This window comes from Mycobacteroides franklinii, from assembly GCF_001853795.1.
GTDB classification, from domain to species: domain Bacteria; phylum Actinomycetota; class Actinomycetes; order Mycobacteriales; family Mycobacteriaceae; genus Mycobacterium; species Mycobacterium franklinii.
In genome coordinates this window covers 1,830,639-1,888,309 of record NZ_MLIK01000019.1, presented here as the reverse complement: position 1 = coordinate 1,888,309, position 57,671 = coordinate 1,830,639, and the positions used below count along the sequence as shown (strand labels likewise).

The following is a 57,671-nucleotide window of genomic DNA, read 5'->3' as shown; positions in this document are numbered from 1 at the left end:
CGGACCACTGGTCGGCCGGCACGTCATCATCACCGGCGCATCCAGTGGCATCGGACGTGCCGCGGCCATCGCGGTCGCCAAGCGTGGCGGCACGGTCTTCGTGGTGGCGCGCGACGGGGAGGCACTCGATCAACTGGTCACGGAGATTCGCGAGGACGGCGGCAAGGCCCACGCGTTCCCCTGCGACCTCACCGATTACGCCGCCGTCGACGACACCGTCAAGAGCATCCTCGGCCAGTTCGGTCATGTGGACTATCTGGTCAACAATGCCGGCCGCTCGATTCGCCGCTCGGTGGTGAACACCGTCGACCGATTCCATGACTACGAACGGGTCATGGCGATCAATTATTTCGGCGCCGTCCGGCTGGTGTTGGCCCTTCTCCCCCATTGGCGGGAAAGGAAATTCGGCCATGTCGTCAATGTGTCGACGGCCGGTGTCCAGACCCGGAACCCCAAGTACGCGTCCTACATTCCGACCAAGGCGGCGCTGGACGCGTTCGCCGATGTGGTGGCGACCGAGACGGTATCCGATCACATCACCTTCACCAATATCCATATGCCACTGGTGAAAACACCGATGATCGCGCCCTCGAACAAGCTCAATGTGGTGCGCGGGCTCACCCCCGAACACGCGGCCGCCATGGTGGTACGCGGTCTTATCGAGAAGCCGACACGCATCGACCACCCGATGGGCACCTTCGCCGATATCGGGCAGTACCTCACGCCGAAGCTGAGCCGGCGGGTTCTGCATCAGATGTACCTGGCATACCCGGATTCCAAGGCGGCCCGTGGGCTCGAACCCGTCGATGACCGTCAGGACCTGTCGACCTCACGACGCCGCCCCAGGGCAGCCAAACGCGTTGCGGCCGTGTCGCGGTTACGCGTTCCAGGTCCGGTGATGAAGGTGGTACGCCTCATCCCCGGAGTGCATTGGTGACCTCCCGGGCCATCCGGGGACCCGCCTCGATGGCTCCGTCAAGATAACCCGGGTGACCGCTCGCCGTTTCGGTACCTGCCCAATGGATGTCACCAACCGGCGCCGAAGGCATCGGCATGACCACCTCGGCGATACCGATATCCAGCAGCGCCATATACCCACCGCCGGCGTCTTCGAATCCGTACTAGCCACCATTCAGTCAGTCGTATGACTTTTACTATGCGTGGCGCTCCACCGCTTGTCGAATCCGTGTACAGAGCTAACTGGCGGTAGGTTGACGTCCATGGTTCCTGTTTTTGCCGACGTCGATACCGGAGTGGACGACGCACTGGGATTGCTCTATCTCCTTGCTAGCGAGAATGTGGAGATCGTCGGTATCGCTTCTACTGCGGGCAATGTCTCGGTGGACCATGTTTGCGCGAACAATCTGGGTCTGCTGGAGCTGTGCAAGGCGCCGCAGATCCCAGTATCCAAGGGTGTCGCCGAACCGTTGAGCGCGGCGCTACGTACCGCCGAAGACACACACGGTCCCACCGGAATCGGGTATGCCGCACTGCCGGACTCCACCCGCACGCTCACCGATCATGATTCGGCCGAGGCCTGGGTAAAAGCCGCGCGTGCCCACCCTGGCGAGCTGGTGGGCTTGGCGACCGGCCCGCTCACCAATCTGGCACTGGCCCTGCGCACCGAACCCGAACTGCCCAAACTTCTCAAACGGCTCGTGATCATGGGCGGCTCCTTCGACTACCCCGGCAACACCACGCCGGTGGCGGAATGGAATGTCGTCGTGGACCCGGGCGCCACGGCAGAGGTGTACGCCGCCTGGGGAGCCGCTGGCGTACAAGAACTCCCGATCGTGTGCGGCCTGAATCTCACCGAGACGATCGCCATGACACCGGAGCATCTGGTCAGGCTGGCCGATGCCGCGGGCGCTACCACCACCCCGCTGTCGGTGCTCGACTCTCCATCGAGCCGATCCTCGGCGAGCAACTCGGTGCTGCGGTTCATCGAAGATGCGGCGCGGTTCTACTTCGAATTTCACATGAAGCAGGACGAAGGCTTTCTGGCGCATATGCACGATCCCTTCGCCGCCGCGGTGGCACTGGATCCATCACTCGTCCAAACCCGTTCCGCAACCGTCGATGTCGAGCTGACGGGCGATCTGACGCGCGCGATGACCATCGCGGACTGGAAGGGCCAGTGGGGCCAGAAACCCAACGCGCAGATCGCGGTGGAGACCGATCCCGAAGTGTTCTTCCAGCGGTTCATCGAGCGAGTGAGCGCGTTCGCACGGAAAGTCGACGAAACCAGCTGACCTTCGCCCGTCATTCATATACGCCCTCCACATACCAACGCTGCCTGCGGAAATGCAGGAGCAGCGCCTGTCCACCGCCCTTGTCTTCGAGTAGCACCTGAGCCCTGGCCGCCACACCCGCGGCCTTACGCCCCAGAGGTTCATCACCCGAAACGAAGAGCGGTTCCTGCTCCTCCCACCATCTCTCGTCGATCGGCCACGGCCCCGCCCACCAACTCAACTCCCAGCCCCCATTGCCCCGCCGGACCCTGGCCGGTTCTCCTGAGAACATTCCCCGTCCGGTCACCATCACCGGCGCTCCGTCGACATCCAACAATTCCACCGGTTCATCGGATAACACCACCGGAGCCGGATCGGGCAGCTTCCCGGGCCATGGGGCGCCGGGGTCGGCGCGCGGCCTCAGCTCATCCCCTAAGGGCACCAAGGTAATTCGTTCGGCCGGACCGCGCCCGCCGCTGACCACTCCCACCTGTACCGACTCCTCTCCCAACAGATCCTGAACCCTCGTCAACGCGCGTCGCGCCCGCTGCCGCTCCTCAGCGCCCACCGCCCCCCACAACGTCAGCTGCAACGCCTCGGCCGTCACCACCTCGACCGGCTCCAGCCGCAACATCGCCACCGGCCCATCCAGAGAACGTCGCCGGGCAAGCCAACCGTCGAGCTGCCAGCGCACACGGTCGGCGGTCGCCTCCTCGGTGAGCGGTTCGGCACACCGCCACACCCGAGACAGCTCCTGGCCGTCCACTGTGACGGCGTGAATAGCCAACCGGGAGCAGGCCACTCCGGCCGCGGACAGCGTCTCGTGCAGGCTCACCGCCAACGTCCGCCCCGCGAAGGCCGCGGCATCGACTCGATCGATCGGCGGATCGCAGGACAACTCGACTCCCAGCTCGGCTGGAACCACATGCCCCGAGGGCGGGCGCTGTGGTTCGGCTCGCGCATGTCGATGTGCCAGCACCGCGTCATCGTCGAACCTCGAGGCGACATCCGACCGCGCCAGTTCCGCAAAAGCACCGATGGTACGAATACCCATGCGCCACAACAGGTCAACCAAGTCTTCACGTTGCGGGCAGCACAGACTGGGCTCGGCGGACATCTCCTTGATCGACAACGCAGCCAGGAATCGCGCATCCCCACCGGGCGCCACCAGTGCCGCATGCCGCGCGGCGTACACCGCCGTGGACATCTGATCGGCGATTCCCACCTGGCATTCGGCTCCGGCCACCGACACCGCATCGGCCAGCCGTTCTGCCGCGGTCTGCTCACTGCCGAAGTACCGGGCGGCTCCGGTCACCGGCAGTGCCAGCAGCCCGGGACGCAGAATCTCGGCCCCCGGCACCAGATCATCCACTGCCGCGATCATCGGTTCGAAGAATCGCGCATCACGATCGGCGTCGGCCACCGCGATATGCAGCTGCGGACACCGAGCCTGGGCTTCGCGTCGCCGCATACCCCGGCGTACTCCCAGCGCCCGCGCGGCCGCAGTGCATGCCGTCACCCTGTTGGCCAGGGTCACCGCCACGGGCCGGGTAGCAGGAAGATCCGCCATCGCCGCGGCGGCCACCGCAGGCCAGTCCGGGCACCAAATCGCCAGCACCCGTGGCGCTTTGCGCCGTCCTTTCCCTGGTCTTTCAGGCAGATCTGATCGCGCCACGGCCGCCACACACCTCCCGACCACCACGCCCACGCGTCCGTACCGCTGTTCGCACCCCACGGATCCGCCCCAGACCGCGGGCCGACACCCCGTCATAGCCGATCACCTGCGCCCGCAATCGCAGCGAGGCGCCTTCCCAGTCCCCATCGACGGCCAGCAGCGTGCATCCGTTGCTGTGTGCCCGGGCCACTATCGCGCGCGCCGACGTCGAGGTCACCCGTCGGCCGCCCAGACCCAGCACCACCAGATCCATCCCGTCCATGAGCACCGAGGCCACCTCCACCGCACTCAGACCCGGGTGGGGAATCAACGCCAGACGGCTTAGGTCCGCGCCCCGCTCCACCGCCGCCAACACGCTCACATCGGGCATGCCCACAATCGCGGCATATCCGCCCGCGGCGGTCACCGAAGCCACCACCTCCAGGGGCAGTGACCGGGCCCCGCTGGCCACCGCGACCGTGCCGCGCCGCAACACGTGACCTATCGATCTGGCCAGCGCATCGGACCCCGGCAGCAAAGACTGAGCGTCCGGCAGTGCCTCCTGAAACCGGCCAGCCGAAGACCGATCCCCACCGACCTTCCCCGATATCGTCGCCATCTGCTGCCGGAGCTTTTGCAGCTGGTCAGCACGGTTAACCAGCGCTTCATCGGCGGCCGCCACAGCCGTCACAACCGCACCTCCAGACACACCTGACTAGAACGTATGTTCGATGCCTGGAGTAAACACCTCGCCACCGACAACCGTCAAGGCGGGCAGAGGCTATCTGGCGACACGCCGCGTTGCGGTGGATTCGTGTCGCACATGTCCGCCACGAGGCGGCGGTCGACGGGCCTGGTTTCAGTCGAGCTGGCGGGTGTGCGCCCAGCGCGTCAACGCGTTGCGATTGGACTGCTGAGTCTTGCGCAGCACATTGGAGGCGTGCGTTTCCACCGTCTTGACCGAGATCACCAAATCCTCGGCAATCTCCCGGTAGGTGTATCCCCGGGCCAGGAGCCGCAGCACCTCGAGCTCACGCGGAGTCAACGAATCCAGCTCGGGATCCAATACCGGCTCGGGGCTATTCGAGCGCCCGGTGAAGGAATCGAGCACAAATCCGGCCAGCCGCGGGCTGAACACCGCATCCCCACCGGCCACCCGGCGCACCGCGTCGGCGAGCTCGCTCCCCGAAATCGTCTTGGTGACATAGCCTCTGGCGCCCGACCTGATCACCGCGATGACATCCTCGGCGGCATCGGACACGCTGAGCGCAAGAAACACCGGGCCGGAGCCGCCGACTCCGTTGATGACGGCGACCCCACCGCCAGAAGGCATGTGCACATCGAGTAACACCACATCCGGTGCGCTGGCACGAATCCCGGCGACTGCCTCAACAACCGACCCGGCCTCGCCCACGATCTCGATATCCGATTCACCGGCCAGCTCGGCCCGCACCCCGGACCGAAACACCCCATGATCGTCGACCAGGAATACCCGCAGCATCACTCTTCCCTCTCGTCGACGTCGTTGGTCTTGTACGGCATGATAATTCGCACCTCGGTGCCCTTACCGATCTCCGACTTGATCTGCACCTGCCCACCTCGGCGCATCACCCTGGCCTTGATGGAACGCGCGATGCCCTGCCGATCCTGCGGCACCTCGTCGGGATCAAACCCCTTACCCCGATCCCTGACGAAGACGCTGATCTGGCCGGGTTCCACCTCGGCGTACAGGTTGATATCCGATTGCCCGGAATGCTTGGCAGCGTTGACCAACGCCTCACGGGTGGCCCCGACCAACGCACGCCCGGTCTCGGGCTCACGTGCCAGATCGGCATCGCCGACGATCACCGAATTGACCACCACGGTGTGCGTGTCCTCGACCTCCCCGGCCACGGTGCGCAACTCCTGCCCCAGCGACGAGTCCGACGACGCCCCCGAGGAGAACAGCCAGCTGCGCAGCTCCCGTTCCTGGCTGCGGGCCAGGCGCAACACCTCGTTGGGATTGTCGGTGCGTTTCTGGATCAGTGCCAGCGTCTGGAGCACCGAATCATGCAGATGCGAGGCGATCTCGTCGCGTTCCTCGGTACGGATACGTGCGGCGCGCTCGATGCCGAGCGCACGCCACAACCGCAACCACAGCGGCACCGTCAACAACACCGCGCCCACCAAAGTGGCCGCAATGGCCACCAGCGAGTCGCGCAAAGAGGACAGGTCCACATTGCGCAGAACCACCACTGCGATCCCGCCGAAAACCAGCGCCGCACCGGCGATCACCCGAACCAACGTCAGTATCGACGGCCTGCCGGGCGCTCCCAGTACCGCCAAACTTGGCCCCTGCGCATCGAATTCGCGCCACACCACTGCAAGACCGGTCAGCGCCAACACCGTCGGGAAGACCAATGACGCCGCCGAACCGCTGACCGTCGACATCAAAATGATCAGCGCGGCAAGGCTTAACAGCAACAGCCCGGTGGCCCGCCTGCGGTCGGTAGCGCTGACGGCCGCGACATCGTCGCCCGGCGGCATCAGCATCCACAGCAGTCCATAGGCCACGATGCCCATCCCGCTGGCGGCTCCGAGCACCGCGAAGGCCAACCGCACCCGGAACACCGGGACATCGAGATGATCGGCGAGCCCACCGGCGACACCGGCCACCACTCGCCCACCGGTACGCCGGCGCAGCGGCGGGGCGGCGGTCAGCCGATTTCCGCCGGCGAAGGCATTCCGGAACCTGGGACTCACCTCTGCGATACTGCCATGGCAAAGCTCCGCATGGCATCGGGCTTATCCCTGAAGCCGTATTGCAAAGATCAGGGTGAATCCTGATGGCGGACATGCCCGCGGCTGGGCACCATAGCTGTCATGGACACGGATACCACCACCAAACGGACGCCGTCCTCCACGCTGGGAGACATGTGGCGGACTCGTCCGTTGCGGCTGCCCGGACACGGCAAGCTCGCCGGTATCGCCGCGGGAATCGGCTACCGCTACAACGTGGATCCGCTACTGGTTCGCGTAATTTTCGTGGTCACAACGATTTTCGGTGGCGCAGGCGCCATCATGTACGTGGCGTGCTGGCTGCTCATGCCCACCGCCCGCTACACCACCCCATATCACGAGTCCAAGGTGAAGATGGTCTTCTGGATCATCGTCCTGCTGCTCCTCGGCGGACCGTTCATCGACCCCGATCGCGACCCATGGGGATTCGTCAGCGCCGCGGTCCTGCTCGGTGGCTGGTATCTGCTCTATCAGCGCCAGACCGAACCCCCCTCGGCTCCGGCGGCTTCTGCCGATCAGCCTCCCGTCACCACGGATGACCAATCGGACACCGTGACGGCCCCGGTCGACGTGACCACAACAGAAGCCGGGCCACTGTCGGTACCACTGCCGCCGCCCCCGCCCACATGGAACCCACCCGGAATGTCGCCCTTCGCCTGGGATCTGCCCGATCCGACTCCGCTGCCCGCACCACCGGCCAAACCCAAGTCCCGCGTGGCCCCGGTGACCATCGGCGCGATGCTCATCGTCAGCGCAGTACTCGTGGCCATCGGACTGCTCGGCGGCAGCTGGGTGACGCCGGTGGAGGTCACCGCGGCGGCGCTGGTCATCGTGGGTGTGGGCATGCTGGTGGGTGCCTGGCTCCGCAGCGGCTACGCCCTGCTCTTTCTGGCAGTCCCGCTGGCCGGATTCGTCATCGTGGCATCCTCGATAGGCCCGCTGGAGGTGTCTCTCAACATCGGCGACCAAAGCTACCGCGTCACAGAGGCTTCCGAGATCGACGACTACTACGAGGTCGGCATCGGCACCATCACCCTTGACCTGACGGAGGTCACACTCACCGGCGACAAGACGGTGAACCTCGACGTCGGGATGGGCGATATCCACGTGCTGGTTCCGTCCTCCATGAACGTGCGAAGCAGATGTGAGGTGAGCGTCGGCAGTTTCGACTGCCTGCCCTCACCAGCCGGCGCCGGCCCGGTACTGACCATCAACGCCACGGCCAACGTAGGAAGTATTGAGGTGCAACGTGTCTGAGAACACCGACGAACCAGTGACCAACGCCGATAGTGCCGACTCCGAGGTGCAGAATCAGGCGGAATCCGCACCTGAGGCCGTCGACAGCGAGAAGACCAGGCCCTCCATCACCCTTGCCCTGTCCGGACTGATCGCCGTGCTCGTCGGCGGGTGGGCCCTCACCGGCGAGGACTTCGTCGCGCTGATTCACAGCGATCTGCTCGGCTGGGTCGCCATCGCCATAGCGATAGCCATCGGCGTTGCGCTGGTGGCAGTTCCGACCCGGCATAACCGCAGTTAGAGGATCACTCCCATTCGATGGTGCCGGGCGGCTTGCTGGTGATGTCCAGTACCACCCGGTTCACCTCGGGAACCTCGTTGGTGATTCGCGTCGAGATCCGCTCCAGCACCTCGTAGGGCAGCCGCGTCCAGTCCGCGGTCATCGCGTCCTCACTGGAGACCGGTCGCAACACGATGGGATGCCCGTACGTGCGTCCATCGCCCTGTACCCCGACCGAGCGCACATCGGCCAACAGCACCACCGGGCACTGCCAGATATTGCGATCTTGGCCTGCCGCGGTAAGTTCCTCGCGCGCAATGGCATCAGCACGGCGCAGGGTATCCAGCCGATCAGCAGTGACCTCGCCGACGATCCTGATGGCCAGACCCGGCCCCGGGAAGGGCTGGCGGCCAACGATCTCCTCAGGTAGGCCCAGTTCGCGGCCGACAGCACGCACCTCGTCCTTGAACAGCAGCCGTAGCGGCTCCACCAAGGTAAAGGTCAGGTCCTCGGGCAACCCGCCCACATTGTGGTGGCTCTTGATGTTGGCCGTACCGCTGCCACCCCCGGACTCGACAACATCCGGGTACAGCGTGCCCTGCACCAAAAACTCGATTCCGTCCTCGGAATTGCCGATCGCATCGGAGACAGCGCCCTCGAACGCCCGGATGAACTCACGGCCAATGATCTTGCGTTTGGTTTCCGGGTCACTGACACCGGCGAGCTCACCGAGGAACTTCTCCGCTACATCAACAGTCACCAGCTTGGCGCCGGTGGCTGCCACGAAATCGTGCTCCACCTGCGCACGCTCTCCGCTGCGCAGCAGACCGTGGTCAACGAACACACAGGTCAGCCTGTCTCCGATGGCGCGCTGCACCAGGGCTGCCGCCACCGCCGAATCCACCCCACCAGAGAGCCCGCACAATGCGCGGCCGTCACCGATCTGCGCGCGCACCTGCTCGACCAGGGTCTCGGCGATATTGGCTGCCGTCCACGCCGACTCAATGCCCGCGAACTCGTGCAGAAAGCGGCTGAGCACCTGTTGCCCGTGCGGCGAATGCAGCACCTCGGGGTGATACTGCACCCCGGCCAGGCGCCGCGCCCGGTTCTCGAACGCCGCCACGGGAGCGCCCTCGCTGCTGGCGACCACGGTAAAGCCTTGAGGCGCTTCGGTTACCGCATCGCCGTGGCTCATCCACACGGGCTGGACGTCGGGCAAACCGTCGTGCAGGTCTCCGCCCACCACGTTCAGCTCGGTGCGGCCGTACTCGCTGGTGCCGGTGTGCGCGACGGTTCCGCCGAGCACCTGCGCCATGGCCTGAAAGCCGTAACAGATGCCGAAAACCGGAATGTCCAAATCGAATACGCCGGGGTCGAGCTGGGGTGCACCCTCTTCATAGACGCTCGACGGGCCACCGGACAGCACGATCGCCCGGGGATTACGTTCCTTGATCTCCTCGATACTCGCCGAGTGAGGGATCACCTCAGAGAACACCCGCGCCTCACGCACGCGACGTGCGATCAGCTGTGCGTACTGTGCCCCGAAGTCGATGACCAGAACCGGTCGGTCGCCATGCTGCTCCGTTTGCGCCACCGGCTTAGCTTAGTGGTGCAGCTATCCCGGATCTAACTGACCGAGCTCACCGGTTCGATCGGCAGACGCCGCAGCGCGCCGGGAGCACCGGCCGGGACCACAGGGTGCGCCGGGGGCACCGGCGCCATCCGCTGATAGGGCAGACCCTGCTCCGGGCGCAGATCTATCTCGCCCTTGTTGGGCCACAACGACGCCGCCCGTTCGGCCTGCGCGGTGATGCTCAGCGACGGGTTGACGCCCAGGTTCGCCGAGATCGCCGCGCCGTCCACCACGTACATGGTCGGGTAGCCATACACCCGGTGGTAGGGGTCGATGACGCCATCTTCGGGGCTCGTCCCGATGACGGCCCCGCCCAGGAAGTGCGCGGTGAGCGGGATGTTGAACAGCTCGCCCCAGGTGCCGCCCGCGACGCCGTCGATCTTGGCGGCGAGGCGCCGAGTCGCTTCGTTGCCCGCGGGAATCCAGGTGGGGTTGGGCTCACCATGGCCCTGCTTGCTGTCCAGGCGCCGCCAGAACAACGTCTTCTTGGTGAACGTGGTGATCGAGTTGTCCAGGTGCTGCATGACCAGCGCGATGACGGTGCGCTCACTCCACTGCGTCACGTTGAGCATGCGCATGGTGCCCCGCGGATCCGCACGCGCGGCCTCGATGAGCTGGCGCCACCGCGACTTCTCGCCATCGCCATCGGTCATCAGGGTCTGCAGCAGGCCCATCGCGTTGGAGCCCTTGCCGTACCGCACCGGCTCGATGTGCGTGTCGCTGGTCGGGTGGAACGAGGACGTGATGGCCACACCGTGGGTGAGGTCCAGATCGTCCTTGTACTCCAATCGTCCTGCACCGACGATGGATTCGGAGTTCGTGCGGGTCAGCACACCCAGACGCTGGGAGAGCTTGGGCAGCAGGCCCTTGTCCTTCATCTTGAACAAGAGGTTCTGCGTGCCCCAGGTGCCGGCGGCCAGCACCACGTGCTTGGCCGTGTAGGTCTTGCGCTGTTTACGCAGCCAGCGGCCGGTGGACTTGGTGGACACCCGCCAAACCCCGTCGGCACCCTGCTGCACCGCGGTGACCGTGGTAAGCGGAATGACCTGGGCGCCAGATGATTCGGCCAGTCCGAGGTAGTTCTTGACGAGGGTGTTCTTGGCGCCGACCCGGCATCCGGTCATGCAGGAACCACATTCGGTGCAGCCCACCCGGTCGGGGCCGGCACCACCGAAGTAGGGATCGGGCACCTTGACGCCGGGTGTCTTGGCGCCATCGGGGCCGAAGTACACGCCCACGGGGGTCGCGACAAAGGTGTCGCCGGCTCCCATGTCGTCGGCGACCTCCTTGATGAGCCGGTCGGCGTCGGTGAAGGTGGGGTTCTTGACCACGCCGAGCATCCGCTGGGCCTGCTCGTAGTGCGGTGACAGCTCGGCCCGCCAGTCGGTGATGCCCTTCCACTGCGGGTCCTTGAAGAACGGCTCCGGCGGCACGTACAGGGTGTTGGCGTAATTCAGCGAGCCACCGCCGACCCCGGCACCCGCCAGGATCATGCAGTTGCTCAGCAGGTGGATCCGTTGAATCCCGAAGCACTTGAACATGGGCGCCCACAGAAACTTGCGCAGATTCCAGGACGTCTCGGCGAATTCCTCGTCGGAGAACCGGCGACCGGCTTCCAGGACACCTACGCGATAACCCTTTTCGGTCAACCGCATGGCGGTGACGCTTCCGCCGAATCCGGATCCGACGATGAGCACGTCGAAGTCGGTGTCTGCTTCAGGTTTTACAGGGACTGCTACCGGTGATGACATCGTTGGCCTACCTCCGCATGGTCACGTTACCGACCAGTATGGAATACAACGAGGGGGGTATTGTAAATTAGGTCACCCTAAGTAGACACATGTCTAAGAGTTGACGGTCAGCCCGACCTTCTGAAATTCCTTGAGATCGCAGTATCCGGACTTGGCCATCGAACGGCGGAGCCCACCAACAAGATTCAAGGTGCCAAACGGATCATCGGACGGGCCGCCGAGCACCTCGCTCAACGGCGGCCGCTCCCCCACCGCCACCTGCAGCAGCGCGCCACGAGGCAACGAGGGATGCGCGGCGGCGTTCGGCCAGAACCATCCGTCACCGGCGGCCTCCTGCGCCGCGGCCAGGGGGGTCCCCAGCACCACGGCGTCGGCACCACAGGCGATGGACTTCGCAAGATCCCCCGAGGTGTGGATGTCGCCGTCGGCCAAGACATGTACGTACCGGCCGCCGGTCTCGTCCAGATATTCGCGGCGGGCGGCCGCGGCATCGGCGATGGCGGTCGCCATCGCGACACTGATGCCCAGCACCTCTCCGCTGGTCGTCGCGCCCGCGGTCTGCCCGTACCCGACGATGACGCCCGCGGCTCCGGTCCGCATCAGGTGCAGGGCCGTGCGGTGATCGATCACGCCACCGGCGACAACGGGGATATCCAGCTCGGAGATAAAGGTTTTCAGGTTCAGCGGCTCGCCGTCGCGGGCCACCCGTTCGGCCGACACGATGGTGCCGTGGATGACCAGCAGATCGATACCCGCGGCGATCAGATGCGGGGTGAGCAGCTGCGCGTTCTGCGGGCTCACCCGCACCGCCGTGGTCACGCCGGCCCCACGCACCTCGGTGATCGCCGCCGCCAATAGCTCCGGATCGATTGGCGCCGAATGCAATTGCTGCAACAGACGGATCGCGGCGGAGGGCTCAGGCTCCTTCTGCGCAACCTCGACCACCTCGGCGATGCGGGCCTCGACATCAGCGTGCCGGCCCCACAGCCCCTCACCGTTGATGACGCCGAGCCCACCGGCCTTACCGAGTTCAATGGCGAAACGCGGCGAAACCAGCGCATCGGTCGGATGCGCCACCACCGGAATCTCGAATCGGTAGGCATCGAGCTGCCACGACGTCGACACGTCCTGCGATGAACGCGTGCGGCGTGCCGGGACAATGTTCACGTCATCGAGTTCGTATGTGCGGCGGGCGGTTCTGCCCATGCCGATTTCGACGAGGTCACGCATGTTGGCTTCCTTTACCGTGCCGAGGTGTTAACGCACGTAGTAGTTCGGCGCTTCGGCCGTCATGGTGATGTCATGCGGATGGCTCTCCTTGAGCCCCGCCGCGGTGATCTGTACGAACTGAGCGCGCTGAAGCTCCTCGATGCTCGACGCCCCGGTGTACCCCATGGCAGCCCGCAGGCCACCCGTCAGCTGATGCATGACCGTCGACAACGGGCCACGGAACGGAACCCGGCCCTCGATGCCCTCGGGCACCAGCTTGTCCTCGGACAACACGTCGTCCTGGAAGTAGCGGTCCTTCGAGTAGCTCCGTCCGGTGTTCCCGGCCGCGCCGCGTCCCTGCATGGCACCCATGGAACCCATGCCGCGGTAGCTCTTGAACTGCTTGCCGTTGACGAAGATCAGTTCACCGGGCGACTCCGCCGTACCCGCCAGCAGCGACCCGAGCATCGTCGTGGATGCACCGGCGGCCAACGCCTTGGCGATATCGCCCGAATACTGCATGCCGCCGTCGGCGATCACCGGAACACCGGCCAGGTGGCAGACCGCGGAGGCCTCCAGAATCGCGGTGATCTGCGGTGCGCCGACACCGGCCACCACGCGGGTGGTGCAGATAGAGCCTGGGCCCACACCGACCTTCACCGCGTCGGCGCCCGCCTCGATGAGCGCCGCGGCACCCGAGCGGGTGGCGACGTTCCCGCCGACCACGTCGACGCGCTCGCCCACCTCGGCCTTGAGCTTGCCGACCATGTCCAGCACCTTGCGGTTGTGTGCGTGCGCGGTGTCCACGATCAGTACATCGACACCCGCGTCCACGAGCGCCATGGCCCGCGTCCACGCGTCATCGCCCACACCGACAGCCGCGCCGACCAGAAGCCGTCCGTCGCTGTCCTTGGTTGCATTGGGGTGCTGCTCGGTCTTCGCGAAATCCTTGACGGTGATGAGGCCGGTCAGGCGACCGTCGCCGTCGACGATGGGCAGCTTCTCGATCTTGTTGCGCCGCAACAGCCCTAGCGCAGCGTCGGCAGTCACTCCCTGGCGCGCGGTGATCAGCGGCGGCTTGGTCATCACCTCGGCGACCGGCTTCGACAGGTCGGCCTCGAACCGCATATCCCGGTTGGTGATGATCCCCACGAGTGCGCCCTGCGGGTTCACCACCGGCAGACCGGAGATCCGGAACCGTGCACACAGCGCGTCGACCTCGGCAAGGGTGTTCTCGGGCGAGCAGGTCACCGGGTTGGTGACCATGCCGGCCTCGGACCGCTTGACGGTCTCGACCTGCCCGGCCTGATCCTCCAGCGACAGATTGCGGTGCAGCACACCCATGCCGCCGGCACGTGCCATCGCGATGGCCATCCTGGCCTCGGTCACGGTGTCCATCGCCGAGCTGACCAGCGGGACGTTGAGTCTGATCCGTTTGGTCAGCTGCGAGGAGGTGTCGGCGCCGTTCGGCAACACATCCGATGCCGCCGGCAGCAACAGCACATCGTCGAACGTCAACCCGAGCATGGCGACCTTGTGCGGGTCGTCGCCGCCGGTGTGGACGGACCCTGCCGCAATGGTCATTCGAGCCTCCATGCCAGATAGCCGTCGTATACATCCCAGGGGTGATATGGGAAGGAGTGCATCCATCCTATCGGCTCGCTCCGGCTCCGATATCCAAGGATATGTGCTCGGACATACCCCACGTGAGCTGGCGCACGAACCGGCGAACTGCGTACTCTAAGAGTGTGCGCGACCACTTTCCGCCGGGATTGCCACCGGACCCGTTCGCCGACGACCCCCACGATCCGTCGGCCGCGCTCGACGCGATCGAGCCTGGTCAGCCGCTCGACCCGCAGGAGCGGATCGCGGTCGAAGAGGATCTTGCGGACCTCGCGGTCTACGAGGCATTGCTGGCCCATAAGGGAATCCGCGGCCTGGTGGTTTGCTGTGACGAATGCCAGCAGGATCACTATCACGACTGGGACATGCTCCGCGCGAATCTGCTGCAGCTGCTGGTCGACGGTACCGTCCGCCCGCACGAACCGGCTTTCGATCCCGAGCCGGAAGCATATGTGACCTGGGATTATTGCCGCGGATACGCCGATGCCTCACTCAACGAGGCCGCCACGGACCGCGACGGATTCCGCTGATCTTTCGCTTTTCGGCCTACCCGCCGACGTGCGAGCCCGATCCACTTCCCTGATTCGCCGACCCGCCTCCCGGATTGGCCGGAGCCACCGGAGCTGACGTCATCACCGGCATGTGCCGTGACGGGCCGTCGGCGCCCGAACCCGCGTTCCCGCCGCTGCCCGGATACCCGTGGATGTTCCCCGAACCCGGGGTGTTGACGGGTGCCTGATAGTTCGGCACCGGGTTGTCGGGAGTACGGGTAATCGGCGTCGGAGCTTCGATCGTCGTCGGCGCGGTGATCACTGGAGTGTCAACAACTCCGGGCCGAGTGGTGACGATGGTCACCCCTTCCGGAGTCGTCGGGACGGTCACGATGGACGCAGTCGACGGCGCCGTAGTGCTCGCGATCACTCCGGGGGCAGAGACGGTCGTGGTGGGCACGGAGGGTGCCGTCGTCGTGAGCGTCACGCTGGACGACGTCGAGGTGGACGGGGTCGACGTGATCGCCGACGTGGAGCTCGGCGGCGTCGTGGTGGCCGACACGGTGGTCGACGTGGACGTCGGGACGGATGTGGACGTGGAACTCGTCGACGTAGAGCTGGAGGCGCTCGTCGATGTCGAACCGCTTGTCTCCGTCGTCGACGTGGACGTGGACGATGTCTCCGACGTCGTGGTCGATGACGTTGTCTCGGACGTGGTGGTTACCGGCGTCGTCGAGGTCGTGGAACTGGTCGTGCTCGTGATGGGTGCGATCGCCGGCGGCGACAACATGATGCGCGGCGTCTCGGTCACCATCTCCGGCGGCACGGTCGCCTGCGGGTTCTTGGCGTCGATCCTGACTTCGGCCTGCTGCACCCGGCTGGCCAGCTCGGCTTTCTGCTGGGCGTCGCCCACCTCGTTGACGCGCGCGGCGGCAACCCCGAGCTGCTGCTGCGCCCCTTCCCAATCTCCTTGGGAGATAAGCTTTTCCACCTGCGCGAGTTCGGTTTGCGCCGAGAGCACCACCGGGTCCGTGCGCACCGTCGGGCCCGTGCCGAACAACGAGGTGCGCAGCCCATACAAGGCGTCACCGGGATGCGACTGGTACACGGCCGCACCGAATCCGCCGAACAGCAGTGTCACAGCCGCGGCCGACCCCACCGTCGTGGCCAGCAGCCGTGAACGGCCACCACGGTCGCGCAGTGCGTTACGCGCCTGCCCGAGTGTAGGTTTCGCCGGCATCGGATCGCGCCCGACATCCTCGCGCCAGGCCGCCAACATCATCGCCACGGCGTACTCGTCGGAATCGGACGTGGCCACCGGCAGATCCGCCGCGATGGCGTCGATCATCCGGTTGGTGCGCCGCAGCGCCGCCAGGTCTTCAGGCCCCTCGTTCTCTTGCCAGCCTTGCGGGCCGGGGAACCATCCGCGTCCATCAGCCACGGTGATCACCCGCCCGAGTCATCTCTGCCTTGAGTTTCTGCAGTGCCCGATGCTGCGCCACCCGGACCGCACCCGCACTGCTGCCGACCGCGTCGGCGGTCTCCTCCGCCGACAGGCCGACAACCACACGCAAGATGAGGATTTCGCGTTGCTTCTCGGGCAGCACCTCCAGCAGCGCTTGCATGCGCCGCGAGGATTCGGAGTTCAGCGCCTCCTGCTCGGGGCCCGCATGGCGGTCGAACTGCTCCGGCAGGGTCTCGGCGGGGTCGGACTTGTCGCGGGCCATCGCGCGGTGCGCATCGGCTACCTTGTGTGCAGCGATGCCGTACACGAAGGCCAGGAACGGGCGTCCCTGATCTTGGTAGCGAGGCAGCGCTGCGATCACCGCGAGACACACCTCCTGCGCTACGTCGTCTGCGGAGAGACCACTTCTTTCCGCCGTTCCAACTCGAGCGCGGCAATATCGCACCACGACGGGCCGGATGGCACTAAGTACCTCAGAGAGCGCGTCGCGATCGCCTTTGACGGCAGCAGCAACGACGTCGTCGAGCCCGCTCTCCGTACTTGTCATCGACTGCGCATTCCCCAGCGTTACGTGTGGTGCACCGTGGTGGTGCTGTCACCTAGGACAATAGCGTTGGACATCAGGGGGCAGCGCATTTAGTCCACCACCTCGAGGCGCCAACGCCCACCCGCGCGGGCTATCCACGCGGCACATTCGCGGCGAACAGCAACGAGGTCTTCACGAGGTTGTCCCGCCCCGTCGGACGACGGCAGACCGGACAACATGGCAGCCAGCGCCCAACGCAGCGGCACCAGCTCATTCAGTGTCGCGGCCTGCAGCCCGCGCGCGGCGACAACCGCCGATTCATTCATATCGCCGACGCTGCTGAGCGCCGCGGCCAGCACCATCGCCGTCTTGACCTGGTGTCTTACCGAAGGCACGTCACGCGCGAGCTGCTCGGCCGTGCGGGCGTACCGCAGCGATCGCTCCCCGTCGCCGGACACCATTGCCAGCTCGGCGTGCACCCAGGCCAACCGCAGGGGTAGGCGCCATGGCCACCGAACGTCACCGCGCGCGGATAGCGGCTCGGCCCGTTCCAGTAACGCGTGAGCAAGCGGAAATCGCCCCAGTCCCAGCGCATCCGCCGCCAACCCCACGAGCGCATCGGACCGCGCCTCGGCGTCAGTGCCGGCCAGCGTCAGTGCGCGCCCATCCAGCCCGCGCGCGTGCGTATGCCAGCCGAGCTGACGCACGAGTGAGGCGCGTGTACTCAGCGCCAGCGAGGCAAGTCTGCCGGGGCGCGATGTCACGATGCCGCTCAATTCGGCGTGCGCCGCCGCATAGCGCCCCGCTCCACCCAGCGCGACGGCACGAAACCAGGCATCCTCAGGTGTTGAAGCGCGCGGCAGCGGCCACGTAGCTGGACTCGGACCGAAGGCGGCATTGCTGAGCACGGCTGTTTCGGAGGTAAGGGAAGTCACCATGGGAGCGGCCACCGTACCAATTCCGTCAAATATGGCGTTAACAGTTGATGCTGCGGATGTTAAATCGATGTCAACCGGACCTGTGAACACTTCACCAACACAGCATTAAGGAAACGGAAAACCCACGGCCAAAACCCGCTGACCACGCAGGTGAGCGACCGCTACGTACCAGTCATGAGCAAAGACGATGAACGTGATGTTAATTCTGGACCTAATGCCCTGATGTTGCCATGATCATCGCCTATTGACTGGATTTCTACCGCGCACCTACGTTGTGTACACCGCTTGTCATTGGCGACACGTTTGGTGCAACTTCACTCACGCGCAGGTCGACTGCGCGCGCAGCGAGAGGGTTAACCACATGCCGCAGCCACAGCAGTTGCCTGGGCCCAACGCAGATATTTGGGATTGGCAGATGAAGGGCGTTTGCCGAGGAGTCGATTCGTCGGTCTTCTTCCATCCCGACGGTGAACGCGGCCGTGCCCGCGCACAGCGGGAGATGAAGGCCAAGGAGATGTGCCGGGCGTGCCCGGTGCTGGTGCAGTGCCGCGCACACGCGCTGGCCGTCGCCGAGCCGTATGGAATCTGGGGCGGGCTCTCGGAGTCCGAACGTGAACTGATTCTGCGCCGCGGAGTACGCCGCACCGCGTAATACGCTGAGCAGACGTCGGGCCCCCGCACCCAGATGGTGGCGGGGGCCCGACGTTTGCGGGGGCCTTTAGGTAACGGGGCCCGCCGGCTGGTCATCGACCTTCCAGTTGAAGAAAATCTGCGATCCCTGCACATCGGTGGTCCTGACGGTGACCCCGATCGTCTTGCCCTCGCCGTCGACGACCGCACACCGCTGAGTGGCACCCTTCTCACCCTTCAACGCCCCGTCGCAGCTGACGCTGCCGACAGTGACACCGGCCTTCTCCTTGATCGCGTCCTTGAGCCCGGCCTCCAACTTGGCCTTGGTGAGCTCAGGGGAAGACGACCCCACGCTGAAGTGCGCCTCGCACCCCGAGAGCAGCAGCCCGGCCAGAACCAACGCCGTCAGCCGCGACATGTGACGAGCCATCTGCTTAGTAAACCCCCGTTTTAGGCCCCCCACACAGTCTTGTACGGGCCCCGTTGCCACAAAACGCAAGACGCCCCCGACCCGTGGGCCGAGGGCGTCTGCATTGCTATCTAGTGGGCGTGACCGTGGTGACCGTGACCGTGGTCGGCCTCCACGGCCGGCTTCTCCACGATGCTGGTTTCGGTCGTCAGGATCATCCGCGCCGCAGACGCCGCGTTGATGACGGCCGAGCGGGTCACCTTCACCGGATCGATGACGCCGTCGGCGATCAGGTCGCCGTACTCCAGCGTCGCCGCGTTGAAGCCGTGCCCGGCATCCAGCTCGGCCACCTTGCTCACCACGACGGCTCCATCCAGTCCGGCGTTGGTGGCAATCCAGAACAACGGCGCGGACAGCGCGGCTTCGAACACGTCGACACCCTTGGCCTCATCGCCCTTGAGCTCGACACGCAATCCGTCCAGCGCCGAACGAGCCTGCACCAGGGCGCTACCGCCGCCGGCTACGATGCCCTCTTCCACGGCAGCCTTGGCCGCCGCCACGGCGTCCTCGACGCGGTGCTTGCGCTCCTTGAGGGCGGTGTCGGTGGCAGCACCCACCTTGATCACCGCAACACCGCCGGCCAGCTTGGCCAGACGCTCCTGCAGCTTCTCGCGATCCCAGTCCGAGTCGGTGGTTTCGATCTCCGCCTTCAGCTGCGCGACACGCGCCTTGATGGCCTCCTCGGAACCGCCACCGTCGACGATGACCGTCTCGTCCTTGCTCACCACGATGCGGCGGGCGGTGCCCAGCACCTCGATGCCGACCTCACGCAGCGACAGGCCCACATCGGGATTGACCACCTGAGCGCCGGTCACGATCGCCAGGTCCTCCAGGAACGCCTTGCGGCGGTCACCGAAGAACGGCGCCTTGACCGCGACGGCCTTGAGGGTCTTGCGGATCGCGTTGACGACCAGGGTGGACAGCGGCTCGCCCTCCACGTCCTCGGCCACGATCAGCAGCGGCTTGCCCTCCTTGGCCACCAGCTCCAGCAGCGGCAGCAGGTCCGGCAGCGAGCTGATCTTGTCGCGGTGCAACAGCACCAGCGCGTCTTCCAGGATCGCCTTCTGCTCGTCGAAGTCGGTCACGAAGTACTGCGACAGGTAGCCCTTGTCGAACTGCACACCGTCGGTGATGACGAGCTCGGTGTTGATGGTCGAGGACTCCTCGACGCTGACGACACCGTCGCCGCCGACCTTGGTCATGGCCTGGCCGACCAACTCGCCGATCTCGGGATCGCGCGAGGACACGGTGGCCACCTGCGCGATGGCGTGCTCGCCGGACACCGGCGCGGCCACTGTCAGCAGCCGCTCGGACACGGCGTCGGCGGCGCGGGCGATACCGGTGCCGAGCTCGATCGGGTTGGCACCCGCGGCCACATTGCGCAGACCGGCCTTGACCAGTGCCTGCGCCAACACCGTGGCCGTGGTGGTGCCGTCACCGGCAACGTCATTGGTCTTGGTGGCCACCGACTTGAGCAGCTGGGCGCCCAGGTTCTCGAACGGATCTTCCAAGTCGATATCGCGGGCAATGGTGACGCCGTCGTTGGTCACGGTGGGCCCGCCGAATGCCTTGGCCAGCACCACGTTCCGTCCGCGTGGACCGAGCGTGATCTTGACCGCGTCGGCCAGCTTGTTGACCCCGGCTTCCAGGGCGCGGCGCGCGGTCTCGTTGAATTCGATCAGCTTGCTCATGTGTTCTCTCTAGTCGGCTGATTCAGCACTGGACAGGTTTGGGCAAAACGCGTGCCGCCCCGGAAACGCCTGTGATACAGGTGGTTTCCGGGGCGGTCACAGGGTGTTACTTGCTAACGACAGCCAGCACGTCGCGAGCCGACAGGATCAAGTACTCCTCGCCGTTGTACTTGATCTCGGTGCCGCCGTACTTGCTGTAGATGACGACGTCGCCCTCGGACACGTCCAGGGGGATCCGCTTCTCGCCATCCTCATCCCAGCGGCCGGGGCCAACTGCGACGACGGTGCCTTCTTGCGGCTTCTCCTTGGCAGTGTCCGGGATAACCAGACCGGAAGCGGTCGTGGTCTCGGCCTCATTGGCCTGCACGAGGATCTTGTCCTCGAGTGGCTTGATGTTCACGGCCACAGTGATCCCTTTCCCTCTCAGGGTGGCTCGGTGGGCCTGGTGCCCATGAGCCTGGATTGTCAATAGATGTTTCGGCGGCCGGATGAGTGTCGCGTCGTCGTCGCGGGTGCCGACACGACGTCAACCGATCGCCATCTAGCACTCTATACATGAGAGTGCCAGCGCTCAAGAGTGGGCCGTGACCTAACCGCTCAAGGCACCCGGATCCATGAGCAGATGGGCCGACACATCACCGACCATCTCGACATCTACCCGCCGCGAGCTGAAATACCACCCGTGCTCGTCGCGGCCGAAGGTGTCGCGGTATCGGCCCACGACAATCGCCTGCAGTGGCAGCTGTTCGGTGGCCTGCACCACGCAAAACGTCGATCGGGCCGAGGCCGTGCCGTCGCCGCCGACGTCGACGATCGGGTTGAGCACCAAGTGCCGGGTGCGCGGCATGCCACCGGTCTCCCGATAACGGCGGGTGGTGGTGACGAAGAGCTTGGTGATCGCCGAGGCACCGGACACACTCCCCTGTTCCCCGCCGAACGAACCGCGACCAAGGAGCTCGCCAACCCCGCCGAAATCGCCCGCGTCCATCAGCTCGGCGTATCGGTACAGCAGATCGGTGATCGCGAGCCGGTCGGCGATGCTCACCGAACCTGACCCTTCACCACGGGTAGCCCAGGGTCCGCCGCGGCCTGCAACGAGGACGGCTGCGCGCCCGCGGCCACCAGGTGCGCCGCGAAGGAGGCGATCATCGCGCCGTTGTCGGTGCACAACCGCGGTGGGGGCACCCGCAGTGTCACGCCGGCCTCGGCGCACCGCTGCTCGGCCAATGCACGCACCCGCGAGTTGGCGGCCACACCACCGGCGATCAGCAGGGTCGACACCCCCAGCTCGGTGGCCGCGCGCACCGCCTTCATGGTCAGCACGTCGGCCACCGACTCCTGGAAGCCCGCGGCCACATCTGCGGGAGAGAAGTCCGGATATTTTTCGACATATCGGGCCACCGCGGTCTTGAGCCCCGAGAAGCTGAAGCTGTGCCTGTCGTCGCGCGGCCCCGTCATGCCCCGCGGGAACAGAACCGCCGACGAATCACCGTGTTGTGCAAGCTCGTCGAGGACCCTGCCACCCGGATAACCCAGCCCGAGTAGCCGCGCCACCTTGTCGTAGGCCTCACCGGCGGCGTCGTCGACCGTGGCGCCGAGCTCCTCGATGGGCTCGGCCAGCGACCGCACGTGCAGCAGACTGGTGTGTCCGCCCGAAACCAACAGGGCCACGCATTCGGGCAGTGGCCCGTTTTCGTAGACGTCGGCGGCGATGTGCCCGCCGAGATGGTTCACCCCGTAGAACGGCACACCCCAGGCCAGCGCGAGACCCTTGGCGGCGGAGACCCCGACAAGCAGCGCACCCGCCAGGCCCGGCCCGATGGTCGCGGCGACCACATCGGGCTTCTGCACCCCCGCGATGTCCAGCGCACGCCGCACGGTGACACCGAGCGCTTCCAGATGTGCGCGCGAGGCGATCTCGGGCACTACCCCGCCGAAACGTGCGTGCTCGTCGACGCTGGAGGCGACCTCGTCGGCCAACAGCACCACCGACCCGTCGGGGGTCAGCTCGGCGATACCCACTCCGGTTTCGTCGCAGGAGCTTTCGATGGCGAGGATGACTGTCATAGCAGCGTCAGCCTATTTCACTGTGCCGTGTGCAGGGCGTTTCATGGTGAAGGCATCGGCTCCGCTGCCCGGGTAATACCGCTTGCGCAGGCCGACGGTCTCAAACCCGGTGCCGTGATACAGCGCGATCGCGGCCTCGTTGTCGGTGCGGACCTCCAGGAACACCGGGCCCGGATCCTGGTCGGCGTGCGCGAGCAACGCATCCAACAGACGCCGTCCCAAGCCCTGTTTCTGGTAGGCGAGATCCACCCCGATGGTGTGGATCTCGTACTCCGGCTCCTGATGTCCCAAGCGGGAGATGCCGCCGTACCCCACCAGCGTGCGTCCGTCCCTGGCCGCGAGATAGAAGACGTGCGTCGCGGCGAGCTCGGAGCGGAAGGCCGACTCCGGCCACGGATCATCGCCCTGAAACAGGATCGCCTCGAGTTCGGCGCACCGACGGGCATCGCGGCGGCGCAGCGGGCCGAGCTCGATGGTCATCGGCCGGGTTCTTTGGCGTCGGGGCGACGCAGATACAGCGGAGTCAGGGCACCCGGGGGCCCATCCCAGTCGGCCACCTGGACCAGCCGGGACGGCGACGGGTACTGACGGTCCAGCACCGGAAGATCGAAAAGCGTTGTGTGATCCGGTGATCCGGCTACCTGGGCGTAACCCTGGACCGATACGTCTGCCGGCGCATCGACGGCTGGGCCGCTGATGCGCGCACCATCGCGATATCCGGCCCAATACACCTCACGTCGGCGGGCGTCGGTGACGACCAGTACGCCGCCGGTGGTGCCGTAGCCGATGGCATCGAGGGTGCACACCGGGTACACCGGGATGTCCAGCGCCAGGCCCATGGCTGCCGCGGTCGCCATGCCGACGCGCAGTCCGGTGAACGGGCCCGGACCACAACCCACCACGATCCCGCCGAGCTCGCCGACCCCGACGCCTGCATCGGCACATGCCGCTGCGATGTTCGGCGTGAGAGCCTCGGCATGGCCCCTGGCGCCCATGGTGATTCGTTCGGACAGCGGCTGCACCGATCCATCGGGTGCGCGCCTCACCAGCCCCGCCGTGATGGCGGGGGTGGCGGTGTCCAGGGCAAGTATCACGCTCACGGTTCACGGCTCCAATGCCAGGTTGCGGTGCGCTCATCGGAGTCGACGGCGCGTTCCAGCCGGATGTCCAGGTGGTGTGCCGAGAGCCGTTCGGCCAGGCCTTCTCCCCATTCGACGACGACCACCGAGTCGTCCAGCTCCGTGTCGAGGTCCAATGAGTCCAGTTCGCCCAGCAGGTCCGCACTTTGGTGTTCCAGCAGCCGGTAGACGTCCACATGCACCAACGTCGGCGCCCCCGGCTGCCGCGCCTCGTGGACCCGCGCCAGCACATATGACGGCGAGGTGACCGGACCATCGACGTCCATGCCCTGCGCAATCCCCTTGGTCAGTGCGGTCTTTCCCGCCCCCAGCGGCCCGCTGAGTACGACGACGTCACCCGCGACGAGGACGCGGCCGATGCGTGCGCCGAACTCCAGCGTGTCCTGCAGTGTCGGCAAGGCGACGCTTCCCGATTCGTCGATCAACGGCCGGTCCGATCGCGCAGACGCTGCTTGATGGCGGCGAAAAGTGTTGGTGTCGAACGCCTGACAAGCCGGTCAATACCGTCGTTGACGATTCCCGGATGTTCCAGCTGCACGAGGTGCCCCGATTCGCGCACCAGGATCAGCTCATTATGGCCGCTGGGACCCAATTGCGCTGCCATGGATTCTGATTGGGCGTACGGGGTGAGCATGTCGGTGTCGCCGCATATCACCAGGCTGGGCAGTGGCGCGATGGTCGGCAGCGCCGCTGTCTCGTCGTGCTCCTCCAGCGCGCGCAGGAAATCCACGATGGTGGTGACGGGCGTCTGGTGAATCATCCGCTCGCTGAACCTCACCAGCGTGGGACTCACCCGCTGGCCCCCATACGACGCGGCCTGCAAGACCGGGCCCACGAGTGATTTGACGGCGCCGCGCCCGTGGTGAGCCGGCCGCGGCGCGTAATGCACGGCCGTGCGCAGCACGCGCAGCGCCGGATTGCGCAATCCCGCGCCGATCGCGGTGTGTGAAAGACCTTCGGCGGCACTGGCGATCAGGCCGACCCCGACGATCCTGCGGCCATACTGCTCGGGGTGGCGCCCGGCGTGCGCCAGGATGGTCATGCCGCCCATCGAGTGCCCTACCAGGACCGCGTTGCCCCGCGGCACCAGCACGCGCAGCACCGACTCGAGGTCGTCGCCGAGTTGTCGGATGGTGCACGACGCCGGGGCGGGTAGGCCCGAACGCCCATGTCCGCGTTGGTCGTAGAAGACCATCCGGACATTGTCGCCCCAGCGGCTCGCCAGCTCGCGGCGCTGGAAATGAAAGGACGCCATCTGCAGACAAAAACCGTGCACGAACACAACGGTCAGTGGCGCGTTTGATGGTCCCACCTCGCGAACCGCAAGCGGGATACCGTCATCGGTCATCACGATGCTGCCGCGATCGGTCTCCAGCAGATCGAAATCCTCACCGCGATAGGGGTCATCGAAGCTGCGTCGACCGATGGAGCGTGCGGTGCCGACACCGGCCACAGTGACCACGGCACCGATCCCCGCGACACCGGCCAGCCAGGCGTTCGACTTATTGCTCAACGGTCCTGGAATCCCGGTACGTCCGCACCACCCGGCCCCGTGGGCCGGTGACCACTTCGTAGGCGATGGTGTCGAGCAGCTCCGCCCATTCCTGCGCTGTCGGCTCACCCGCCGCACCCGGCCCGAAAAGCGTTGCGACATCGCCGGCTTGCACTCCGGCCCCGTTGTCACCCAGATCGACCACGAACTGGTCCATGCACACCCGCCCGATGTTCGGGTATCGGCGCCCGCCGATGGCCACCTCGAAACGGTTGCCCAGTCCGCGGACCACGCCATCGGCATAGCCGAGCCCGATGAGCGCCGCGTTGGTGTCGCGTGGGGCGGTCCACACGTGCCCGTAAGAGACCCCCTCACCGGCCCGCACCGGCTTGACCGAGGACACCGCACACGTCAGCGACATCGCCGGGATCAGCTCGGTCTCCACGGCCCCGGGCATCGGGTTGATCCCATAGACCGCGATACCCGGACGCACCATGTCGTACCGCGTATCGGGACGGGTCAACGTGGCCGCCGAATTCGACAGATGCGCCAGCTCGTAACGCAACCCAAAGCTGCGCGCCACCTCGAGCGCGTCGTTGAACCGGCCGATCTGCATGTCGATGGTGGAGTTGCCGGGCTGATCGGCATACGCGAAGTGAGACATGATGCCGCGCACCCGGATTGACTCCTCGGCCTGCGCCTTGGCCAACGCCTCGAAGAGATCGCGGGTGTACTCGGCCGGCACTCCGTTGCGGTTGAGCCCGGTGTCCACCTTGATGCACGTGATCGCCTGTCGCCCGGTGGACCGCGCCGCCGTGAGCAGCTCACCGAGCTGATCGAGCGATGAAATCGCGACCTCGACATCCGCGTTCAGCGCGGCGGCGTAGTCGGCTCCCGGTGCGTGCAACCAGGCGAGCAGTGGCGCGTCGATACCGGCGGCACGAATCTGCAGCGCCTCGGTGACGGTGGTGACCCCAAGCTCGTCGGCCCCAGCAGCCAGCGCGGTACGCGCCACCCGCACCGCGCCGTGCCCGTAGCCGTCGGCCTTGACCACTGCCATGAGCCGGGCCGGGCCCGCGTACTCACGCAGCAACCGCACATTGTGCGCGACGGCACCCAGGTCGATGACCGCCTGTGCGGTCGTCTCGCCTGTGTTCGGCGGGAGGCCGCCCGTAGTCGTCGAAGTCGTGGTCACCGGCTCCATTGTCCCATCCGCTCGCTAATGGGCGAACGGCTGCACCTCGTCGAAGTGCCCATTGGGTTTCAGCTCGTCCAGACCCTTGAGCACGGTGATGAGGTCATCGCGCAGCGCCCTGGCCAGGTCGCCCGAGAAGCCCTCGCGCACGACCACCCGCAGCACCGCGGTATCGGTGACGTCGTCGGGCATGGTGTACGCCGGAACCTGCCAGCCGAAGGCACGCAACGAATGCGAGATATCGAACTCGGTGTACGGGTGATTGCCCTTCAGCCGGAACGACACCACCGGGATCGCCGAGCCGTCGGTGATCACCTCGAAATGCTCGCTCTTGCCCAGCTCATCACCGAACCAGCGCGCGGTCTCGGACAGGGAGCGCATCACCTGGGCATATCCGGCCCGGCCCAGTCGCAGGAAGTTGTAGTACTGCCCCACCACCTGATTGCCCGGCCGGGAGAAGTTGAGGGTGAACGTCGGCATGTCACCGCCCAGGTAGTTGACCCGGAACACCAGCTCTTCCGGCAGGTGTTCCTTGCTGCGCCACACCACGAAGCCGATTCCGGGATAGGTCAGGCCGTACTTGTGCCCGCTGACGTTGATCGACACCACCCGCGGCAGCCGGAAGTCCCAGTGCACTTCGGGGTGCAGGAACGGCACCACGAAACCGCCACTGGCGGCATCGACATGCACCGGCACATCGGGCTTGCCGGGCGTGGCGGCGAGGTTGTCCAGTGCGGCGCAGATCTCGGCGATCGGCTCCAGCTCACCGGTGAAGGTGGTGCCCAGGATGCCGACGACACCGATGGTGTTCTCGTCCACCGCATCAAGCACTTGCTCGGGCGTGATCACGTACCGGTCCTTGGCCATCGGCAGATACCGCGGCTCGACATCGAAGTACCGGCAGAACTTCTCCCACACCACCTGCACGTTGGAACCCATCACCATATTGGGCGTGCGCCCCTTCCCGTCGTCACCCACCTTGGCGCGCCAACGCCACTTGAGGGCCAGCCCGGCGAGCATCACCGCCTCACTGGATCCAATGGTCGACACCCCCACCGCCGACGACGGGTCCTCGGTGGACAGATCTTCGGCGTGAAACAGGTCGGCCACCATGGCCACGCATCGCGACTCGATGGCGGCGGTCGCCGGGTACTCGTCCTTGTCGATCATGTTCTTGTCGAACGTCTCGGCCATCAGCTTCTCGGCCTCGGGATCCATCCACGTCGTGACGAAGGTCGCCAGGTTCAGCCGGGAGCTGCCGTCGAGCATCAGCTCGTCGTGAATGAACCGGTACGCGGCCTGCGGGTCCATCGGCTCATCGGGCAGCCGCAGTGCCGGGATGGGTGCCGTGGACAATCGGCCGGTATAGGCGGGGCTGAACAAAGAGGCGTTGATCTTGCCGGCATGAGCCGAGAGGCGGAACTGATCGCGGGTATTCGACATAAGCCGATTCTCACCCTATTTCGGCGATTGCCCACCGTAGATGTCCAAGAAGACGGGAAGCCGAAATGGGAGCTTTACCCGGACCCGGGTCTGCCGCGGCGGCAGCAGCCGCGCGCGCGTGCACGTAAGCCCCCATCGCGGCGGCCTTGTGCGCCGGAATTCCCGCCGCCAGCAGCGTCCCGATCACCCCGGCAAGCACGTCACCCGAGCCCGCGGTCGCGGCCCACGAACCATGGGCCCGATTCAGATACGCCGTCCCATCCGGCTGGGCGATGACGGTGACGTTCCCCTTGAGAAGGACCGTGGCCCTGAGCCGTGCGGCCAGTGACCGCGCCGCACCCACCCGATCGGGACCGGGAGGTGCGCCGGCCAACCGGGCGAACTCACCGGCGTGCGGGGTCAGGACGGTGGCCGCGGCGCGCGATGCCACCAGCTCGGTCAGATCGTGATGCTCGGCCAGGATCGTCAGGGCATCGGCGTCGACGAGGACGGGCAGGCCACCCGACAGCACCCGGCGCAGGGTTCGCGTCTGACGCTCGGCGGTTCCGTACCCCGGACCGATTACCCAGGCCTGCACCCGGCCGGCAGCCTCTTCCGTCTGCGTGGCGATCGTTTCCGGCCAGTGCGAAACCACCTCGGCGGCAGCCGTTCCCGCGTAACGAACCATCCCGGATGTCGCGGCGACGGCAGCACCGGAACACAGCACGGCCGCTCCCGGGTAGGTGCTCGATCCGGCCAGCACGCCCGTGACGCCCTGCGTGTATTTGTCGTCGGCCGGTCCGGGGATCGGCCACGCGGCCGCCACATCGTGGGCATCCAGTTCCCGCAGGGTCGACGCGGGCAGCTCCAACCCGATGTCGATAAGCCGGACGTCACCGCAATCACCAAGAGCGTGAACGGGTTTGTACCCACCGAACGTCACCGTGACCGCGGCGCGAAAGGCCGGGCCGTCCACCACCCCGGTGTGCACGTCGACGCCGCTGGGAATGTCCACCGCGATCACCGGTATGCCCGCGGCGGTGACCGCATCGGCGATCTCGGCGGCACCGGGCCGCAGCGGGCCGGTACCGGAGATGCCTACCACGCCGTCGACGACGAGGTCGGTGTCAGAGGGCACTGCGGACACCACCCGGCCGCCGACCTTACGAAACGCCGTCAGACCGTCACGGTGGGCCCGATCGGGGTTCAGCAGCACGGCGCTGACCGACACGCCACGCCGACGCAGGAACGTCAACGCCCACAAGGCGTCTCCCCCATTGTCCCCAGAACCCACGATGGCGCATACGCGGCGCCCGGCCACCACACCCGCACGCCGCGACAGCTCGCCCGCGATGACCGTGGCCAGTCCATATGCCGCGCGCCGCATCAGCGCCCCGTCCGGCAGGGCAGCCAGCACGGGGGCTTCGGCGTCTCTGATCTGTTGGGCGCTGTAGTAGTGCCTCATCACGCTATCTTCGCCGAGAACGCGTAATGCACGCTGTTCCTGCGGCTTTTGCGCGCACCGTGTCGTTCGGATCCAGAGCTATTCGACGGTGACCGATTTGGCCAGGTTCCGCGGCTTATCCACGTCATACCCGCGAGCCTGCGCGACCGCCGCGGCGAAAACCTGCATCGGAATCGTGGACAGCAGCGGTTGGTACAGCGTCGATACGGCGGGAATCTCGATGAGATGGTCCGCGAAGGGGCGGATCGTCTCATCGCCCTCTTCGGCGATGACGATCGTCCGCGCTCCGCGAGCCTGAATCTCACGGATATTGCTCAGCAGCTTCGAGTGCAGCAACCCCATGCCCTTGGGTGACGGCATCACCACGATGACCGGCAATCCCTCTTCGATCAACGCGATCGGCCCGTGCTTGAGCTCGCCGGCGGCGAAACCTTCGGCGTGCATGTACGCCAGTTCCTTGAGCTTGAGCGCACCTTCGAGCGCCACCGGGTATCCGACGTGGCGCCCCAAGAACAGGATGCTGGAGGACTGCGCGTACTGCCGGGCAAGATCGGCGACCGGATCCATCGTGGAGATCACGCGCTGGATCAGCTCCGGCATGGCCTCCAGCTCGTGGAACTCACGGGCCACCTCGTCCGGGTACTTGGTCCCGCGGGCCTGCGCCAACGCAAGGCCCACAAGGTAATTGGCCGTCACCTGCGCCAGGAAGGTCTTTGTGGCGGCCACACCGATCTCCGGCCCGGCGCGGGTGTACAGCACCGCATCGCACTCACGGGGAATCTGCGAACCGTTGGTGTTGCAGACGGCCAGCACCTTGGCCTTCTGTTCCTTGGCGTGCCGCACCGCTTCCAGGGTGTCCGCCGTCTCACCGGACTGCGAGATGGCCACCACCAGCGTGCTGCGATCCAAAACCGGATCACGGTAACGGAACTCGCTGGCGAGTTCGATTTCCACGGGCAGCCGCGTCCAGTGCTCGATGGCGTACTTGGCCAGCAGCCCAGAGTGGAAGGCCGTGCCGCAGGCCACCACGAACACCTTGTCGATATCGCGCAGCTCCTGATCGGAGAGTCGCTGCTCGTCGAGCACTATTCGGCCAAGGTCGAAGTGGCCCAACAAGGTGTCGGACACCGCGGCGGGCTGCTCGGCGATCTCCTTGAGCATGAAGTACTCGTAACCGCCCTTTTCGGCGGCCGACAGATCCCAATCGATCTTGAACACCCGCGCGTTGTCGGTGTCGTCATTGCCGTCGAAGTCGGTGATGCGGTAACCGTCCGCGGTGATGACGACAACCTGGTCCTGCCCCAATTCGACAGCATCCCGGGTGTATTCGATGAACGCGGCGACATCGGATCCGAGGAACATCTCACCGTCGCCGATGCCGACAACCAGCGGGGTGGACCGGCGGGCGGCCACGATCGTGCCCGGGTCGTCGGCGTGGGAGAAGACCAGAGTGAAGTGCCCCTCCAACCGTCGCACCACGGCCTGCACCGAGGCCACGAAGTCACCCGCGGTGTCCCCGGATTCGTACTGGCGCGACACCAGGTGCACGGCCACCTCCGAATCGGTGTCGCTGGCGAACTCGACGCCGGCGGCCTCCAACTCGGCCCGCAGCGCCGGGAAGTTCTCGATGATCCCGTTGTGGACCACCGCGACCTTGCCGGTGGCATCACGATGCGGGTGGGCGTTGCGGTCGGTAGGGGCACCGTGGGTGGCCCAGCGGGTGTGCCCCATCCCGGTGGTCGCGGCGAAGGATTCGCCGGATTCGGCGATCGCGGACTCCAGGTTCGCCAGTCGGCCGGCCTTCCGCTGCACCAGCAGCCCGCCGCTGCCGTCGGCCAGCGCAACCCCCGCGGAGTCGTAGCCGCGGTACTCGAGCCGCCGAAGCGCCTCAAGGACGACACCAAGAGCGTCCCGGTGGCCGACGTACCCGACGATTCCGCACATAGCCCACCAGGGTAGTTCAGTTCCCGCTGCGGTCCGCAACGCCGGCGATCAGCTACGGTCATGCAATGGTTGTCGGTCTTCGCGCAAGCGGCTCATCCCATGGCTAGCACCCGCACCCTATTCAAAGCCCTGACCCGCCGTGGTCCGCACAAGGTTCTGCGCGGCGACCTGGCCTTCGCGGGGGTGACCGGCGTCGTCTACACACCGGATTCGGGCTTCAATCTGCCTGCGGTGGCGTTTGGCCACGACTGGCTGACCGGTACAGACAAGTATCGAGGGACCCTCGAACACCTCGCGTCCTGGGGAATCGTCGCCGCCGCCCCGGACACCGAGAAGGGGTTGATCCCGTCACACCTGAATCTGGCTGCCGACTTGGCCACAACACTCGAGATCGTGACTCGGGTGCGCCTCGGCGACGGCAAGATCAGCGTGCATCCCACCAAGCTGGCACTCGCCGGTCACGGCCTGGGTGCCTCCGCAGCGGTCTTCGCGGCGACCCGGACCCCGGCCCTGGTGGACAAGAAAAATCGGCCGGTGGGCGCCAAGGCCGTGGTGACCCTGTTTCCCAGCGGGACGCAGCCGCCGGTGGAGAACAGCGCGGCCGGCTTGACCGTCCCCGGGCTCGTGGTGACGAGCACCGAGGACGCGCAGTCGTTGCGATCCAATGCCGTGGCTCTCGCGCACGCCTGGCCGGGCGGCGAGCTGCGCTGTATCGCGAAGGCGAAATCCGGTGGCCTACCCGAACACAGCTGGGTCCGCCGATTCGTCGGCCTCGGCGGTTCTCACCGCGCCACCCAACGCAATACCCGCGCCCTGCTGACCGGCTACCTGCTGTTCCAGCTGGCGGGCGACAAACGCTACCGAGATTTCGCGGACACCGCCGCGGAGCTGCCGAACACCTCGCTGCCCGCGGCGGCCGAGCTGGAGATCAGCGACCTCGACCGTATGCAATCGCTGCTGAGATAACTCAGCGCCGCCACTGCTGCCAGCGGTAGACGTCGTCCTCGTCGAAATCGGATTCGGTCAAGTAGATCTGCGTGGGCATGCGAAATTCGTTGGCGGCCTTCACCGTCGTCGCGGCGACTTGTTCCTCGGGCACCGACTCCCCGTGCGCCGCGTCGGCCTCGTCACGCAACTGATCAAGCGTGCTCTCGAAGTCCGCGACGATGCCCGCCAGCGCCTCGGTGATGTCGATCATCGTCCGGCCTTGGGCAATTCGTCCGCGGCGATCTCGCAGGGCGTCTCCCCCGCGTCAGCCTTGGCGGCCTGGGGTTGTGCCGACGGAGTGTTGGGTCCGACCGACGGCAAGGGGGACGGCTGCTGCTCGGCATGCTGAGCCGGCGCCGGCTGCTGAGTCTGGACGGGATGCGGGGCCACCGGAGCCGTGGAACCCGTGGACTGCGCCGCTGGCATCCCACCGGCGGCGGGCGGAACCGTGCCGGGCGGTGTGGCACCAAACGGCGCACCCGGGGTGGTCTGACCGGGGGTGCTGGGCGGTGTGGCCTCTAGTCCGCCGGCACCCGCGAGCTGGACTCCCGGTGCCGGCTTGCCGTCCGTCGCGAAGGTGCCCCCGGCATCGGCACGCGCCTCGTGAATGGCGGCATCCTTGGCCGCCGCCATCTTGGCGTCCGGATCCTTCTTGTCGGCCTTGTCGGCGCGCCCGTCCTTGCCCTCGTCCTTCTTGTCGGCGGCTTCGTCGGCCGTACCGTCGAGTTTGTCCCCGGGATTGCCGTCGTGTCCCCCCATCTGGTCGAACGGGATGTTGGAGAGGCCTTCGGTGATCGCGCTGACGATTCCGCTTGCCGCCTGGCCGACGGAGCTCAGCGCACCCGTGAGAGCACCGGTGACACCGCTGATCATTTGACTCGGGTCCATGCCCTGCTGGCCCTGACCCTGACCGGCACCCTGCTGTTGCCCGGCGTTGGACATCTGGCCACCCTGATTGCCCATCGCGGACGCCGGTGTGGCCGTGCCCTGCATGCCGCCACTTGCGGTGCCACTGGCCGCTCCGCCACCTCCATCGGAGCTGCCACCGGCGCCCTGGTCGTTCGTGACGCGTTTTTTGACTTTGTCCTTGTCCTTGGGCGGAGTCGAATCGTCGGCGGAGTCCGCCTCCGGGCCAAACACACCAGGCGGCAACTTGAATCCGGGAGGCAGCTTCGACTTCAGCCCATTGATCAGAGTGTCGTAGGCTCCGCCTCCGGCCCGCCACGCGTTCTTGAGGGCGGGCAGCAACTGGCCCTCGACGTTGTTCTTGACGTGCGGACCGATCATGGTCGCATTGGTCTCATCGGCTTTCGACTTATCGCCCGTGCCGGTCTTGTAGGTCGCGACGGCGCTGTCGAAATGCGCGCGATCGGTCACCAGCCCGTCGACCATGGTCGAGGCCTGCTTCTTCAGATCGACGATGTTCCACAAGGCGTTCCGCAGCCCGTCCAGACCCGTGGACACCTTCCCGAATTCGTCGGTCACCGAATCGGCAGTCGAATTGTGGGTCTTCAGAAAGTCATTCGCGGCCTCAGAGCCCTTGCCTTCCCACAAGCCGACGAGCTGCTGCAGCTGTCCGTGCTGACGTTCGGCGGCGGCCTTCATGGTGGCTGCCGCGCTCTTGAACAGCTCAAGATCCGCACCGAGCTTGTTCAAATCCATGCCGGCATCCATGTCGTACCAATCGAACAGCTGGCGCTCGTTGGCAGTCAGATCAGGGTTCGTGATCGTGACAGGAGACTTGCCGTTGCCCCGGATCGCGGCGGTGACGTAGTTCTGCGAGTTCGCAATTGCCGCCAGCCCCTCGCCGCGCAGCGCCTCGATATCCCACTTGTTAGCCATAGACGCGAGTCACCTTCTCCGCGGTCTTGGCCTCTTGCTCGGCATACCGTTGCGCGGTCGCACGAAGCTGTTCGGCGATCGCGGTGTTGGTGCGATGCCAGTCCTCAAGATGGGTCACCACTTCACGCAGTCCACTCCTGACGTCGTCTCCCTTGGCGGTGTGCCACCGCCCGGCCGATGCCCCACCGAAGGACAAACCGCGCAGCTGCTCAATTGCTTTTTGCAGCTCACCGGCTATGTTGTCGAACTCTCCGGCGACCCCCTGGACACCAGCGACGTCGATCCTGGTTTTTCCCATACTGACTACGACGGGTACCTACCGATTCCGGTTCCATCTTTTTTCACCGATCTGTGGCTCACAGCATCTTCCCGTTCAACCGCTTGGTCGGGTAGGGTCGCCGCATGCGCATTGGAACCACGCTGAGCTACGCCGGCGGATTCACCGAAGTGGTCGACGAACTCGCTGAACTGGAGAAAGTCGGCCTGGATATCGCATTCGTCGCCGAGGCTTACTCGTACGACGCCGCGAGTCAGCTCGGATATCTCGCTGCCAAGACATCCACCGTAAAGCTCGCGTCGGGCATCTTCCAGCTGTACACCCGCACCCCCACCCTGCTGGCCATGACGGCCGCCGGTCTGGACTACGTCTCCAACGGCCGGTTCGTTCTCGGTATTGGCGCCTCGGGGCCCCAGGTGATCGAGGGATTCCACGGCGTGAAGTACGACGCCCCGCTCGGCCGCACGCGCGAGACCGTCGAGATCTGCCGCAAGGTGTGGCGCCGCGAGCGCCTCGAGTTCGAGGGCAAGTACTTCACGGTGCCGCTTCCCCCCGAGCAGGGCACCGGCCTCGGCAAGGCGCTCAAGCTCATCAACCACCCGGTGCGCGACCGCATCCCGGTGCTCATCGCCGCGCTCGGTCCCAAGAACGTGGCGCTCACCGCCGAGATCGCCGAGGGCTGGCAGCCCATCTTCTTCCTGCCCGAGAAGGCCAATGACGTGTGGGGCGCGGCCCTGGCCGAGGGCAAGGCCAAGCGCGACTCATCCCTGGGTGAGCTCGAGGTATACGCCGGGCCCGCGCTCGCGATCGGCGACGACGTGGAGGCGCTGTACGGATTCGTGAAGCCGAGCCTCGCGCTGTACATCGGCGGCATGGGCGCCAAGGGCAAGAACTTCTATCACAATCTCGCGACCGCCTACGGATTCGGCAAGGAAGCCGACACCATCCAGGAGCTCTACCTGGCCGGCAAGAAGGCCGAGGCCACCGACGCGGTGCCCGACGAGCTGGTGAAGAACATTTCACTCATCGGGCCGAAGAGCTTTGTCGCCGAACGGGTTGCCGCCTTCAAGGAGGCTGGCGTGACAACTCTCAACGTGGCCCCGCTCGCGGCCGACGCAGCAGGGCGGATCAAGCATGTCGAGGCGCTGCGCGAGCTGCTCTGATTCGCGCGCCGTTCGCCCAGCGTTCGGCGTGCGTTCGCCCATCACCTCGAAGGTGGTGGGATGACAGTCGTCCCGCGTCGCACGGTGCTGCGTGCCGCCCTGCTGGGGCTCGCGGTTGCCCCGGCGGCCGCGTGCGGACCCGCATTGGTGACAACGCGGCCGAGGCTGACGCACGGAGTCGCCAGCGGATTCCCCCGCACCGACGGCGCGGTGATCTGGGCCCGCTCGGATCGGCCCGCCACCATGATTGTCGAAACGGCTGCCACCGAACGCTTTACGGATGTGCAACGTTTCACCGGCCCCGCCCTCACCCCGGAAACCGACGGAACCGGCCGGCTGCGCCTGACCGGTCTTCCCGCGGACGCCGAGGTGCACTACCGGGTGACGCTCGACTCGGAAGGAACGCTGAGCGAGCCGCTCACGGGCGTCTTCCGGACCGCACCGACGTCGGCACGGGATGTGCGGCTGATCTGGTCCGGCGACGTCGCGGGACAGGGATTCGGCATCAATCCCGATATCGGCGGAATGAGGGTTTTCCGCACGATGGCTGAGCGGAATCCGCAGTTCTTCATTCACAGCGGTGACACGGCGTACGCGGATGTGCCGATCCCGGAGACGCTGCCCCTGCCCGACGGGCGGATCTGGCGAAACGAGGTATCCGAGGCGAAAAGCGCTGTCGCGCAGACCCTCGACCAGTATCGCGGCCAGCACGCATACAACCTCAGCGATGCCCACTATCGGTACTTCAACGCGCACGTGCCGCAGCTTGTGCAATGGGACGACCACGAGGTGATCAACAACTGGTATCCGGGCGAGGTTCTCGACAACGACAAGTACACCGAGAAACGTGTCGACGTACTTGCCCAGCGTGGCCACCGGGCATTTCACGAGTGGCAACCGCTCGAACCCCGCGAAGCGGTGGACGGCCGCGTATACCAAAGGGTTTCGTACGGACCGCTGCTGGACGTGTTCATTCTCGACATGCGGAGCTACAAAGACCCCAACTCCCCCAACCGGCAGCAACACGGCGCCATCCTGGGTGACCGTCAGACCACATGGCTCATCGACGCCATGGCCTCATCGAAGGCTGTATGGAAAATCGTTGCCAACGACCTGCCCCTGGGGCTGGTGGTACCCGACGGCAAGACCGACTTCGAGGCCGTCGCCAACGGCGACAACGGTCCACCGCTCGGACGGGAAACCGAACTGGCGCACATTCTCTCGCAACTCAAGGCGCGCCAGGTGCGCAACGTGGTGTGGCTGACGGCCGATGTGCACTACACCGCGGCGCACGAATACTCGCCGGCGCGAGCGGCCTTCGCAGATTTCGACCCGTTCTGGGAATTTGTCTCGGGTCCACTCAACGCGGGCGCCGGGAAGGAGGCCGTGCTTGACGGAACCTTCGGTCCACGAGCCGATTTCGTCCACGCAGCCCCCGCCGATCAGCAGTCACCACTGGACGGCTATCAACACTTCGGGCAGATCGACATCGACGGCGGTAGCGGCGATCTGACCGTCACCCTCTGCGACGCGGCGGGCTCGGCGCTGTACACACGCACCCTGGCACGCGTCTAAACCGCGCCGACCACCTGAGCCACCCGCTCGGCGAGGCGCTGCGCGGTCGACTGCTCATCCGCTTCCACCATGACGCGGACCAGCTGTTCGGTCCCGGAGGGACGCAAAAGAATTCGGCCATTGCCGGCAAGCTCGGATTCCACCGCGGCGACGGCGGCAAGCACCTCGGGCGCCTGCGCCACGACGTGCTTGTCCGAGACAGGCACATTGATGAGCGTTTGCGGCAGGGTGCGCATAGCGGATGCGAGCTCGGCCAATGACTTACCCGTTTGCGCCATGCGGGACATGAGCCGCAAGCCCGTGACAATACCGTCGCCGGTGGTGGCCAGGGACGGCAGCACGATGTGGCCGGATTGTTCACCGCCCAGGGCGAATTGGCCCGCGCGCAGCTCCTCCAGCACATACCGGTCGCCGACCCCGGTCACCTTGACGTCGATGCCCGCGGCGCGCATGGCGATGTGCAGCCCCTGATTGCTCATCACCGTGGTGACCAAGGTGTTGTCGGTCAGCTCGCCTGCTTCGGCCATCGCCGCGGCAAGCACGACCATGATGGCGTCGCCGTCAATCACGCTCCCGTCGGCATCCACGGCGAGGCATCGATCGGCGTCGCCGTCGTGCGCTAGCCCGAGATGTGCACCGTGGGCGCGGACAGCCTCCTGCAGCGGGCCGAGATGTGTTGACCCACAGCCGTCATTGATGTTAAGCCCATCGGGGTCGGCATTGATGTCGATGACATGCGCACCCGCCGCCCGATAGGCCAGCGGTGCCGCATCGGAGGCCGCGCCATGCGCGCAGTCGACCACCACGGTGACCCCGCCCAGCGGGTGGGTACCAGCGTTCTCGACATGGTGCAGGTACCGATCGAGAGCGTCCGCGGCATCACGCACCCGTCCGATTCCCGCGCCGGTCGGACGTACCGCAGGAGCCTCGAGCTGCGCCTCGATGGCGTCTTCGGCATCGTCGTCGAGCTTGTGACCACCGGCGCCGAAGATCTTGATCCCGTTGTCCGGCATGGGGTTATGCGAGGCAGAGATCATGACACCGAACGCCGCGCCATACGCGCCTGTCAGGTAGGCCACCGCCGGAGTGGGAAGCACCCCGACCCGGAGCACGTCCACACCTTCTGCCGCGATACCCGCGACAACCGCCGCCTCCAGCATCTCACCGCTGGCGCGCGGATCGCGGCCCACGACCGCGGTGGCCTGCCCCTTCGCCAACGATCGCGCGGCGGCGGAACCCAGTGAGATCGCTAGCTCGGCCGTGAGGTCTGCATTCGCGACACCGCGAACGCCGTCCGTGCCGAAGAGTGAGCCCATGCACTAAACCTTCCATAACCGGTCATCCAACCGGCCCAATAAACGCGATTGCGCCGACACACAGGGTGTGTGCCGGCGCAATACGCGGACGAACAGGATCGATCAGCGCTTCGAGTACTGAGGCGCCTTACGGGCCTTCTTGAGGCCGTACTTCTTACGCTCGATCGCACGCGGGTCACGAGTCAGGAAGCCGGCCTTCTTCAGCACCGGACGGTCCTCGGGCTCCACGATGATGAGCGCACGGGCGATGGCCAGGCGCAGCGCGCCGGCCTGACCCGAGGGGCCACCACCGGTCAGGTGGGCGAAGATGTCCACACTGTCGACGCGGTTCACCGAGACCAGCGGGGCCTTGATGAGCTGCTGGTGCACCTTGTTGGGGAAGTACTCCTCCAGGCTGCGGCCATCCAGGTGGAACTTGCCGGTGCCGGGAACGAGGCGGACGCGAACGACGGCTTCCTTGCGGCGGCCGACGGTCTGGATGGGCTTGTCGATGACGACGGGCCCACGAGGAGCGGCCTTGACGACCTCAGTCTCCTCAACCACGACCTCGACGACCGCCTGGTCAGCGGTGTCGGTGTTCGCAGCGTCTTCTGCGGGGGTCTGCTCTTCGGCGATATCGGTCACTGAGCCACCTGCTTAATCTCGAACGGGATCGGCTGCTGTGCGGCGTGCGGGTGCTCGGCACCGGCGTACACCTTCAGCTTGCGCTCGATCTGACGGCCGAGCTTGTTCTTGGGCAGCATGCCGATGATTGCCTTCTCCACCGTGCGGGTGGGGAACTTCTCCAGCTGCTCGCCCATGCTGCGCTTGCGCAGACCGCCCGGGAAGCCCGAGTGACGGTAGGCGAACTTGTCGGTGAGCTTCTTGCCGCTGAGGGCAATCTTCTCCGCGTTGATGATGACGACGAAGTCGCCACCATCGGCATGGGGGGCGTAGGTCGGCTTGTGCTTGCCGCGCAGCAGGGTGGCTGCTTGAACGGCAAGACGGCCGAGCACTACATCCGTGGCGTCGATGACATACCAGCTCGTGGTGATGTCACCCGCCTTCGGCGTGTAGGTAGGCACAGTCTTTCCTTGTCTACTCGGGTGGAACCCCGGACGGTTTCATCCGTTCGGAGGGACTGGTCACGGAGCGCGGTGGAGGTTGATCTCGGCGACCAGTGGTGACCCGAGCCTCGTGTGCATGACATACCGCACGCCAACGGGGAAGCTTACCGGGACACGTCGCCGCAGGTCAAAACGCGGTCACTCCCCTGCCACATCCAACAGCCCACGAATCGAACCGGGGTTCTCTCGGTTTCAGATGGGCCACCGCACCGATGTCGGCTCCTTGCGGCTGGTCGTCGTGCCGTCACCGAGCTGGCCAGCATCGTTACCGCCCCAGCAGTAGGTGGTGGCCACGGTCGCGGCACAGGTAGACCTGACGTTTGCCGCGATAGCGGTCGCCTCGCTGATCCCCTTGACCACCACAACCTCATTGATCCTGGGTTCCCCGCTGACCCCGAGCCTGCCCCAACGATTATCTCCCCCGCACACAACAGCGCCATCACCTCGGATCGCACATATCGATTCCTGCCCCACCGACACGGCAGTCACTTTGCCGAACGCCGGCAAAACAGTGGGCGTCAAACTATCCAGCGAAAGCTGGAGCATGCTTCTGCCCCAGCAGAACAAGTCACCATTGCTGATTGCGCAGGTACGGGCACCACCGGTAGAGGCGCCCGTCACCCGGCCAAGCCCAACGACCTTGGCAGGCGTCGGCCGATTCACCGGATGATCCGGCGGCTCCGCTTTGGTGCCATCGCCCAATTGCCCAAACGTGTTATCGCCCCAACACCACAGATCCTCACTAGCCACGGCACATGCGGTCGAGGTGTCGAGCGTCAGCGCGGTCGCACCGACTGGGCCGTTGACTTTGGTAGGCGCGTCGCGGGTTTCATGGGTGCCGTCGCCAACCGTGCCGGCGCTGTTGGCACCCAAGCAGTAAACGTCACCCCCAGCAATCGCACAGGTGGTATGCACACTCGTCGCGATGGCCGTCGCGCCAACAACGCCGTCCTGCTTAGACGGCTTTCCATCGCCGTGGTTCTGCCAACACCACACTTCACCACGGCTGATGACGCAGGTCACCCATCCGATCGAAATCTGCTCAACCGGGCTTATCTGAACCAACTGGGGAGTGAAGGACGTGACTTCCTGCCCCCAGCAGTAAGCCCTACCCGTGGTGAGCACCGCACAAAACCCGCCGAGCCCAGAAGTAGACAGCCGCGCGACGGGAAAACGGTTCACTTCCCTAGCAGTCGTCGGTGCCGCCACAGGTGGGCCCGTGGCGACGGTCGAAGTGGCTCTGTCGCTACCGCTGCCGGTGTACATGTAGGTGAGAACCCCGCTAACGGTGACAATCACCGACATCAATGTGGCCGCAACTAGATACGCCACGTTCCTGCGGTTTGCAGTCACTGCGTAGGTCCGTCGCTCCCGAGGCCCATCTGCTCACCCTGACTGACATCCGACGTGACGGTCAGGTCACCGGTGTAACAGCCGGCGTGGTGACAGCGGGCCGAACACCATCGGTCGGACGGTCCGTGTGGCTCCGAGTGCCAACGATGATGCCGCACAAGAGCACCGCAGCCCCCACCGCGAGCGCGACCGCCACCCCGACAATCACCGCGGGATCAGGCTGTTCCGAAGATGTGCCAGTGGTCGGCAATCGCAGCTTCCAGCGGACGAATCCAGTCAGCAACAAGCCAATAGTGACGAGCATGAGCATGTCAAGGAACCACCAGCCAGCACTATGTGTCCACAGCACATCATCTTTGGCGAACTGGCTCAAGGCCCGAAGGTCTGCGGTGGAGGCCGATGCCGCAAATCCCCATCGTCCGGGCAAAAGACCGGCGATCTGTTCCATCACCGCGCGCCCAGTGACTGGGATAAGCCCGCCGGAGAACACGACGGAGGCAATAAGGACACCCACGATCATCTGTAGGACTTGGTTCTCCGACTTGGCAATCGCTGAGAGCGCCAAGCCCAACACCGCCGACACGATGGCCGTGGCAGCGACGGTCACGTACAGCTCGAAGGTGGGGCTACCCAAGGCCGCCGCTCCTCGAGTCGGCCCTCCCTTGAAGATCACGAACATGATGGTCAGCACCGCTGCCTGGGCGGCGGCGATAGCACCGTAGATACCCAGCTTGGCACCAAGGTAGACAGAGGCCGACAGACCGACCGCCTGCTCGCGCTGGAAGATGGGCCGCTCTCCAACCAGATCTCTCACCGTCAGTGCGGTGCCCATGAATACAGCGATAAGACTCATCACCGCCAGAACCGTGATGGCTTCGCTGGGGTCTTTTGGGTCCGCGATCCCGAGCCCTCGGTCCCCCGGTAGCGCGAGCGCAACGAATCCGAGCAGAAATGGAATACCGACCAACACGGCCAGATATCCGCGGTCCGCGGCAATCAGGTGCGCTTGACGACGCGCGACGGTCCACAGCTGCCGGTAGAAGTTCGACGGGGGCCGCTCGGGATGCGGTGGCGGGCCACCAGCAGGAGGCATAGGCGGGGTCGGCGGATGCGGGTGCCGCCGCAGATAATCGTGGTGCACCCCATCGGGGTCGGCGCTGGCGCGGGCGAAGATATCGGCCCAGTTCGTGGTGCCGAGCTCACGACCGATATGCGCTGGCGCATTGGCAAATGCTGTCTTGCCGCCCGGCGCCAGCAGCAGCACTTGGTCGCAGACGTCTAGATGGGCCGTGTTGTGGGTGACCACCAGAACAACACGACCGGCGTCGGCCAGCTTGCGCAGCAGCATCATCACCTGTCGATCCAGCGCGGGGTCCAGGCCTGAAGTCGGCTCATCCAGGATGAGCAGCGACGGGCTGGTCAGTAGCTCCATGGCCACGGAGGCACGTTTACGCTGACCGCCGGAGAGCTTGTCGATGCGCGTGTGTCGGTGCTTGGTCAGCTCTAGTTCCTCAAGGACCTGTTCGATCACCTGCGAGCGGTCGGCGTCGGTCAAATCATCGGGCAGGCGTAGCTGCGCGGCGTATGTCAACGCCTGCTCAATGGTCAGCAAACGATGCACGACGTCGTCTTGAGGAACCATGCCGATTCGGGTGCGCAGCGACGCATACTCGCGATGGATGTCGTGGCCTTCGAAGCTAACCCGCCCTGCGGTGGGGGTATACAGGCCCGCCACGAGCTTGCTCAGCGTGGACTTACCGGCACCAGACGGACCGATTACCGCAGTCAGTGTCCCGGGTTTGGCGGTGAACGAGATTCCATGGAGGAGAGTTTTGCCGTCAATATCCAGAGTGATTCCGTAGCCAGTAACGCCACGGAAATCCGGCGCGGTGGTGTGGTATTCAAGGGTGTTACCCCGCGCAATCAGGTCGGTGTTGCCGATAGTGATGACATCACCCTGGCGCAGAATCTCCGCGGTGATGCGATGTCCATTGACGTAGGTGCCATTGCCACTGCTGTTGTCGCGCAGCTCCAGACCCGCGGAAGTGGGCACCAAGAAGGCATGTACTCGCGAAGCAACGGGGTCGTCAACAACAAAGGTATTGGTCGTGGAGCGACCAATGGTTATCGCGTTGACCGGGGGCACGGCCGGCCGCGGCGGTACCACCGCTCGCACGACACTGGTGATACGTTCTAGCCGATCATGTTCCCTGCCCGCAGGCCGGGAGGGGCGCGGCGGATGCGGATGATACTGCGGCGCAGGGGGTCTCGGTGGACCAGGCATTGAGTTACCAGACGGGCCGGGGCGCCGCGGGGGAATGACCGTCGTCCTGTCATCGACGGATTCCGGACGGCGGGGCGGCCGATTGGATGGTGGGATGAAACGTGTTCTTTCCTCGTCGTCACGTGGCGAATTCACCAGGACTCCTCCCGCATCACTGCCCCAAAACTATCGATGCCTGCCGCACCGACGCTGATTTCGACATCCACTCCCCGTCCCCTCACTCCCCGTCCCCTCCGTAAAGCTTCCCCTCAGCGGCGGAGACGCTTCAACAAGCGTCAGGCTAACACGGAATCACACACCGGCTCTGACGTGCCGCGACGCGCCACCGCGCAAAGAATCAGCGGTGATTTCACACTCGATAGAACGGAGACCAATGAAGCCAAATGAGTGATCTCGACAGAGCCCGATGATGCATCCATGCTTCACTGGGGAACACATGTAAGCAATACATCGGAAAGAGACGAGAACCACTTGACCGAGGAAACCGTGGTGATCGAACCTCCACTGGGACAGTTGCTGGTCATTGTTGGCGATGACACCCATACCTTTCACCCGAGCGCTCAGTCGCTCGTGGTGGGAATCGGGGACAACGGCAGCATCCAGATCGCTCCTGACTCTCTCCCCGGAGCGCACGTAGTGCTGAGCAAGACTGGCGCCTATTGGACGGGCGTGGTCGCAGGTCGAGAAGTTCTCGTCGATGGACAGCTTCGGGCATCTTTCAGCGTGGTAGAGCCTGTTACCTGCCGTTTTCCCGGACAGGAACAGTCGGTGACGTTTCTGACGGAGAGCCACCGCCGTGGCCAAACAACAGAATTAGACCCAGGCGTCCTACGTGAGGCGCGGGCAGCAGCGCAGCTCAGCGATCAGGAAGATGCGACCCTGCCGGGTCTAGCGGACGCGAGCACGATGGATCCGGGCGCAAGTACTCGGCTTGAGGAGCACGAACTCTGGCCCGGTGATGATCTCTTGGCCAAACTTGAGCGAGCCTATGGCTGGCCGGTAGGGACGCTATCCCGGATCCGGGACGGCCGTACCCGGACCGAAGGCCCCGACGACAATGACGCCACCAGCCTGGTGGCCAGCACTGGACAAGTGCCGCTGCTCGCCAATGCTGCACAGCTTGCCTTACAAGCCATTCTGCCGAGAATCGATACGTTGCCCGGCGCCGACAGCGCAGACTTGCCCGCCCGGGCCAACGCGATCACCGACGATTTACGGCGCGTCGAGGAACTCTGCCAGCGTGCTGCCCAGCATTCGCACGGTATCCCTGAATTCGCGAGAATCTTGAGCAACGTGCGCCGCGCATACCGAAAGGTGATGCTGTTGGCTGCGCAGTCCAGTGGCGCCTATCTCAGCCAGCGGCTGTATGCCACAAGATATCTGAGCGGGCTGACCGCGGAAGAAATGGCGACAGCCGCAGCCATCCCTATAGACGCGGTGACTGCCGCAGAGGCCGGCACCGATGTCGCACCAGCTGATGAAGTTGCGCTGACCCACCTGCTGAACCACCTGGCGAACTGACGACGGCCCACGCGCCCGTTACTTGAACTGCTGCGCCAGGGCGGTAACCAGTGTTGAGTCGAGGTACTCACTTGCGGCATAGCCGCCCGAGCTGATAGCCGTGATGACATCCGGACTGTCCACGATGACGATAGGGCCTTGAAAAAGAGTGAAACCCGCAGGAAGTCCTTCGTAGCTACCTTTGCCCGCCTTCCGGTCGCTGCGTACCACGATAAGAGCGGTCGGGGTACCAACAAAAAACGAACCGAGGGCGCCATCACCTGCGCGAACATCGCCAGCGTCGTTGGCGGTGCGCCGGAGCCCTTGGCTATAGCTGAACCCGATATCGCGTAAGTAGGCAGCGATCCGGCTGTCGTCGAGATAAGCGCTGACTCCGTCATCTGCGTTGTTGACCACGGCCAACGTCACGCCGGTGAATGCCTGGTGTTCTTTGCGGATGGCGCTGTGCTGCTGATCGACTTGGTCAATAAGCCGCTGAGACTCTTCCTCACGACCCAAAACCCGGCCGGCCCAGGTGAGTTGGTCTTGCCAGCTCCACCCCGGGCCCGGATGATCTGCTGGTCGCGCGACAGTCGGTGCGATGGCGGACAGGTCCTTGTACGCGCCTTCGTTGATGTCGCTGGTCGCGATGATCGCATCGGGTTGGGCTGCACCGACCGCCGCGGCGGCCGGATTGGGCACGATCTTGGGCTTGTTGGTCAGCCTCTTTTCAAGCCACGCGGGCAGTGTCGAATTGCTCAGAGCCAGGACTGACGGCGAAGCACCCAATGACACCACCGCATCGGCATCACCTGCACCGAGCGCCGCCGGCGCGTTGGGCCGGGCAACGACCTGCGTTTGCCCGTAGATGTGGCTGAATGTTTGTGCCTGGTAAGCCGATTGAGAGCCTGTCGGCCACAGGAGAACACTTGTCACTGCGACCCCGACAACTGCCAACGCCGCACCGGCGGCCCAGACCAACCGACCACGGCCCGAGCGCGGAAGCGGTTCCGATGGTGGCTCCGGAAATGTTCCGGACGAGGGCGCGGTCTGCGCCGGGCCGAAAGGTTGCGGCATGGTGACCGAGTACAGAGCACTCGGGTAGCTCTGCATCTCGCCGGCGTGACGCACCGGGTGACGCTGCGAATAGACCTGCTCGGTCGGCCCTTCTTGGATTGTGGGCCGAGCTGTCGCGGAATTGCGCAATGCGGCAGTCGCGGCGGCAGCGAGCTGGCCTGCACTTTGGTAACGCCGAGCGGGATCTTTGGCCATCGCGATGGCTATGACCTCGTCGAATGCCTGAGGCAGCCCAGGGCAGTCCACGGTCGGCCGCGGTGGCGGCGAGGAAAGATGGGCAGCGATGACGGTCGCGGCATTGCCGCCTCCGCCAAACGGTGTCTTGCCGGTGAGCATGCGGTACAGCGCACAGCCCAGCGCATATATGTCGACCCGGTGATCGATATCTGTCCCGGACAGCGCTTCTGGGGCCGCATATGCAACTGTGGCAACCACCGCACCCGTCGCGGTCAGATGCGATCCGGCATCACGCAGGCGGGCAATTCCGAAGTCTGCCAACAACACTCGCTCGTCATCATGGGAGTCGGGGGCAAGTAGGAAGTTCGCGGGTTTGATATCGCGGTGAATCAGGCCACGGCGATGGGCATAGTCCAGAGCCTTAGCTACCTCCACGATGATCCGGACCGCACGCGCGGCGGTCATCAAACCGGCGTCCAGCTCTTTGTGGGCGTCACTACCCGCGACATACTGCATCGCGATCCACAGTTGTCCGGCGGCCGACTCACCGCGGTTGTAGACGGTAACAATGTTGGGATGGTCGAGGCCCGCAGCCAGATCGGCCTCTTGCTGGAACCTGGCCCGGAATTGGCCGTCGTGCGAATACTCGGCACTGAGAACCTTGAGGGCATCTTTTCGAGGCAATACAGGGTTGTCAGCCAGATATACAGTCCCCATACCGCCAGCGCCCAAGACCCTGTCGATCCGGTATCCCGACACCAACGATCCTGGGTCTAGCGCCACATCAATTCCTTCCGTGTTCCACCACTCCTGCACGCCAGCCGGCACCCGGCTCCGGGCTCGGCTTCTTACTTGTCGGCCAGAATGCGGTACTGCGCGGCCAATTGCTGTTGTGCGTCGATGAGCTGAGCTGCGGTGGTGTTGAAGGTGTAATTCTCGAACACGCTATAGCAGGTGAACTTCTGCGTGGTGGGAAAAGTTGCCTCGAAGCACGCGCTGTCAGGCAGATACTGCACCCGGTCCGAGGGTTTGTAAGCCTTGGGCCCGACGCCGAGCTGTTTGATTTGGGCATCACGCAGCCGCTTGGCACCCTGCGCATCTCCTGTTTGATAGAGATCGGCCAGCGATGTTGAAACAAGCTGCAAACCAGTGTCTTTGAAGAGTTGGCTCATATCGACCGGCGAATCGGTAAGGAAGTTCAGGAAGGTACGGGCGTCCCATACAAGCTTGCTATTTATGTTGCTGCCCTTACCTTCCGGGATGGGCAGTGTGCGGGCAAGTAGCCCAGTTGGATCTTGCGGCAGACTCGACAAGGCCGCCACCTCCGTTGGCGCGAATCCATCGATCATCCGTACCTGCTGATCCAGTGTCGCCGAGACAACGCCTGCCGCAACATCGCTACTCACGGCCTCTGCCTGCTGATACAGAATGAACGAACCACTCGGTGTCAACGAGGTGATACTGATTCCGGATTCTTTACTGCCACCTGGCTTTTCGTACGTCGACAAATCCGTCTGGGTGGCAAGGGAATCCGGGTGCCCCGGGATCGGGATCTTGCGCCGAGGGTGCTCTTCGCCGCCAGCCAGGATTTTGTCCGTCATAGCCGAGGCGGTCGCGGAGGCTGTTTGCGCGTCGGGGAACTGCAGCACCGCGTTCTGCAGCCACTGCTTCGGGGCGGCGGGATCCGCGTTTTTGCGATCGGTTGCGAACCCGGCAACGAATCCAGCGTCAAATGCAATGTTCCACACATCTTTTCCGGTGCGCTCCCCCAGATTCACCGCAAGAGAGCCGGGCCTGAGGATCACCGGGTCCTGCCACACTTTGACAAGGCCAGGATCAACCTCCCAAGGGGTTACCGTAACCCAGGCGATCCGGGCGCCTTCCTGCTTACGGCCGTTGGCATCGTTACCGGCAGGCCCCAGAGGCGCTGCTGGTTTAGTTGGATAACTCCCGGTGTTCAACAGCGAGGTGTCGACGCCCGCTGGCGCGTCGCTGGGTTTTGTCGCCGCGCCCTCCACATCACGGCTGCATCCCACCCCGCCGGCGACAACCGCCGACGCCACCAACAAGCATCCAAGATTTCTGTTCAGTGCGTGCATTCGAAACCAGCCCCCTCTGCCTCGCCGAATGTTGCGGCGTTGGTCAACCGAGCAAATATACAATTCTCAGTGCGCTATCGTGCAGACAGCGTGCCGGAATATCGGCGGGGAGTTGCAGAAAGGGGGGTGAGGCCATGACTGTACCGCCTTACGGACCAACCTCAGGAGCCGCGGGCCCGGGCGAGGACCCCACTCAGGTGTCAACGCCCAGTCCGCCAGCTGGGTCGTATCCCCCACCGCCCCAATGGCCGTCTCCGGGCGGACCATCCGGATGGCAACAACAAGCCCCGCCTGCAGCTGCACCCACACAGAATCCAGCATGGCGGCGCTGGGCGGTTCCTGCGGGAATCGTGGTTGTTGTCGTAGGCGCGGCTGCAGCGGTCGCTGTCAAGTACTCCACCGATGAGTCCAAGTCCGCTTCACCGAGCGCCTCACCGTCGGTCGCCTCAGTCGAATCCGTCACCGCCGCTACAACCGCTACAACCACCGAAACGTCCCCTCCGCCACCGCCGCCCGCACCTTTGCCGCCGCCCACGGTGGTAGCTAACAGCGCCGTCAATACACTGCTGTTAGCACCTGCCACGATCAACACCATCATGGGCACCACGAACCTTGTTGCACCCCCGAGCGAGACCTACTCACGCGCGCTGAGGCCGGGCACCTTCACACCGCAGGAATGCGCCGGCTCCTTCCTACCTGGCGAAGACAACACCTACAGCGCGTTCAATGGCGGGCCCAGCGGAATCGCGGTGCAAGCCATCCATGAGCCCGTCAGCCCGCGCTCACACAACGTGTTACAGGTCGTCTCAACATTTGCCGATGCCGATGCAGCGCGTAAGTTCTTCGATCAACGCGTCGCCGATTGGGGTTCGTGCGATGGCAAAATCGTGACGTTGCGCAACGACGACGGCTCGGCAGATAAAGCCCGAATAGGCCCCACCAGCGTCAAAGAAGACATCAACTACTTGACCGTCACCAATCCAGACCCTGCCGCCGACGGGATGGTCTGCCAGCGAGCCATCACGACAGTCGCCAACGTGGTCATCGATACCCGAACCTGCGCCAAGGACATCACGACCCAAGCGATCGATATCGCCCGCCAGATCAGGCAGACAGTGCATTAGTCGGGTGGCCGCGTTGCGACCTGATCTTCAGTAGGACCGCACTTCAACCTTGAGTTCGGGCGGCCTCATGTCGATTGGTTTTGTGTTCATCGGAACTGGTTTGGTTCCGGTTTCTCGACCGCTACCGTCCGCTAGGTCCACCGCATATTTCCAGATCTGCTTGTCTGAGCATTTGCTGGTGAATTCGAGCTCGTTGAAGGTGCAGTTGGCTTGCGACACGTCAGGGGAAGTCCAAGTGACACTGCCTTCGACATAGATATCTTTTATGGCCTCACCACCCAAGCTCTGAGGGCAGTTTGGAGGTTTGAGGAGTTTGGATTGCGCACAGGCATCAATGGCCGCTTTGAACCCGCTTCGGATGTTTCGCTCGCCTATCGCGGACAGCTTTACCGTGATCATCGGCGAGGCTTCTTCCGCGGCGGAGCCCGCGATGCTCTTCAACATCACGTCATCAGACGGGTAGACCAGATCAAGGTTCGGTGTTGTCGCGGTGAGCCCAAGGAACCCTGGAAAGACGTACACCTGCTGTTTTTCCTTCACCGGCCTGCCGAACACCTGCGTAATTTTCCCGACCCTCATGCTATCGGGATCCGCAAATGTCAGCTTCCATATCGGGTATTGCAATTTCCAGCCGCCGTCCGCTTGAACAACAGCAACCTGTTCATCGGAGCTCTTATCGCCGAATTTCACGCTCGTGTGCACCCTGGTCTGACCGTGCTCATCAACTCTGGTTTCCAGGACTTGGATGGAGGTGATGGGCCACGCACTGATCTGCTTTTTCAGGATTTCAGCGTTGAGGAATTCCTTTGATCCGGGCCGGCCGCGACCGTAGCTCAATGCCTTGTCTGCATCTCCCGCCGCCAACGACTCCAGATAGCCCTTCACCGCGTCTCCGGGTGTCTTCGCCGCCGCCAAAGATGAGCTGGCATCCCCTGTCTGGTACGCCTGGGGTTTGGCGTCTGGCTGTTGGTCCGGTGATGGCCACAGAGCGACGCCCGCCACGACTGCGACAACGGCCATTACGGCCCCGCCGGCGCCAAGAATCGTGCGGGACAGGTTGACTCGTGACTTGAGTGTCTTCGGCCCCGCGGCGCCGAATGGCGAGTGGTACTGCGGGAGCGGCGGTTCAGGTAGCCGACCGCGCGGTCGGTCACCGCGCGCACCCACCGGGGGCACTGGAGGCGATGGCATACCGAAGTTGCCGCCGGTGATGACAGTGGGCTCTTCATCGCTGGGCCCATGGGGCTGGCGGGGACGCTGTGGCATGGTGCCCGTCTTATTAGTTGGGGCTTGGTTCTAACGTTTCTGCCAGACGAGTTTGATGTCTGTTTGGGTCAGGTCGATCTTCTCGGTGTACATCCACCCCGATCTACTGCCGCTCTCTCTTCTCCCGTTCGGTGTGCCGTTGTAATCCTTCTGATCCGCCGAGAACGGCCAGTCCTCCAATCCGCTGTAGGAACAGTTCAGCTCGTAGGGGTCGTATCGGCAATCCATTTGCGCGGTGTCCGGCGCCGTCCAGGTCACAGTGCCGTCGACGTAGTAGTTCCCCATGCTGCGGAACCCCTGTGGGCAGTTGGGTGGATCGAGTTGCTTGGACCGCGCGCAAACATCTACCGCCGCTTTGAGCGCGCCCTGGGTTGCTTGTTTGCCCTTGTCGGACATCTGAGATTTGAGCGAGTATTGGGTGTCGGTTTCGCCCGTGGTTGCGACGCTCTTGAGTAGCGCGTCATCGGGCGGGTAGATCAGGTCGATGTTGGGACTGGAGGACCTCAAGTCGATGAATCCCGGGAACACATAAGCCTGCTGCTTTTCTTCCACTGACTTACCGAATAGCCGCGCTATCTTGATGATCTTGCTCTTGCCGCTGTTCTCGAATTTGAGTTTGGTGCTGGAATGTTGCACCTTCCACCCGCCGTCGACACGTTTGACGTAAATCTGTTCGTCAGAGGTTCTGTCTCCGAATTTTGCACTGGCGTGCACTCTGCCTGTATCTGAGGCGTCGACGACGTCGGTCTCCAGAATCTGGATGTCGGTAATCGGCCAGACGGCGATCTGCTGCTTGAGTACATCGTCGGTCAGGAAGTCCTTCGATCCTGGGGTATCGGCGCCGAACGACAGAGCACGGTTGGCGTCTCCGGCGGCGAGGGCTTCTAGGTAGCCTTTGACGGCGTCGGCGGCGTTGGTGGCCTTGCCCCCGGACGCTCCGCCTCCGGATAGCGATGAAATTACGACAATCAGCAGCACTACAGACGCGATCGCGCCGGCGCCGATTATCAGGTGCTTCCGGGGCAGGTTGGCCAACGGACCCGGGCGCTTCGGCGGCATGTTCCGACTTGCTGGCGGATGTTGCTGCTGGCCAGGTCCAGCCGGATAGGGCTGAGCCACTGGGCCAACACCGGAGCGTTCGCCGGGCCGCTGTTGGGGCGATATCCCCGAGTATGTGCTGGGCGCTGATGGCCGCGGCGAGACGGGCGATGGTGGACGCACGGGCGCGGACTTACCGAAGTTGCTGCCCGTGATGACGGTGGGTTCTTCGCCCGAGGAGCCTTGCCGTGGGTCACGGGGTGGGCGGGGTGGGCGGGGTGGCTGCGTCATTTGGCCAGTTTCCTTTCTGGTCAGCTGTTCTGGTAGCAGGCCGAACCTGTGCTCGCGATGGTCACGGGTCCTGATGAGCGCAGGTGAGCGCGTGCTCCGTCGGCAAGTACTTCCACGGAATCGGCTTGTAGCCCCAACGGGTATTCGCCGGTCAGTCGGTCAGCCACCGAGTCCAGGGCTGCCTGAATAGTGGAAGCTGATAATCCGGGGATCGGTATGGATGCGGGAATGTTGGTTATCTCAACGCCCACTTTGCCGTTGGTGATTTTTGGGGTTGCCTTGATCGGGATATCGCCCAGGGGTGTGTCGATCTTGACAGTGAATTGGCCGGCGGAGCTGTCAGTGCTAACCGATATCCGTGAGCCCAGCGAGCCGAGATTCTCCTCGATGGTCGCGGTAATCCCAGCGGTGGGCCAGGTCAGGGTGGCCTCGACTTGGCGTGCTGTCTGTGGCGTGGCGGTGCTGACGCTGGTGAAGGTCGCCTCGATTCTCAGTTGACGGGCAGCGCGGACCCGATTGCCTGCGGTGCGGATCCCTATCTCATCGATTGTTCCCGTGATGTATTGCCAGAGCATGGATTTGGATCCCAAGGCAATATCGGCGGTGTCGCCGGTAACGCATTCGACATTGTCAAGGATCAGCGATGTTGCGCTGTGTCGCACGAGCCATTCAGCACCGCCGGGTGTCACCACTATCAGCGCCACGACCGCCGCGATCAGTGGCCATCTACGGCGACGGGGAGGCTGCGGCCCGGTAGGGGGTGTCGATGTGACCATGGGAGGCGGTGCATGGTGCCCGAGCTGGGGCGGTTGCGGTGGCCTGTGGTGCGGGGGCTGATATCCGTAACCACCCACAGGCGGAAGGGGATTCGGCGGCGGCCCATACATGCCCGCAGACGGGCGCTGCTGGGGACGACGCTGAGGTGGCGGCCAGGGAGGCTGGCTGGTCATACTGTCTTGAACCTGCTCAGGCACTGGTTGGTGTCACCCAATAGTCCGGCGCGGAAGGCCAGGATGCGAGTAAACCCGGCCGGGACAGCCTTACCATTGACATCGCTTGCCACCAGACCGTTGGTCAGTAAACCGGCGATCGCCTCATCGAGATCACCAGCCGCGAGCAGAAGGCTGTTCCCGGATGGCAGTTTCACTGGTTCGGCCATCTTGCGTTGCGCTACACCGGTCAGGCACGCGGTCCTCATAGCTGCCGCCGTCGAGTCCAGGTCGTAGCCTGCTTTCTGATGCTGTAACGACAGCATGTACCGCGACATGACTATGGAGAATGCGGTGTTATCTCCTTGCACCAGCACGTGTTTGGACTCGTTGGCTGCCGAGCCCATCTCTTTGAGCTTGTCGAGATCGATCGTGATGGTGTTGGTCGATGGACAGTAGGACGCCGGCGGGGTGGCAGTGGCGCTGCTGCACGTCAACGACGTGTCGTACGAGATGGATGGTTCCTTCTCCAGTTTGAATGTCGTAGCGAGGAACTCTGCCAGCGTCTTGATGGTGTCTTTGTCGATTGAGGCTTCGGCGCCCTGGGGGCCTCCGGATTCGCCGACTTGCAGCGACATCGGCAGGTCTCCGCGACGCTCCTTGACGTTGTCGTAGTCGATGGCAGCGCAGGCCTGAGCCCCGGAGGTGAATCCCATCTGGAACGCGGTGACCCGATCCAATCCGGTCCCATGTCCGTTCTTGAGCATGTCGGAATCTTTGGGGGTGTAGACGGGATCACGGATCACGATCAGCCCTGCCAGGACATGGTTCAAGCCGTCGCCAGTGCTCAGGGCGAAGCGTGGCGACGAACCTTCGGCGACCCAACGCATGTAGGTGCCCGCGAAACAATCGGCTTGCTGCTCGGAGACGATGGTCGGGGTGAACAAGCCCACCAGGTGCGCCATCCGCTGGATCGCATGCCCATACTCGTGGGCGATGACCCCGGGGACCGAAATGTCGCCGAAATACTTCTGCCCGGCAGGCAAGAAGGCGCCACGATCCCAGGCCATCATTCGGTTTCGGTGGCAGTAGAACGCGTTCGGTTCGCCGTAGGTGGCGCTGCCACAAAGATTAGGGCTCGACGGATCGTTTGAATCGTACGAGACCAGGTTAGTGATGGCCTCGAATGAGCCTTCCTTGAAGGAGAATTCCTTCTTCCAGAATTCCTGTAGGTCGTTGACCGACAGCAGCGCCAGTTTGTCCATTGCACCGTGGTCGGTGTTATCGACCGTCCCGGAGGGGCTAGCTGCACCGGTGCGCATCCCGCTGGGCCCTTCGGTGACCACCAGACCGCCGGCCTTATTGGGGTCGAAAACGGGCGAAATCGCCTCCCCCGCCACTGTCGTACCGCTGCAAGAAGCAAGCAAAATGGCCACCGCGACGACGGCCGGTGCTGTGCGGAAACCTCGAATCAAGATATACCTTCCCTCCCGGCTGAACCGACCTCCAGCGGCGCCTGGCGCAGGCGCGCACTGTCCCCTGGACGGAATTAGTTCAGCGCATGAAGCGTACCCACTACTAGGCCCTGCATGTACCCCGCTCACGGGGGCTGGTGCACAAAAAACTGTGGGGCCTTGGTGGCTCTCCTCCACCAAGGCCCCACAGAGCTACTTCCTAACGCAAGGTTAGCCGTGCCAGCGGCCCGCGTTGGACTTGTCGGTCTGGTGCATGTCCGAGTTAGCCTGATCCACAACGGAATTCAGCTGGCTCTGGATCTGATGAACCGTGTCGGCCTGCTGGTGCCAATTCTTCTGAACCTCTTGGTACGCACCTGCGTCGTCACCCAAGTTATGGGCCAACGGCGCGACATCGTGCTGAAGGTCAGCAAGGGTCTGCGAGTAGTTGTTGGCGATACTCTTCAGTTGGTCGACCAGGGCGTTGATCTGAGCGTGGTCATATGTAATTACGTCACTCACTGCAATTTCCTCCCATTACCTTCGTGGATGTATTGGCGCTTACTGCGCGATGCCGCCGATGGAGTGCTGCTGGTTGGCAATTTCCTCCTCGACGTGCTTCCGGTTGCCCTGCATCACTTCGCCAATCATCGCGAGCGACTGATTGGTCTTGCGCATCTCTTCGTGCAGCCGGGCCACAGCCTGGTCGAAGGACTGCCGTGCGCCGCCCTGCCATACGGAGTGAGGCACGCTCTCGCACTCATTCTGAAGCCGCGTTGTCAGCGTTGAAAGTTCATCATGCCGACCATTGATATCCGACTCGGCCTTGATGATCGCCCCGAGATCCTGCTCCATTGTCATTCGATAACCTCCCTGTTCTCCCCAGGCCCGGCCAGTCACGGGTGTGACTTCCGGTTTCTGGCCGGTTTTGTCCTTACAACTACATACGATGGCCCTACCGTCAGATCGGTTCCATCTTTTTTGAAGTTTTTTTCAGCAATCTTGCTAGCTACCGGACTTTACCGCATGAGCCGTCCGAATTGCTAGTTCACAGGCCTGTTGAACATCAACATAGCTACCTTTCTCAGACTGGCAGCCAACGCCTATCCGCAGGTCACCGTCCAGAAGTACCGTCCACGCGATGTCATGGCCCTCCCGAACCTCGGTGTAGGTGACCGCCGGACGGTCCATCTTCCTGTCGTCGGCGGTGAAATCGGTGAATGATCCCGGCGGCTCCTTCTCCATAGCAGCGCGCAACGTCTCGGCCGTCGCCGCCAGCGTCTCCGTCGGCTTCACCCGCACCTGAGTCACGTGCACTATCGCCTCAGGATTCTCCGGTGATATCACCTCAACCCGCGCCGACCCGGCGCCACCTGCGGGTATCCGTCGCACCGCCCACTCGGCGGGCACCATGAGTTGCACGCGCCCCTCCACCAGCAGCGAAGTCGCCATCGTGGGCGCCGCCGGCTGCCGCGATGGGTCTGATTGCCGCTCCCGCGTGGACGCCACGGTCAACACCACACCCGTCACCACAATCGCCGCAGCCAGACCCATCGCGGCTGCCGGCCACCACCTCGGGAGCCGTGGGGCAGATCGTGCAGGCGCCGCGGGCATCCATTCGGACACTCTGGCCACGGCAGGCTCGTCAACAACCTGGTCGATGAATGCCGAACCACGGGGCGCTTGACTCATATCGCGGAACACCGAATCCGCGGTCACCTGCGAAACCCCGGGAGTCAGGCCGATCCGATCGATCGCGTCGACAATCGCCTCGCCCAAATCCTTGTCGGCGGAATCGACGAGAATCGCGGCGACGCCGGGTCGCTCATCTCGGACCACCTGCTCGACAGCGCGCCCTACCGCACGCGCAACCTCGGCTGCGCTTTTGGTCTCCCAGGACCGGTCTTCGAGATGACGAACCGTTGACGCCGGCTCACCGTCGGAACCGTGCCCCACCACGATGACCGCGACCTCGTTCGCCGACACTTCCACCACCACCAACGAGCGGCCGGACAAATCGGCGCGCACACCGCGCTCGGCCAGTGCAAAGGCCCGCGACCGCACGGTCAACGTCGCCGCCGTCATGCGCGCGGCACTGGACAACAAGGTGCGCCGTCCCGGGCCCCACGCCGTCGGATGGATCAGCACCATCGAATCGAGACGGATCGGCGCATTCCGATCGGTCAGCAGCGACTCGAACAACGCCGCCCACAGGGCGCGGGACGGGACCACCCGACCGGGCAGCAGGGCCATCTCATCGTCGAGCGCGGCCACCGCCGATCGGACATCGGAGCGCCCGGCCTCTCGAACACCACCCTCGGTTCGCGCCCGGACGGCGGTTTCGGTCACTTCGATCGCTACCCGCGGCCCAGTCTGCGGGTCGCGATCGAGAGTCACTGCGGATCGCTCCACGCGACTTGAACCAGCTGCTGACCACCCGAACGCATGACCAGCGTTCCCCGGCCCGGCGGCTGCTCGCTCGGCCGAACCGTGCCCAGCAGCACGCCCTCGTCCTTGTTACCGCTCATCTGCAGGCCGATGCAGGAGAGATCCTTCATGCGCGCCATCATCGGCTCGAACATCGCCCGGGAAGCGCCACTGGTGCGGCGCGCGATGACGACGTGCAGGCCGATGTCCTTCGAGTGCGGCAGGTATTCCGCCAACGGCAGCAGCGGGTTTCCGCTGGCCAGCGCCACTAGGTCGTAGTCGTCGACCAAGATGTAGATCTCGGGGCCGGACCACCAGGACCTGTCACGCAACTCCTGTTGTGTCACATCGGGTCCCGGCATACGCGACTTGAGCAACTCGATCAGCGCCGGCACCTCATCGACCAAGGTGTTGCTCGACATCGCGTACTTGGCAAGGTGTTCGGTCTCGACCACACCGAGCAAGGTGCGGCGGTAGTCGACGATGAAGAGTTGCACCTGCTGCGGGGTGGTGGTGCGGACGATCTCGCGGCACATGGTGCGCAAGAGGCCGGTCTTACCGCACTCGCTGTCGCCGAAGATCATCATGTGCGGCTGCTCGCCAAACTCCAGGAACATCGGAGCCAGCTCGGACTCGTTGATGCCCACGAGGATCCGCAGGTTGGGCTGATCGTTTTGCGGCGCCTGCGGAACTAGCGCGGCGTAATCGATCTTGTGCGGCAACATACGCACCTGCGGAGCTTCCGCCGAGCTGCGCTGGCGCATGCTCGCGGCGGCAGCGGCGATGGCATCACCGAGGTCTTGATTCGACGAGACGCTGTCGACACGCGGCAGCCCGATGAGCATGTGCCGGCGGTCGCGGGTGATACCGCGGCCCGGCCTGCCATCCGGAACAAGTTGTGCCAGCTTGCGGTCGAAGTCCGAGTCCAGCGGATCACCGAGGCGAAGCTCGACACGCGTACCGATCTGGTCCTTCAGGGCCGGACGGATTTCCGCCCAGCGCGATGCCGTCACGACCGTGTGCACACCGAAACCGAGCCCCTGGGCCGCGAGTGCGG

54 protein-coding genes (2 of these 54 cut by a window edge) are annotated in these 57,671 nt (G+C 64.7%); 11 read left to right on the top strand and 43 right to left on the bottom strand.

Annotated elements, in window-relative coordinates:
* Nucleotides 1-937: the 3' portion of an SDR family oxidoreductase gene (locus BKG76_RS16795; RefSeq protein WP_070938606.1), read on the top strand. Its footprint begins 1,076 nt before the window's first position; only the last 937 of its 2,013 coding nucleotides appear in the window; its start codon lies off the left edge, out of view; its stop codon occupies nt 935-937.
* Here BKG76_RS16795 and BKG76_RS24890 read toward each other — a convergent pair.
* Nucleotides 915-1,091, bottom strand: coding sequence for an FAD-dependent oxidoreductase (locus tag BKG76_RS24890; RefSeq protein ID WP_109420776.1), 177 nt, complete (start codon nt 1,089-1,091; stop codon nt 915-917). The two genes, BKG76_RS16795 and BKG76_RS24890, sit on opposite strands and share 23 nt — an antisense overlap.
* Nucleotides 1,092-1,220: 129 nt before the next feature.
* Between BKG76_RS24890 and BKG76_RS16790 the strand changes: the two genes are divergently transcribed.
* Nucleotides 1,221-2,252 (top strand): nucleoside hydrolase, encoded by a 1,032-nt coding sequence (locus BKG76_RS16790; RefSeq protein ID WP_070938605.1) that lies wholly within the window; start codon nt 1,221-1,223, stop codon nt 2,250-2,252.
* Between the two features lie 10 nt (nt 2,253-2,262).
* On the opposite strand, the gene BKG76_RS16785 is transcribed toward BKG76_RS16790, so the two are convergent.
* The 4 genes from BKG76_RS16785 to BKG76_RS16770 all read right to left on the bottom strand — a co-directional run bounded on the left by BKG76_RS16785 (nt 2,263) and on the right by BKG76_RS16770 (nt 6,585).
* Nucleotides 2,263-3,906, bottom strand: coding sequence for a DNA polymerase Y family protein (locus BKG76_RS16785; protein ID WP_207543768.1), 1,644 nt, complete (start codon nt 3,904-3,906; stop codon nt 2,263-2,265).
* Nucleotides 3,884-4,576 (bottom strand): hypothetical protein, encoded by a 693-nt coding sequence (locus BKG76_RS16780; RefSeq protein ID WP_070939303.1) that lies wholly within the window; start codon nt 4,574-4,576, stop codon nt 3,884-3,886. Before BKG76_RS16780 ends, BKG76_RS16785 begins: the two co-directional genes overlap by 23 nt.
* A 168-nt stretch (nt 4,577-4,744) precedes the next feature.
* On the bottom strand, nt 4,745-5,386 hold the full coding sequence (locus tag BKG76_RS16775; protein WP_070938604.1) for a response regulator: 642 nt from the start codon (nt 5,384-5,386) through the stop codon (nt 4,745-4,747).
* Complete coding sequence (locus BKG76_RS16770) at nt 5,386-6,585, bottom strand: ATP-binding protein (RefSeq protein WP_207543786.1); 1,200 nt, start codon at nt 6,583-6,585, stop codon at nt 5,386-5,388. The genes BKG76_RS16775 and BKG76_RS16770 overlap by 1 nt, the downstream gene beginning before the upstream one ends.
* Nucleotides 6,586-6,747: 162 nt before the next feature.
* Between BKG76_RS16770 and BKG76_RS16765 the strand changes: the two genes are divergently transcribed.
* Together BKG76_RS16765 and BKG76_RS16760 are read left to right on the top strand one after the other, a co-directional pair.
* Nucleotides 6,748-7,920 carry a PspC domain-containing protein gene (locus BKG76_RS16765; RefSeq protein ID WP_070938603.1) on the top strand — a complete coding sequence of 391 codons (1,173 nt, stop codon included), beginning with the start codon at nt 6,748-6,750 and terminating at the stop codon, nt 7,918-7,920.
* Nucleotides 7,913-8,200, top strand: coding sequence for a hypothetical protein (locus BKG76_RS16760; RefSeq protein ID WP_070938602.1), 288 nt, complete (start codon nt 7,913-7,915; stop codon nt 8,198-8,200). The genes BKG76_RS16765 and BKG76_RS16760 overlap by 8 nt, the downstream gene beginning before the upstream one ends.
* Before the next feature lie 4 nt (nt 8,201-8,204).
* Here the strand turns inward: BKG76_RS16760 and guaA are convergent, their stop codons facing one another.
* The 4 genes from guaA to guaB all read right to left on the bottom strand — a co-directional run bounded on the left by guaA (nt 8,205) and on the right by guaB (nt 14,356).
* Nucleotides 8,205-9,773: a glutamine-hydrolyzing GMP synthase gene (gene guaA, locus BKG76_RS16755; protein ID WP_070938601.1), complete on the bottom strand. Its 1,569-nt coding sequence runs from the start codon at nt 9,771-9,773 to the stop codon at nt 8,205-8,207.
* Between the two features lie 32 nt (nt 9,774-9,805).
* On the bottom strand, nt 9,806-11,563 hold the full coding sequence (locus BKG76_RS16750; protein WP_070938600.1) for an FAD-dependent oxidoreductase: 1,758 nt from the start codon (nt 11,561-11,563) through the stop codon (nt 9,806-9,808).
* Between the two features lie 93 nt (nt 11,564-11,656).
* Nucleotides 11,657-12,793, bottom strand: coding sequence for a GuaB3 family IMP dehydrogenase-related protein (locus BKG76_RS16745; RefSeq protein ID WP_070938599.1), 1,137 nt, complete (start codon nt 12,791-12,793; stop codon nt 11,657-11,659).
* Nucleotides 12,794-12,820: 27 nt separating this feature from the next.
* Nucleotides 12,821-14,356: an IMP dehydrogenase gene (gene guaB / locus BKG76_RS16740; protein ID WP_030096781.1), complete on the bottom strand. Its 1,536-nt coding sequence runs from the start codon at nt 14,354-14,356 to the stop codon at nt 12,821-12,823.
* Nucleotides 14,357-14,520: 164 nt separating this feature from the next.
* On the opposite strand from guaB, the gene BKG76_RS16735 reads away from it, so the two are divergent.
* Nucleotides 14,521-14,925 carry a DUF5319 domain-containing protein gene (locus BKG76_RS16735; protein WP_005056069.1) on the top strand — a complete coding sequence of 135 codons (405 nt, stop codon included), beginning with the start codon at nt 14,521-14,523 and terminating at the stop codon, nt 14,923-14,925.
* 16 nt (nt 14,926-14,941) lie between these two features.
* On the opposite strand, the gene BKG76_RS16730 is transcribed toward BKG76_RS16735, so the two are convergent.
* The 3 genes from BKG76_RS16730 to BKG76_RS16720 all read right to left on the bottom strand — a co-directional run bounded on the left by BKG76_RS16730 (nt 14,942) and on the right by BKG76_RS16720 (nt 17,815).
* Nucleotides 14,942-16,327, bottom strand: coding sequence for an anti-sigma-D factor RsdA (locus BKG76_RS16730; protein ID WP_070939300.1), 1,386 nt, complete (start codon nt 16,325-16,327; stop codon nt 14,942-14,944).
* Nucleotides 16,320-16,898, bottom strand: a complete 579-nt coding sequence (locus BKG76_RS16725; protein ID WP_070938597.1) for a sigma-70 family RNA polymerase sigma factor — start codon at nt 16,896-16,898, stop codon at nt 16,320-16,322. Before BKG76_RS16725 ends, BKG76_RS16730 begins: the two co-directional genes overlap by 8 nt.
* 89 nt (nt 16,899-16,987) lie before the next feature.
* Nucleotides 16,988-17,815 (bottom strand): hypothetical protein, encoded by an 828-nt coding sequence (locus BKG76_RS16720; RefSeq protein ID WP_070938596.1) that lies wholly within the window; start codon nt 17,813-17,815, stop codon nt 16,988-16,990.
* A 361-nt stretch (nt 17,816-18,176) separates the two neighbouring features.
* Here BKG76_RS16720 and BKG76_RS16715 point away from each other — a divergent pair, with 361 nt between their 5' ends.
* On the top strand, nt 18,177-18,467 hold the full coding sequence (locus tag BKG76_RS16715; protein WP_005056056.1) for a WhiB family transcriptional regulator: 291 nt from the start codon (nt 18,177-18,179) through the stop codon (nt 18,465-18,467).
* A gap of 66 nt (nt 18,468-18,533) precedes the next feature.
* Here BKG76_RS16715 and BKG76_RS16710 read toward each other — a convergent pair whose 3' ends face one another.
* The 13 genes from BKG76_RS16710 to glmS form a co-directional block, all read right to left on the bottom strand.
* Entirely contained in the window at nt 18,534-18,863 is a 330-nt protein-coding gene (locus BKG76_RS16710; RefSeq protein ID WP_070938595.1) for a DUF4333 domain-containing protein, read from the bottom strand.
* Between the two features lie 122 nt (nt 18,864-18,985).
* On the bottom strand, nt 18,986-20,605 hold the full coding sequence (groL, locus tag BKG76_RS16705) for a chaperonin GroEL (RefSeq protein WP_070938594.1): 1,620 nt from the start codon (nt 20,603-20,605) through the stop codon (nt 18,986-18,988).
* A gap of 106 nt (nt 20,606-20,711) precedes the next feature.
* Nucleotides 20,712-21,011: a co-chaperone GroES gene (groES, locus tag BKG76_RS16700; RefSeq protein WP_005056050.1), complete on the bottom strand. Its 300-nt coding sequence runs from the start codon at nt 21,009-21,011 to the stop codon at nt 20,712-20,714.
* Nucleotides 21,012-21,194: 183 nt separating this feature from the next.
* Nucleotides 21,195-21,650: a nuclear transport factor 2 family protein gene (locus BKG76_RS16695; RefSeq protein ID WP_070938593.1), complete on the bottom strand. Its 456-nt coding sequence runs from the start codon at nt 21,648-21,650 to the stop codon at nt 21,195-21,197.
* A complete protein-coding gene (gene tsaD, locus BKG76_RS16690; protein WP_070938592.1) occupies nt 21,647-22,672 on the bottom strand; it encodes a tRNA (adenosine(37)-N6)-threonylcarbamoyltransferase complex transferase subunit TsaD in 1,026 nt (341 codons plus the stop codon). The genes BKG76_RS16695 and tsaD overlap by 4 nt, the downstream gene beginning before the upstream one ends.
* A 12-nt stretch (nt 22,673-22,684) precedes the next feature.
* Nucleotides 22,685-23,152 (bottom strand): ribosomal protein S18-alanine N-acetyltransferase, encoded by a 468-nt coding sequence (gene rimI / locus BKG76_RS16685; RefSeq protein WP_070938591.1) that lies wholly within the window; start codon nt 23,150-23,152, stop codon nt 22,685-22,687.
* A complete protein-coding gene (gene tsaB, locus BKG76_RS16680; RefSeq protein WP_070938590.1) occupies nt 23,149-23,772 on the bottom strand; it encodes a tRNA (adenosine(37)-N6)-threonylcarbamoyltransferase complex dimerization subunit type 1 TsaB in 624 nt (207 codons plus the stop codon). Before tsaB ends, rimI begins: the two co-directional genes overlap by 4 nt.
* On the bottom strand, nt 23,769-24,236 hold the full coding sequence (gene tsaE / locus BKG76_RS16675; RefSeq protein WP_070938589.1) for a tRNA (adenosine(37)-N6)-threonylcarbamoyltransferase complex ATPase subunit type 1 TsaE: 468 nt from the start codon (nt 24,234-24,236) through the stop codon (nt 23,769-23,771). Before tsaE ends, tsaB begins: the two co-directional genes overlap by 4 nt.
* Entirely contained in the window at nt 24,233-25,324 is a 1,092-nt protein-coding gene (locus BKG76_RS16670) for an alpha/beta fold hydrolase (RefSeq protein WP_070938588.1), read from the bottom strand. The genes tsaE and BKG76_RS16670 overlap by 4 nt, the downstream gene beginning before the upstream one ends.
* Complete coding sequence (gene alr, locus BKG76_RS16665) at nt 25,314-26,507, bottom strand: alanine racemase (protein ID WP_070938587.1); 1,194 nt, start codon at nt 26,505-26,507, stop codon at nt 25,314-25,316. The genes BKG76_RS16670 and alr overlap by 11 nt, the downstream gene beginning before the upstream one ends.
* Nucleotides 26,508-26,522: 15 nt before the next feature.
* Nucleotides 26,523-27,941, bottom strand: a complete 1,419-nt coding sequence (locus tag BKG76_RS16660) for a glutamate decarboxylase (protein WP_070938586.1) — start codon at nt 27,939-27,941, stop codon at nt 26,523-26,525.
* Between the two features lie 10 nt (nt 27,942-27,951).
* The gene (locus BKG76_RS16655; protein WP_070938585.1) at nt 27,952-29,385 is read right to left on the bottom strand and encodes an NAD(P)H-hydrate dehydratase; all 1,434 of its coding nucleotides are present in this window, start codon (nt 29,383-29,385) and stop codon (nt 27,952-27,954) included.
* A 78-nt stretch (nt 29,386-29,463) separates the two neighbouring features.
* Nucleotides 29,464-31,329, bottom strand: coding sequence for a glutamine--fructose-6-phosphate transaminase (isomerizing) (gene glmS, locus BKG76_RS16650; RefSeq protein WP_070938584.1), 1,866 nt, complete (start codon nt 31,327-31,329; stop codon nt 29,464-29,466).
* A gap of 99 nt (nt 31,330-31,428) precedes the next feature.
* Here glmS and BKG76_RS16645 point away from each other — a divergent pair, with 99 nt between their 5' ends.
* Nucleotides 31,429-32,295 (top strand): dienelactone hydrolase family protein, encoded by an 867-nt coding sequence (locus BKG76_RS16645; RefSeq protein ID WP_070939299.1) that lies wholly within the window; start codon nt 31,429-31,431, stop codon nt 32,293-32,295.
* Between the two features lies 1 nt (nt 32,296).
* Here the strand turns inward: BKG76_RS16645 and BKG76_RS16640 are convergent, their stop codons facing one another.
* Genes BKG76_RS16640 through BKG76_RS16630 form a run of 3 tightly spaced genes read right to left on the bottom strand, consistent with a single transcriptional unit; the run spans nt 32,297 to nt 34,456 of the window.
* The gene (locus BKG76_RS16640) at nt 32,297-32,527 is read right to left on the bottom strand and encodes a hypothetical protein (protein WP_070938583.1); all 231 of its coding nucleotides are present in this window, start codon (nt 32,525-32,527) and stop codon (nt 32,297-32,299) included.
* Nucleotides 32,524-34,158: a hypothetical protein gene (locus BKG76_RS16635; protein ID WP_070938582.1), complete on the bottom strand. Its 1,635-nt coding sequence runs from the start codon at nt 34,156-34,158 to the stop codon at nt 32,524-32,526. The genes BKG76_RS16640 and BKG76_RS16635 overlap by 4 nt, the downstream gene beginning before the upstream one ends.
* A complete protein-coding gene (locus BKG76_RS16630) occupies nt 34,151-34,456 on the bottom strand; it encodes a WXG100 family type VII secretion target (protein ID WP_070938581.1) in 306 nt (101 codons plus the stop codon). The genes BKG76_RS16635 and BKG76_RS16630 overlap by 8 nt, the downstream gene beginning before the upstream one ends.
* 104 nt (nt 34,457-34,560) lie before the next feature.
* On the opposite strand from BKG76_RS16630, the gene BKG76_RS16625 reads away from it, so the two are divergent.
* On the top strand, nt 34,561-35,598 hold the full coding sequence (locus tag BKG76_RS16625) for an LLM class F420-dependent oxidoreductase (protein ID WP_070938580.1): 1,038 nt from the start codon (nt 34,561-34,563) through the stop codon (nt 35,596-35,598).
* Nucleotides 35,599-35,658: 60 nt separating this feature from the next.
* Entirely contained in the window at nt 35,659-37,173 is a 1,515-nt protein-coding gene (locus BKG76_RS16620; RefSeq protein ID WP_070938579.1) for an alkaline phosphatase D family protein, read from the top strand.
* Here the strand turns inward: BKG76_RS16620 and glmM are convergent.
* From glmM to BKG76_RS16595, 5 genes are all read right to left on the bottom strand, one after another.
* Nucleotides 37,170-38,489 carry a phosphoglucosamine mutase gene (gene glmM / locus BKG76_RS16615; RefSeq protein ID WP_070938578.1) on the bottom strand — a complete coding sequence of 440 codons (1,320 nt, stop codon included), beginning with the start codon at nt 38,487-38,489 and terminating at the stop codon, nt 37,170-37,172. The genes BKG76_RS16620 and glmM overlap by 4 nt on opposite strands.
* Before the next feature lie 102 nt (nt 38,490-38,591).
* Nucleotides 38,592-39,113 carry a 30S ribosomal protein S9 gene (gene rpsI / locus BKG76_RS16610; protein ID WP_078280276.1) on the bottom strand — a complete coding sequence of 174 codons (522 nt, stop codon included), beginning with the start codon at nt 39,111-39,113 and terminating at the stop codon, nt 38,592-38,594.
* Nucleotides 39,110-39,553, bottom strand: coding sequence for a 50S ribosomal protein L13 (gene rplM / locus BKG76_RS16605; protein WP_070938577.1), 444 nt, complete (start codon nt 39,551-39,553; stop codon nt 39,110-39,112). Before rplM ends, rpsI begins: the two co-directional genes overlap by 4 nt.
* A 234-nt stretch (nt 39,554-39,787) precedes the next feature.
* Nucleotides 39,788-40,894, bottom strand: a complete 1,107-nt coding sequence (locus BKG76_RS16600) for an RCC1 domain-containing protein (protein WP_070938576.1) — start codon at nt 40,892-40,894, stop codon at nt 39,788-39,790.
* A gap of 115 nt (nt 40,895-41,009) precedes the next feature.
* Entirely contained in the window at nt 41,010-43,124 is a 2,115-nt protein-coding gene (locus BKG76_RS16595; RefSeq protein ID WP_207543767.1) for an ATP-binding cassette domain-containing protein, read from the bottom strand.
* A gap of 579 nt (nt 43,125-43,703) precedes the next feature.
* Here BKG76_RS16595 and BKG76_RS16590 point away from each other — a divergent pair.
* Nucleotides 43,704-44,753, top strand: coding sequence for a helix-turn-helix domain-containing protein (locus BKG76_RS16590; protein ID WP_131815822.1), 1,050 nt, complete (start codon nt 43,704-43,706; stop codon nt 44,751-44,753).
* Nucleotides 44,754-44,771: 18 nt separating this feature from the next.
* Here BKG76_RS16590 and BKG76_RS25465 read toward each other — a convergent pair whose 3' ends face one another.
* Nucleotides 44,772-46,769: a serine/threonine-protein kinase gene (locus BKG76_RS25465; RefSeq protein ID WP_070938573.1), complete on the bottom strand. Its 1,998-nt coding sequence runs from the start codon at nt 46,767-46,769 to the stop codon at nt 44,772-44,774.
* 65 nt (nt 46,770-46,834) lie between these two features.
* Nucleotides 46,835-48,004 carry a DUF7373 family lipoprotein gene (locus BKG76_RS16580; protein WP_131815821.1) on the bottom strand — a complete coding sequence of 390 codons (1,170 nt, stop codon included), beginning with the start codon at nt 48,002-48,004 and terminating at the stop codon, nt 46,835-46,837.
* 215 nt (nt 48,005-48,219) lie between these two features.
* On the opposite strand from BKG76_RS16580, the gene BKG76_RS25420 reads away from it, so the two are divergent.
* The gene (locus BKG76_RS25420) at nt 48,220-49,209 is read left to right on the top strand and encodes a sensor domain-containing protein (RefSeq protein ID WP_083338066.1); all 990 of its coding nucleotides are present in this window, start codon (nt 48,220-48,222) and stop codon (nt 49,207-49,209) included.
* 27 nt (nt 49,210-49,236) lie between these two features.
* Here the strand turns inward: BKG76_RS25420 and BKG76_RS16565 are convergent, their stop codons facing one another.
* The 8 genes from BKG76_RS16565 to eccCa form a co-directional block, all read right to left on the bottom strand.
* Nucleotides 49,237-50,229 carry a DUF4878 domain-containing protein gene (locus tag BKG76_RS16565; RefSeq protein WP_070938569.1) on the bottom strand — a complete coding sequence of 331 codons (993 nt, stop codon included), beginning with the start codon at nt 50,227-50,229 and terminating at the stop codon, nt 49,237-49,239.
* A gap of 276 nt (nt 50,230-50,505) precedes the next feature.
* A complete protein-coding gene (locus BKG76_RS16560; protein WP_070938568.1) occupies nt 50,506-51,534 on the bottom strand; it encodes a DUF4878 domain-containing protein in 1,029 nt (342 codons plus the stop codon).
* A 290-nt stretch (nt 51,535-51,824) separates the two neighbouring features.
* Nucleotides 51,825-52,580 carry an LmeA family phospholipid-binding protein gene (locus BKG76_RS16555; RefSeq protein WP_165611522.1) on the bottom strand — a complete coding sequence of 252 codons (756 nt, stop codon included), beginning with the start codon at nt 52,578-52,580 and terminating at the stop codon, nt 51,825-51,827.
* A 170-nt stretch (nt 52,581-52,750) separates the two neighbouring features.
* Nucleotides 52,751-54,208 (bottom strand): neutral zinc metallopeptidase, encoded by a 1,458-nt coding sequence (locus BKG76_RS16550; RefSeq protein ID WP_236737576.1) that lies wholly within the window; start codon nt 54,206-54,208, stop codon nt 52,751-52,753.
* Nucleotides 54,209-54,418: 210 nt separating this feature from the next.
* On the bottom strand, nt 54,419-54,709 hold the full coding sequence (locus BKG76_RS16545; RefSeq protein ID WP_236737575.1) for a WXG100 family type VII secretion target: 291 nt from the start codon (nt 54,707-54,709) through the stop codon (nt 54,419-54,421).
* A gap of 39 nt (nt 54,710-54,748) precedes the next feature.
* Nucleotides 54,749-55,048, bottom strand: coding sequence for a WXG100 family type VII secretion target (locus BKG76_RS16540; protein ID WP_083338062.1), 300 nt, complete (start codon nt 55,046-55,048; stop codon nt 54,749-54,751).
* A 144-nt stretch (nt 55,049-55,192) separates the two neighbouring features.
* Nucleotides 55,193-56,584: a type VII secretion-associated protein gene (locus tag BKG76_RS16535; protein WP_070938565.1), complete on the bottom strand. Its 1,392-nt coding sequence runs from the start codon at nt 56,582-56,584 to the stop codon at nt 55,193-55,195.
* Nucleotides 56,581-57,671, bottom strand: the 3' end of a protein-coding gene (gene eccCa / locus BKG76_RS16530; protein ID WP_070938564.1) for a type VII secretion protein EccCa. Its footprint extends 2,893 nt past the window's final position; the window shows 1,091 of its 3,984 coding nt (coding positions 2,894-3,984); its start codon lies beyond the right edge, outside the window; its stop codon occupies nt 56,581-56,583. Before eccCa ends, BKG76_RS16535 begins: the two co-directional genes overlap by 4 nt.

What these genes read in the sequence shown, in the direction of transcription:
- BKG76_RS24890 (WP_109420776.1), bottom strand. Translation starts at nt 1,091, where the DNA reads ATGGCGCTGCTGGATATCGGTATCGCCGAGGTGGTCATGCCGATGCCT.
- BKG76_RS16790 (WP_070938605.1), top strand. Translation starts at nt 1,221, where the DNA reads ATGGTTCCTGTTTTTGCCGACGTCGATACCGGAGTGGACGACGCACTG.
- BKG76_RS16775 (WP_070938604.1), bottom strand. Translation starts at nt 5,386, where the DNA reads ATGCTGCGGGTATTCCTGGTCGACGATCATGGGGTGTTTCGGTCCGGG.
- BKG76_RS16765 (WP_070938603.1), top strand. Translation starts at nt 6,748, where the DNA reads ATGGACACGGATACCACCACCAAACGGACGCCGTCCTCCACGCTGGGA.
- BKG76_RS16750 (WP_070938600.1), bottom strand. Translation starts at nt 11,563, where the DNA reads ATGTCATCACCGGTAGCAGTCCCTGTAAAACCTGAAGCAGACACCGAC.
- BKG76_RS16745 (WP_070938599.1), bottom strand. Translation starts at nt 12,793, where the DNA reads ATGCGTGACCTCGTCGAAATCGGCATGGGCAGAACCGCCCGCCGCACA.
- guaB (WP_030096781.1), bottom strand. Translation starts at nt 14,356, where the DNA reads ATGACCATTGCGGCAGGGTCCGTCCACACCGGCGGCGACGACCCGCAC.
- BKG76_RS16725 (WP_070938597.1), bottom strand. Translation starts at nt 16,898, where the DNA reads ATGACAAGTACGGAGAGCGGGCTCGACGACGTCGTTGCTGCTGCCGTC.
- BKG76_RS16720 (WP_070938596.1), bottom strand. Translation starts at nt 17,815, where the DNA reads ATGGTGACTTCCCTTACCTCCGAAACAGCCGTGCTCAGCAATGCCGCC.
- BKG76_RS16715 (WP_005056056.1), top strand. Translation starts at nt 18,177, where the DNA reads ATGCCGCAGCCACAGCAGTTGCCTGGGCCCAACGCAGATATTTGGGAT.
- BKG76_RS16710 (WP_070938595.1), bottom strand. Translation starts at nt 18,863, where the DNA reads ATGTCGCGGCTGACGGCGTTGGTTCTGGCCGGGCTGCTGCTCTCGGGG.
- groL (WP_070938594.1), bottom strand. Translation starts at nt 20,605, where the DNA reads ATGAGCAAGCTGATCGAATTCAACGAGACCGCGCGCCGCGCCCTGGAA.
- tsaD (WP_070938592.1), bottom strand. Translation starts at nt 22,672, where the DNA reads ATGACAGTCATCCTCGCCATCGAAAGCTCCTGCGACGAAACCGGAGTG.
- rimI (WP_070938591.1), bottom strand. Translation starts at nt 23,152, where the DNA reads ATGACCATCGAGCTCGGCCCGCTGCGCCGCCGCGATGCCCGTCGGTGC.
- alr (WP_070938587.1), bottom strand. Translation starts at nt 26,507, where the DNA reads ATGGAGCCGGTGACCACGACTTCGACGACTACGGGCGGCCTCCCGCCG.
- BKG76_RS16660 (WP_070938586.1), bottom strand. Translation starts at nt 27,941, where the DNA reads ATGTCGAATACCCGCGATCAGTTCCGCCTCTCGGCTCATGCCGGCAAG.
- BKG76_RS16655 (WP_070938585.1), bottom strand. Translation starts at nt 29,385, where the DNA reads ATGAGGCACTACTACAGCGCCCAACAGATCAGAGACGCCGAAGCCCCC.
- glmS (WP_070938584.1), bottom strand. Translation starts at nt 31,329, where the DNA reads ATGTGCGGAATCGTCGGGTACGTCGGCCACCGGGACGCTCTTGGTGTC.
- BKG76_RS16645 (WP_070939299.1), top strand. Translation starts at nt 31,429, where the DNA reads ATGGCTAGCACCCGCACCCTATTCAAAGCCCTGACCCGCCGTGGTCCG.
- BKG76_RS16640 (WP_070938583.1), bottom strand. Translation starts at nt 32,527, where the DNA reads ATGATCGACATCACCGAGGCGCTGGCGGGCATCGTCGCGGACTTCGAG.
- BKG76_RS16635 (WP_070938582.1), bottom strand. Translation starts at nt 34,158, where the DNA reads ATGGCTAACAAGTGGGATATCGAGGCGCTGCGCGGCGAGGGGCTGGCG.
- BKG76_RS16630 (WP_070938581.1), bottom strand. Translation starts at nt 34,456, where the DNA reads ATGGGAAAAACCAGGATCGACGTCGCTGGTGTCCAGGGGGTCGCCGGA.
- BKG76_RS16625 (WP_070938580.1), top strand. Translation starts at nt 34,561, where the DNA reads ATGCGCATTGGAACCACGCTGAGCTACGCCGGCGGATTCACCGAAGTG.
- BKG76_RS16620 (WP_070938579.1), top strand. Translation starts at nt 35,659, where the DNA reads ATGACAGTCGTCCCGCGTCGCACGGTGCTGCGTGCCGCCCTGCTGGGG.
- glmM (WP_070938578.1), bottom strand. Translation starts at nt 38,489, where the DNA reads ATGGGCTCACTCTTCGGCACGGACGGCGTTCGCGGTGTCGCGAATGCA.
- BKG76_RS25420 (WP_083338066.1), top strand. Translation starts at nt 48,220, where the DNA reads ATGACTGTACCGCCTTACGGACCAACCTCAGGAGCCGCGGGCCCGGGC.
- BKG76_RS16565 (WP_070938569.1), bottom strand. Translation starts at nt 50,229, where the DNA reads ATGGCCGTTGTCGCAGTCGTGGCGGGCGTCGCTCTGTGGCCATCACCG.
- BKG76_RS16560 (WP_070938568.1), bottom strand. Translation starts at nt 51,534, where the DNA reads ATGCCGCCGAAGCGCCCGGGTCCGTTGGCCAACCTGCCCCGGAAGCAC.
- BKG76_RS16555 (WP_165611522.1), bottom strand. Translation starts at nt 52,580, where the DNA reads ATGGTCACATCGACACCCCCTACCGGGCCGCAGCCTCCCCGTCGCCGT.
- BKG76_RS16540 (WP_083338062.1), bottom strand. Translation starts at nt 55,048, where the DNA reads ATGACAATGGAGCAGGATCTCGGGGCGATCATCAAGGCCGAGTCGGAT.